The 54,605-nt window shown below is 73.7% G+C and carries 61 protein-coding genes and 1 pseudogene (2 of these 62 cut by a window edge); 41 read left to right on the forward strand and 21 right to left on the reverse strand.

The genetic code is table 11. The annotated features are described in order from the left end of the window. The 10 genes from OG989_RS06480 to OG989_RS06525 form a co-directional block, all read left to right on the forward strand. Positions 1-6 carry the final stretch of a solute symporter family protein gene (locus OG989_RS06480; RefSeq protein WP_327029985.1) on the forward strand. It extends 1,668 nt beyond the left edge of the window, so only the last 6 of its 1,674 coding nucleotides appear in the window; its start codon lies beyond the left edge, outside the window; its stop codon occupies positions 4-6. A gap of 103 nt (positions 7-109) precedes the next feature. Then, positions 110-1,087, forward strand: a complete 978-nt coding sequence (locus OG989_RS06485; RefSeq protein WP_327029986.1) for a UDP-glucuronic acid decarboxylase family protein — start codon at positions 110-112, stop codon at positions 1,085-1,087. Between the two features lie 75 nt (positions 1,088-1,162). Beyond that, the gene (locus OG989_RS06490) at positions 1,163-2,401 is read left to right on the forward strand and encodes an LCP family protein (protein ID WP_327029987.1); all 1,239 of its coding nucleotides are present in this window, start codon (positions 1,163-1,165) and stop codon (positions 2,399-2,401) included. A gap of 234 nt (positions 2,402-2,635) precedes the next feature. Continuing rightward, positions 2,636-3,850 carry an LCP family protein gene (locus OG989_RS06495; protein ID WP_327029988.1) on the forward strand — a complete coding sequence of 405 codons (1,215 nt, stop codon included), beginning with the start codon at positions 2,636-2,638 and terminating at the stop codon, positions 3,848-3,850. A gap of 220 nt (positions 3,851-4,070) precedes the next feature. Further along, on the forward strand, positions 4,071-5,009 hold the full coding sequence (locus OG989_RS06500; RefSeq protein WP_327029989.1) for an LCP family protein: 939 nt from the start codon (positions 4,071-4,073) through the stop codon (positions 5,007-5,009). A gap of 53 nt (positions 5,010-5,062) precedes the next feature. Continuing rightward, complete coding sequence (locus OG989_RS06505) at positions 5,063-5,398, forward strand: rhodanese-like domain-containing protein (protein ID WP_132240515.1); 336 nt, start codon at positions 5,063-5,065, stop codon at positions 5,396-5,398. Between the two features lie 10 nt (positions 5,399-5,408). After that, positions 5,409-6,200 carry a glycerophosphodiester phosphodiesterase gene (locus OG989_RS06510; RefSeq protein ID WP_151455386.1) on the forward strand — a complete coding sequence of 264 codons (792 nt, stop codon included), beginning with the start codon at positions 5,409-5,411 and terminating at the stop codon, positions 6,198-6,200. 73 nt (positions 6,201-6,273) lie between these two features. Continuing rightward, a complete protein-coding gene (locus OG989_RS06515; protein ID WP_327029990.1) occupies positions 6,274-7,731 on the forward strand; it encodes a PAS domain-containing sensor histidine kinase in 1,458 nt (485 codons plus the stop codon). Positions 7,732-7,800: 69 nt separating this feature from the next. Further along, a complete protein-coding gene (locus OG989_RS06520) occupies positions 7,801-8,217 on the forward strand; it encodes an ATP-binding protein (protein ID WP_370518961.1) in 417 nt (138 codons plus the stop codon). Positions 8,218-8,276: 59 nt separating this feature from the next. Beyond that, the gene (locus tag OG989_RS06525; RefSeq protein WP_327029991.1) at positions 8,277-9,161 is read left to right on the forward strand and encodes a DUF5926 family protein; all 885 of its coding nucleotides are present in this window, start codon (positions 8,277-8,279) and stop codon (positions 9,159-9,161) included. A 91-nt stretch (positions 9,162-9,252) separates the two neighbouring features. Here OG989_RS06525 and OG989_RS06530 read toward each other — a convergent pair whose 3' ends face one another. Further along, positions 9,253-10,488, reverse strand: a complete 1,236-nt coding sequence (locus OG989_RS06530; RefSeq protein ID WP_327029992.1) for an arginine deiminase — start codon at positions 10,486-10,488, stop codon at positions 9,253-9,255. Positions 10,489-10,651: 163 nt separating this feature from the next. On the opposite strand from OG989_RS06530, the gene OG989_RS06535 reads away from it, so the two are divergent. The 5 genes from OG989_RS06535 (at position 10,652) to pheA (ending at position 14,200) form a co-directional block, all read left to right on the forward strand. Then, positions 10,652-11,392 (forward strand): hypothetical protein, encoded by a 741-nt coding sequence (locus OG989_RS06535; RefSeq protein ID WP_327029993.1) that lies wholly within the window; start codon positions 10,652-10,654, stop codon positions 11,390-11,392. A 175-nt stretch (positions 11,393-11,567) separates the two neighbouring features. Further along, positions 11,568-12,026: a hypothetical protein gene (locus OG989_RS06540; RefSeq protein ID WP_327029994.1), complete on the forward strand. Its 459-nt coding sequence runs from the start codon at positions 11,568-11,570 to the stop codon at positions 12,024-12,026. Between the two features lie 75 nt (positions 12,027-12,101). Next, positions 12,102-12,491: an ACT domain-containing protein gene (locus tag OG989_RS06545; RefSeq protein WP_121397477.1), complete on the forward strand. Its 390-nt coding sequence runs from the start codon at positions 12,102-12,104 to the stop codon at positions 12,489-12,491. Positions 12,492-12,739: 248 nt separating this feature from the next. Beyond that, complete coding sequence (locus OG989_RS06550) at positions 12,740-13,237, forward strand: hypothetical protein (RefSeq protein WP_327029995.1); 498 nt, start codon at positions 12,740-12,742, stop codon at positions 13,235-13,237. A 9-nt stretch (positions 13,238-13,246) separates the two neighbouring features. Next, positions 13,247-14,200: a prephenate dehydratase gene (pheA, locus tag OG989_RS06555; protein WP_327029996.1), complete on the forward strand. Its 954-nt coding sequence runs from the start codon at positions 13,247-13,249 to the stop codon at positions 14,198-14,200. Between the two features lie 126 nt (positions 14,201-14,326). Here pheA and OG989_RS06560 read toward each other — a convergent pair whose 3' ends face one another. From OG989_RS06560 to OG989_RS06570, 3 genes are all read right to left on the reverse strand, one after another. Then, complete coding sequence (locus tag OG989_RS06560; RefSeq protein WP_151457315.1) at positions 14,327-15,049, reverse strand: AIM24 family protein; 723 nt, start codon at positions 15,047-15,049, stop codon at positions 14,327-14,329. 65 nt (positions 15,050-15,114) lie between these two features. Beyond that, positions 15,115-15,459, reverse strand: coding sequence for a metallopeptidase family protein (locus OG989_RS06565; protein ID WP_192581591.1), 345 nt, complete (start codon positions 15,457-15,459; stop codon positions 15,115-15,117). A gap of 124 nt (positions 15,460-15,583) precedes the next feature. Continuing rightward, positions 15,584-16,015 carry an OsmC family protein gene (locus OG989_RS06570; RefSeq protein WP_132240504.1) on the reverse strand — a complete coding sequence of 144 codons (432 nt, stop codon included), beginning with the start codon at positions 16,013-16,015 and terminating at the stop codon, positions 15,584-15,586. A 112-nt stretch (positions 16,016-16,127) separates the two neighbouring features. Between OG989_RS06570 and OG989_RS06575 the strand changes: the two genes are divergently transcribed. Further along, positions 16,128-16,931, forward strand: a complete 804-nt coding sequence (locus OG989_RS06575; protein ID WP_327029997.1) for a hypothetical protein — start codon at positions 16,128-16,130, stop codon at positions 16,929-16,931. A 112-nt stretch (positions 16,932-17,043) separates the two neighbouring features. Here OG989_RS06575 and OG989_RS06580 read toward each other — a convergent pair whose 3' ends face one another. After that, positions 17,044-17,565 carry a GNAT family N-acetyltransferase gene (locus tag OG989_RS06580; RefSeq protein WP_327029998.1) on the reverse strand — a complete coding sequence of 174 codons (522 nt, stop codon included), beginning with the start codon at positions 17,563-17,565 and terminating at the stop codon, positions 17,044-17,046. Between the two features lie 195 nt (positions 17,566-17,760). Here OG989_RS06580 and OG989_RS06585 point away from each other — a divergent pair, with 195 nt between their 5' ends. Both OG989_RS06585 and OG989_RS06590 read left to right on the forward strand, forming a co-directional pair. After that, positions 17,761-18,582: an HAD family hydrolase gene (locus OG989_RS06585; protein WP_327029999.1), complete on the forward strand. Its 822-nt coding sequence runs from the start codon at positions 17,761-17,763 to the stop codon at positions 18,580-18,582. Beyond that, complete coding sequence (locus OG989_RS06590) at positions 18,582-19,394, forward strand: HAD family hydrolase (RefSeq protein WP_327030000.1); 813 nt, start codon at positions 18,582-18,584, stop codon at positions 19,392-19,394. Before OG989_RS06585 ends, OG989_RS06590 begins: the two co-directional genes overlap by 1 nt. A gap of 33 nt (positions 19,395-19,427) precedes the next feature. Here the strand turns inward: OG989_RS06590 and OG989_RS06595 are convergent, their stop codons facing one another. Beyond that, positions 19,428-20,036: a bacterial proteasome activator family protein gene (locus tag OG989_RS06595; protein WP_132240499.1), complete on the reverse strand. Its 609-nt coding sequence runs from the start codon at positions 20,034-20,036 to the stop codon at positions 19,428-19,430. An 82-nt stretch (positions 20,037-20,118) separates the two neighbouring features. Here OG989_RS06595 and OG989_RS06600 point away from each other — a divergent pair, with 82 nt between their 5' ends. Beyond that, on the forward strand, positions 20,119-20,916 hold the full coding sequence (locus OG989_RS06600; protein ID WP_327030001.1) for an alpha/beta hydrolase family protein: 798 nt from the start codon (positions 20,119-20,121) through the stop codon (positions 20,914-20,916). Between the two features lie 79 nt (positions 20,917-20,995). Continuing rightward, a complete protein-coding gene (locus OG989_RS06605; RefSeq protein ID WP_327030002.1) occupies positions 20,996-22,192 on the forward strand; it encodes an ABC transporter substrate-binding protein in 1,197 nt (398 codons plus the stop codon). Between the two features lie 58 nt (positions 22,193-22,250). Here the strand turns inward: OG989_RS06605 and ddaH are convergent, their stop codons facing one another. Further along, positions 22,251-23,084 carry a dimethylargininase gene (ddaH, locus tag OG989_RS06610; protein ID WP_358118729.1) on the reverse strand — a complete coding sequence of 278 codons (834 nt, stop codon included), beginning with the start codon at positions 23,082-23,084 and terminating at the stop codon, positions 22,251-22,253. A gap of 59 nt (positions 23,085-23,143) precedes the next feature. Here ddaH and OG989_RS06615 point away from each other — a divergent pair, with 59 nt between their 5' ends. After that, positions 23,144-23,602, forward strand: coding sequence for an Lrp/AsnC family transcriptional regulator (locus tag OG989_RS06615; protein WP_132240496.1), 459 nt, complete (start codon positions 23,144-23,146; stop codon positions 23,600-23,602). An 84-nt stretch (positions 23,603-23,686) separates the two neighbouring features. Beyond that, positions 23,687-25,570, forward strand: coding sequence for a beta-propeller domain-containing protein (locus OG989_RS06620; RefSeq protein ID WP_327030003.1), 1,884 nt, complete (start codon positions 23,687-23,689; stop codon positions 25,568-25,570). A gap of 106 nt (positions 25,571-25,676) precedes the next feature. Here the strand turns inward: OG989_RS06620 and OG989_RS06625 are convergent, their stop codons facing one another. The 3 genes from OG989_RS06625 to mobA form a co-directional block, all read right to left on the reverse strand. Further along, positions 25,677-26,783: a T3SS (YopN, CesT) and YbjN peptide-binding chaperone 1 gene (locus OG989_RS06625; protein WP_151453988.1), complete on the reverse strand. Its 1,107-nt coding sequence runs from the start codon at positions 26,781-26,783 to the stop codon at positions 25,677-25,679. 80 nt (positions 26,784-26,863) lie between these two features. Then, positions 26,864-27,130 (reverse strand): DUF6457 domain-containing protein, encoded by a 267-nt coding sequence (locus tag OG989_RS06630; RefSeq protein ID WP_151453989.1) that lies wholly within the window; start codon positions 27,128-27,130, stop codon positions 26,864-26,866. Beyond that, a complete protein-coding gene (gene mobA, locus OG989_RS06635; RefSeq protein ID WP_327030004.1) occupies positions 27,127-27,747 on the reverse strand; it encodes a molybdenum cofactor guanylyltransferase in 621 nt (206 codons plus the stop codon). The genes OG989_RS06630 and mobA overlap by 4 nt, the downstream gene beginning before the upstream one ends. 317 nt (positions 27,748-28,064) lie before the next feature. Between mobA and OG989_RS06640 the strand changes: the two genes are divergently transcribed. Continuing rightward, entirely contained in the window at positions 28,065-28,322 is a 258-nt protein-coding gene (locus OG989_RS06640; RefSeq protein ID WP_327030005.1) for a hypothetical protein, read from the forward strand. A gap of 18 nt (positions 28,323-28,340) precedes the next feature. On the opposite strand, the gene OG989_RS06645 is transcribed toward OG989_RS06640, so the two are convergent. Further along, positions 28,341-28,955 (reverse strand): response regulator transcription factor, encoded by a 615-nt coding sequence (locus tag OG989_RS06645; protein WP_327030006.1) that lies wholly within the window; start codon positions 28,953-28,955, stop codon positions 28,341-28,343. A gap of 132 nt (positions 28,956-29,087) precedes the next feature. On the opposite strand from OG989_RS06645, the gene fdhD reads away from it, so the two are divergent. Next, the gene (gene fdhD / locus OG989_RS06650; protein ID WP_327030007.1) at positions 29,088-29,939 is read left to right on the forward strand and encodes a formate dehydrogenase accessory sulfurtransferase FdhD; all 852 of its coding nucleotides are present in this window, start codon (positions 29,088-29,090) and stop codon (positions 29,937-29,939) included. Positions 29,940-29,948: 9 nt separating this feature from the next. Here fdhD and OG989_RS06655 read toward each other — a convergent pair whose 3' ends face one another. The 3 genes from OG989_RS06655 to OG989_RS06665 all read right to left on the reverse strand — a co-directional run bounded on the left by OG989_RS06655 (position 29,949) and on the right by OG989_RS06665 (position 31,375). Beyond that, positions 29,949-30,644, reverse strand: a complete 696-nt coding sequence (locus tag OG989_RS06655; RefSeq protein ID WP_327030008.1) for a GAP family protein — start codon at positions 30,642-30,644, stop codon at positions 29,949-29,951. A 162-nt stretch (positions 30,645-30,806) separates the two neighbouring features. Then, positions 30,807-31,052: a flavin reductase gene (locus OG989_RS06660; protein WP_151453995.1), complete on the reverse strand. Its 246-nt coding sequence runs from the start codon at positions 31,050-31,052 to the stop codon at positions 30,807-30,809. Continuing rightward, positions 31,049-31,375: a hypothetical protein gene (locus OG989_RS06665; protein WP_370518930.1), complete on the reverse strand. Its 327-nt coding sequence runs from the start codon at positions 31,373-31,375 to the stop codon at positions 31,049-31,051. Before OG989_RS06665 ends, OG989_RS06660 begins: the two co-directional genes overlap by 4 nt. A gap of 207 nt (positions 31,376-31,582) precedes the next feature. On the opposite strand from OG989_RS06665, the gene OG989_RS06670 reads away from it, so the two are divergent. The 5 genes and pseudogenes from OG989_RS06670 to OG989_RS06690 all read left to right on the forward strand — a co-directional run bounded on the left by OG989_RS06670 (position 31,583) and on the right by OG989_RS06690 (position 34,870). Continuing rightward, a complete protein-coding gene (locus OG989_RS06670; RefSeq protein ID WP_151453996.1) occupies positions 31,583-32,329 on the forward strand; it encodes a helix-turn-helix domain-containing protein in 747 nt (248 codons plus the stop codon). Then, complete coding sequence (locus OG989_RS06675; RefSeq protein ID WP_151453997.1) at positions 32,317-32,511, forward strand: DUF397 domain-containing protein; 195 nt, start codon at positions 32,317-32,319, stop codon at positions 32,509-32,511. The genes OG989_RS06670 and OG989_RS06675 overlap by 13 nt, the downstream gene beginning before the upstream one ends. A 308-nt stretch (positions 32,512-32,819) precedes the next feature. Continuing rightward, positions 32,820-33,491: a hypothetical protein gene (locus OG989_RS06680; RefSeq protein ID WP_327030009.1), complete on the forward strand. Its 672-nt coding sequence runs from the start codon at positions 32,820-32,822 to the stop codon at positions 33,489-33,491. Continuing rightward, positions 33,488-33,598, forward strand: a pseudogene (locus OG989_RS06685) (DUF397 domain-containing protein); the annotation flags it as partial. The gene OG989_RS06680 and the pseudogene OG989_RS06685, both read left to right, overlap by 4 nt. A gap of 396 nt (positions 33,599-33,994) precedes the next feature. Beyond that, entirely contained in the window at positions 33,995-34,870 is an 876-nt protein-coding gene (locus OG989_RS06690) for an alpha/beta hydrolase (RefSeq protein ID WP_327030010.1), read from the forward strand. Positions 34,871-34,991: 121 nt separating this feature from the next. On the opposite strand, the gene OG989_RS06695 is transcribed toward OG989_RS06690, so the two are convergent. Then, a complete protein-coding gene (locus tag OG989_RS06695; RefSeq protein WP_327030011.1) occupies positions 34,992-35,780 on the reverse strand; it encodes a class I SAM-dependent methyltransferase in 789 nt (262 codons plus the stop codon). A gap of 163 nt (positions 35,781-35,943) precedes the next feature. Here OG989_RS06695 and coaD point away from each other — a divergent pair, with 163 nt between their 5' ends. Next, a complete protein-coding gene (gene coaD, locus OG989_RS06700) occupies positions 35,944-36,366 on the forward strand; it encodes a pantetheine-phosphate adenylyltransferase (protein WP_327030012.1) in 423 nt (140 codons plus the stop codon). Between the two features lie 64 nt (positions 36,367-36,430). Here coaD and OG989_RS06705 read toward each other — a convergent pair whose 3' ends face one another. Beyond that, on the reverse strand, positions 36,431-36,937 hold the full coding sequence (locus OG989_RS06705; RefSeq protein WP_132240483.1) for a VOC family protein: 507 nt from the start codon (positions 36,935-36,937) through the stop codon (positions 36,431-36,433). A gap of 25 nt (positions 36,938-36,962) precedes the next feature. Here OG989_RS06705 and OG989_RS06710 point away from each other — a divergent pair, with 25 nt between their 5' ends. The 5 genes from OG989_RS06710 to OG989_RS06730 all read left to right on the forward strand — a co-directional run bounded on the left by OG989_RS06710 (position 36,963) and on the right by OG989_RS06730 (position 40,656). Then, positions 36,963-37,805 carry an AraC family transcriptional regulator gene (locus tag OG989_RS06710; RefSeq protein WP_327030013.1) on the forward strand — a complete coding sequence of 281 codons (843 nt, stop codon included), beginning with the start codon at positions 36,963-36,965 and terminating at the stop codon, positions 37,803-37,805. A 122-nt stretch (positions 37,806-37,927) separates the two neighbouring features. Continuing rightward, complete coding sequence (locus tag OG989_RS06715) at positions 37,928-38,308, forward strand: hypothetical protein (RefSeq protein ID WP_327030014.1); 381 nt, start codon at positions 37,928-37,930, stop codon at positions 38,306-38,308. A 71-nt stretch (positions 38,309-38,379) separates the two neighbouring features. Then, positions 38,380-38,832, forward strand: coding sequence for a hypothetical protein (locus tag OG989_RS06720; RefSeq protein WP_151454004.1), 453 nt, complete (start codon positions 38,380-38,382; stop codon positions 38,830-38,832). 15 nt (positions 38,833-38,847) lie between these two features. Further along, a complete protein-coding gene (locus OG989_RS06725) occupies positions 38,848-39,282 on the forward strand; it encodes a hypothetical protein (RefSeq protein WP_327030015.1) in 435 nt (144 codons plus the stop codon). A gap of 210 nt (positions 39,283-39,492) precedes the next feature. Beyond that, positions 39,493-40,656, forward strand: a complete 1,164-nt coding sequence (locus OG989_RS06730; protein WP_327030016.1) for a serine hydrolase domain-containing protein — start codon at positions 39,493-39,495, stop codon at positions 40,654-40,656. A 5-nt stretch (positions 40,657-40,661) separates the two neighbouring features. Here the strand turns inward: OG989_RS06730 and OG989_RS06735 are convergent, their stop codons facing one another. From OG989_RS06735 to OG989_RS06745, 3 genes are all read right to left on the reverse strand, one after another. Beyond that, positions 40,662-41,702 (reverse strand): DUF4192 domain-containing protein, encoded by a 1,041-nt coding sequence (locus OG989_RS06735; RefSeq protein ID WP_151454007.1) that lies wholly within the window; start codon positions 41,700-41,702, stop codon positions 40,662-40,664. A 98-nt stretch (positions 41,703-41,800) separates the two neighbouring features. Beyond that, on the reverse strand, positions 41,801-44,491 hold the full coding sequence (locus OG989_RS06740; RefSeq protein WP_327030017.1) for an ATP-binding protein: 2,691 nt from the start codon (positions 44,489-44,491) through the stop codon (positions 41,801-41,803). Between the two features lie 77 nt (positions 44,492-44,568). Next, positions 44,569-45,150 carry an NADPH-dependent FMN reductase gene (locus tag OG989_RS06745; RefSeq protein ID WP_151454009.1) on the reverse strand — a complete coding sequence of 194 codons (582 nt, stop codon included), beginning with the start codon at positions 45,148-45,150 and terminating at the stop codon, positions 44,569-44,571. Between the two features lie 167 nt (positions 45,151-45,317). Between OG989_RS06745 and OG989_RS06750 the strand changes: the two genes are divergently transcribed. The 6 genes from OG989_RS06750 to OG989_RS06775 all read left to right on the forward strand — a co-directional run bounded on the left by OG989_RS06750 (position 45,318) and on the right by OG989_RS06775 (position 53,698). After that, the gene (locus tag OG989_RS06750; protein ID WP_327030018.1) at positions 45,318-46,787 is read left to right on the forward strand and encodes an MFS transporter; all 1,470 of its coding nucleotides are present in this window, start codon (positions 45,318-45,320) and stop codon (positions 46,785-46,787) included. 59 nt (positions 46,788-46,846) lie between these two features. Further along, complete coding sequence (locus OG989_RS06755) at positions 46,847-47,761, forward strand: fructosamine kinase family protein (RefSeq protein ID WP_151454011.1); 915 nt, start codon at positions 46,847-46,849, stop codon at positions 47,759-47,761. Continuing rightward, complete coding sequence (moaA, locus tag OG989_RS06760; protein ID WP_327030019.1) at positions 47,758-48,771, forward strand: GTP 3',8-cyclase MoaA; 1,014 nt, start codon at positions 47,758-47,760, stop codon at positions 48,769-48,771. Before OG989_RS06755 ends, moaA begins: the two co-directional genes overlap by 4 nt. Positions 48,772-48,905: 134 nt before the next feature. Beyond that, a complete protein-coding gene (locus OG989_RS06765; protein ID WP_151454019.1) occupies positions 48,906-49,145 on the forward strand; it encodes a MoaD/ThiS family protein in 240 nt (79 codons plus the stop codon). Positions 49,146-49,158: 13 nt separating this feature from the next. Beyond that, positions 49,159-50,403, forward strand: coding sequence for a metallophosphoesterase (locus OG989_RS06770; protein ID WP_132235534.1), 1,245 nt, complete (start codon positions 49,159-49,161; stop codon positions 50,401-50,403). Between the two features lie 100 nt (positions 50,404-50,503). Further along, complete coding sequence (locus tag OG989_RS06775) at positions 50,504-53,698, forward strand: UvrD-helicase domain-containing protein (protein WP_327030020.1); 3,195 nt, start codon at positions 50,504-50,506, stop codon at positions 53,696-53,698. Positions 53,699-53,833: 135 nt separating this feature from the next. Here the strand turns inward: OG989_RS06775 and OG989_RS06780 are convergent, their stop codons facing one another. Further along, positions 53,834-54,556, reverse strand: coding sequence for a prepilin peptidase (locus OG989_RS06780; RefSeq protein ID WP_327030021.1), 723 nt, complete (start codon positions 54,554-54,556; stop codon positions 53,834-53,836). Between the two features lie 9 nt (positions 54,557-54,565). Beyond that, on the reverse strand, positions 54,566-54,605 hold the 3' end of the coding sequence (locus OG989_RS06785; RefSeq protein WP_327030022.1) for an EamA family transporter. Its footprint extends 989 nt past the window's final position; only the last 40 of its 1,029 coding nucleotides appear in the window; its start codon lies beyond the right edge, outside the window; it ends in the stop codon at positions 54,566-54,568.

Consider the following 54,605-nt stretch of genomic DNA (forward strand, 5'->3'; position numbering starts at 1 on the left):
CACTGACGGGCCTCCCACAGGTACGGGGCAGGGTCCCTCGTCGTCGCCGGGCGACGAGGGACCCTTCCTTGCGTCAGGGCGACTCGGGACAGTGGGTAGGCTGACCGGCATGAACGCTGTTGCCCGCTTCGGACCCGGTCACCGCATCCTCGTCACGGGCGGCGCCGGCTTCGTACCGTCGCACCTGGTGGACTCCCTGATCGCTCGCGGCTGCACCGTGGTCGCGCTCGACAACTTCATCACCGGGTCGAAGGAGAACGTCGCCCACCTGCTGGACGAGCCGAACTTCACCCTGGTCGAGGCCGACATCTCCGACGGCCTGCCGACCCACCACCCGGCGATGGCCGAGCGGTTCGACGCCATCCTGCACATGGCCTCGCCGGCGAGCCCGACCGACTTCGAGAAGCTGCCGGTGGAGATCCTCCGCGTCGGCTCGGTGGCCACCCTGCACCTGCTGGAGCGCGCGGTCGCCGACGGCGCCCGCTTCCTGATGGCCTCCACCTCCGAGGCGTACGGGGACCCGAAGGAGCACCCGCAGCCCGAGTCGTACTGGGGCAACGTCAACCCGATCGGCATCCGCGCCGTCTACGACGAGGCGAAGCGCTTCTCCGAGGCGGCCACCATGGCCTACCACCGGAGCCGGGGGCTCGACACGGCCATCGTCCGGATCTTCAACACGTACGGCCCGCGGATGCGCCCGGACGACGGCCGGGCCATCCCGACCTTCATCTCGCAGGCGCTGCGCGGCGAGCCGATCACCGTGCACGGCACCGGCAACCAGACCCGTTCGATCTGCTACGTGTCCGACCTGGTGCACGGCATCCTGCTGCTCCTCGACTCCCGCGAGACGGGGCCGATCAACTGCGGCACCGAGCACGAGATGAGCATGCGGCAGCTGGCTGAGACGATCGTGGCGCTCACCGGGAGCAGCTCCGAGGTGACCTACATCACCCGCAGCGCCGACGACCCGGAGATGCGCCGCCCGGACCTGACCCTCGCCCGGGAGCTGCTCGGATACGAGCCGACCGTGGCGCCCGAGGACGGCCTCCGCCGCACGATCGAGTACTTCCGCGAGCGGATGGTCTAGCGAACGCCCGCCGCCGGCGCACACGTCGGCGGCGCCACAGGGCGACAGTGGCTACGCGTACGTACCCTGAGTTACATGTCAGCGACCATGCCCGCCGGAGTTCCACTCCCGCACCTGCACCGCAGCGCCGGGCGCGCCTCGGTGCCCGGCCCCGGCCGGGACGCCGGACGCGCCCGGCCGGCCGAGGCCCACTGGTCCCCGGCAGCGGACGAGCCACGGGCCGGCGGCCCGGGCGGTCCCGCGGGTCCGGGCGGACCGGCCGGGCCAGGCGGACCGACCGGACCGGACCGGCCGGGCCGGGGCGGCGTCCGCCCCCGCTGGGGCCGGATCGCCCTGGTGGCCGGCGTGGCCGTGCTGGTGCTCGCGCTGCTCGGCGGGGTGGGCGCCTGGTTCTACGCCCGCGGCCTCGACGACGACCTGGCCCGCACCGACCCGTTCTCGGAGATCACGGGGGGCCGCCCGGCCAAGGCGGTGGACGGCGCCCTGAACATCCTGCTGGTGGGCAGCGACTCCCGGGACCCGGACGCCCCGGTGGACAAGTCCAGCAAGTGGCGGGCCGACACGATCATCGTGATGCACATCCCGTCGGACCACCAGAAGGCCTACCTGGTCTCCATCCCCCGTGACCTCTACGTGCCGATCCCGGAGGGCGCCAACGCCGACTGCGGCAGCGGGCAGCGGGGGAAGATCAACGCCGCCTTCGCCTTCGGCGGGCTGCCGCTGGCCGTCCGGACGGTGGAGTGCTTCACCGACGTCCGGCTCGACCACGTGATGGCGATCGACTTCGCCGGCTTCAAGCAGGTCACCGACGCCCTCGGCGGCGTCGACCTGAAGGTCGAGCGGACCGTCACCTCGATCCACAAGCCGTACCGGACGTTCACCAAGGGCACCAACCACATGGACGGCGCCGAGGCGCTGGACTGGATCCGGCAGCGCAAGCAGTTCCCGGACGGCGACTTCGCCCGGATGCGGCACCAGCAGGAGTTCCTCCGCGCCCTGATGGACAAGGCGGCGAGCACGGGCACGCTGACCAATCCGAAGAAGCTGAACGACTTCCTCAAGTCGGTCACCGCCGCGGTCACCGTCGACCAGAGCTTCTCGCTTGTCGACATGGGGGTCCAGTTCCGCAACCTGCGCGGCGAGAACCTCACCTTCGTGACCAGCCCGCACGTCGGCAGCCAGACCATCGACGGTGAGTCGGTGGTGGTGTCGGACAAGGAGAAGGCGCTGACCATGTACAAGGCGATGTCGGCCGACACCATGACGGCCTGGGTCGAGGCCAACCAGAAGAAGAAGGACGGCACCGGAAACTGACCAGCTCCGCCGGCCGGCCCTCCCGTGATCGACCAGAGTCATCACGATTTCGGAGGGCCGGCCGAGCGCTTCCTGTGAGCCAACCGCCGACCAGCCGTATCGATCTGTCCGTTCGGTCAGTTTTCCTGCATGACGGCCGTACGAACGGCATTTGACGGTCGGACGACCTCGCCAGGACGGGAAAGCGTCCGTAAAGTGATCCCGCCCCCCTGACAAACGCGAGCTGGAGCACGCATGCCGGTTCAGACCAGCCGTCGCCCTCCGGCGCTGGAGTCCCCCCGTGGCCCGGTCCGGGCCTCCACGAGCATCCCGAAGCAGCCCGTCAAGGGCGGCAAGCCCGGTGGCGGGTCCGCGAAGAAGCGGTCGCGCCGCAAGGACCCGCTCTGGGCCCGACTCACGCTGATCTTCGGCGCCGTGCTGATGGTCGCCAGCGGTGCGGCCATCGTCGGCAGCAAGGCGCTGATCAGCAGCGCCACCGGCAACATCGCCCAGCGCAACCTCCTCGGCGACGCGGGCAAGACCGACGCCGAGGGTGGCGCCAGCCTGGACGGCCCGATCGACATGCTGCTGCTCGGTGTGGACGCCCGGGAGCGGTGGGCCGCCGACGACGTGCGGGCGGACAGCATCATCGTGCTGCACATCCCGGCGACGCACGACCAGGCGTACCTGATCTCGATCCCCCGGGACACCGAGGCCCATATCCCGGCCTTCAAGCAGAGCGGCTACAAGGGCGGCACCGACAAGATCAACGCGGCGTTCCAGGCCGGCGCCCGCAACGGCGGCGGCTGGGAGGGCGGCGCCCAGCTGATGGCGCAGACGATCAAGAAGATGACCGGGATCAGCTTCGACGGCGCGGCCATCATCAACTTCGGCGGATTCAAGAACGTCATCGAGGCCCTCGGCACGGTGCGCATCTGCGTCAAGCAGGAGGTCGAGTCGATCCACATGTCATACGTGGACGGCAAGCCGATGTGGAACGCGGACGCGAAGAAGACCGGCAAGCAGCGGACGCCCGTGGTGCACAAGAAGGGCTGCCGTGAGATGGAGGGCTGGGCGGCGCTGGACTACTCCCGGCAGCGCAAGAGCCTCAAGAACGGCGACTACGACCGGCAGCAGAACCAGCAGCAGCTGATCAAGGCGATGGCGAAGAAGGCCACCCAGGACGGGACGCTGACCAACCCGATCAAGCTGAACAAGCTGATCGACGCGGCCGGCAAGGCATTCATCCTCGACACCGCCGGCGTGCCGGTCCCCGATTTCGTCTTCACCATGCGCGGGGTGACCGGCAACGACCTCGTGATGCTGAAGACGAACGGCGGCACCTTCCACAGCGACGGCAGCCGCGAGACGCTCAGCGCCCAGACGATGGACATGTTCCGCGCGGTGAAACAGGACAAGCTGGCCGAATTCGTCTTCGCCAACCCCGAGGTCGTCTCCAGCCGCGAGTAGCGCCGGCCGGGGCGGCCCGCCGGGCGATGTCGGCGAAGCGGCCCGGACGCCGTGGTCGACTCGTAACCTGACGTGAGAGGGATTCACGTACGGGTCGCGGGGAGGCGTCACGTCCAGATCGACGGGCGACGGTCGGGGCCGGGCCGGGACCGACACCCGGCCCGCCCGGCCGCCCCGCGTCCGCTGGCCCCGGCTGCTACTCGGCCTGGGCCTGGCCCTGGTGCTGCTGGCCGGGCTCGCCGTGGTGGGCCTGGAGGTGCTGAGCGACCGGTACGAGGGCAGCGTCGTCCGGGAGCAACTGCTCGACCCCACCGCCCGCCAGAAGCGCACCGACCCCGACGGGCCGCTGAACTACCTGCTGGTGGGAACCGACCGCTGGCAGAGCGGCAGCGCGGCGGACCGACGCTCGGACACCATCCTCATCGTGCACGTCCCCGCCGGCGGGCGCGAGGCGTACCTGGTCTCCGTCCCCCGGGACCTGCTCGTGGCCATCCCCGCCGGCAACGGCTACGGCGGCGGCCAGGACAAGATCAATGCGGCGTACGAGCACGGCGGCGGCGGCCAGCCGGGCACCCGCCTGCTCTCGGCCACCCTGTCCCGGTTGACCGGCATCCGCTTCGACGGCGCGGCCCTGATCGACTTCTCCGGCTTCCGCAAGGTCATCGACCTGCTCGGCGGCGTACGCATGTGCGTGGACACCGAGGTCCGCTCGATCCACACCGACCGCGTCTTCGCGCCCGGCTGCCAGCAGATGGACGGCGGTGAGGCGCTGGACTACGTCCGCCAGCGCTACGACCTGCCGGGCGGCGACTACGACAGGCAGACCCACCAGCAGCAACTGCTCCGGGCGGTGCTGGAGCGCGCGAGCGAGACGTCGCTGCGGACCAACCCGGTCAAGCTGGACCAGGTGATCCGCGCCGTGGGCGGCTCGTTGACCGTGGACACCAACGGCGTACGGCTGGAGGACCTGGTCCTCGCGCTGCGCGACCTGCCGGCGGACGCGCTGCGCGGCGTGCAGGTCCCCTCCCACCCCCAGACCATCGACCAGGTGTCGTACGTGGTGCTCGACAACGGCGGGAACGGCCTCTTCGAGGCGGTACGCGGCACCCGCGTGCCGGACTGGGCGCGCGCCAACCCGCGGTGGGTCACCCGGCTGTGACGCCCGGGGGCGGCCCGCCGCCGGCCGCCCGGGCGAGGATCTAGGCTTGGCCCGTGTTCGGATCCCAGGTTCCCACCGTGACCGTGACCGAGATCGCCGACGACGCGTACCTGCTCGACGTCCGGGAGGACGACGAGTGGAACGCCGGCCACGCTCCCGGCGCACACCACCTGCCGATGATGGAGCTGCCGGCCCGGATCGCCGAGGTGCCGACCGACCGCGACGTCGCCGTCATCTGCCGCTCCGGCGGGCGCTCCGCGCAGGTCGTCGCCTACCTGATGCGCAACGGGTGGGACCAGGTGCGCAACGTCGAGGGCGGGATGGGCGAGTGGGCCGCCGCCGGGCGAGGAGTGGTCCGCGAGGACGGGCAGCCGGGCCGGGTCCTCTAGGACGATCGGGATGGACGCCCCTCTCGTCTTCGCGCACCGCGGTTCCTCCCACGACCTGCCCGAGCACACCCTCGCGGCCTACCTGCGGGCCCTCGACGAGGGCGCGGACGGGCTGGAGTGCGACGTCCGGCTGACCCGGGACGGCCACCTGGTCTGCGTGCACGACCGCCGGCTCGACCGCACCAGCAACGGCCAGGGACTGGTCAGCGCCCGTACCCTCGCGGAGCTGGAGGCGCTGGACTTCGGCTCCTGGCACCCCGGCTGCGCGCCCGCCGACGGCGACGAGGTGCTGGACGAGTCGCACACGCGGCTGCTGACCCTGGAGCGGCTGCTGGACGCGGTGCTGGCCGCGGGCAGGCCGGTGCGGCTACTGGTGGAGACCAAGCACCCCTCCCGCCACGGCGGGAACGTCGAGCGCCGGCTCGTCGCGATGCTGCGGAGATACGGCCTGGCCGAGCCGAAACCGGACGATCCGGTACGGGTCACCGTCATGTCGTTCTCGCCGCTGGCCGTACGCCGGGTCCGGGGGTTGGCCCCCGCGCTGCCCACGGTGCTGCTGCTGGATGTGCTGCCGCGCTGGGTGCGGCTGGGGCGGCTGCCGTTCGGCATCCGGATCGCCGGCCCCGGCGTCGCCCTGGTGCGTGCCCGCCCGCAGTTGGTGCCCGCCCTGCGGGCGGCGGGCAACCAGGTCTTCGTGTGGACCGTGAACGAGCCGGCGGACCTGGACCTCGTCCTGGCCGCCGGGGTGGACGGCATCATCACCGACCGGCCGGCGCACACGCTGGCCAGCCTGGGCCGCTGACCGGGGTGGCAGCGCGCGGAGGCCCGGTCGGGCAGGGGTGTCCCCGGACTGGCCGGCGGGGCACACTCGGAGGATGCCGGAGCGCACCGACCTCTCCGCTCTCATCGCCGGCCACACCACGGTGATCGAAATGATCAACTCGGGCGGCACCGGCCTTCCGGTGCTCACCCACCTGCTCCGCGTGGCCCGGTCGGCGCTCGGCGCGGCGGGCACGGCGTTCGTCGAGTTCGCGCCGACCGGCGGCCGGGTGATCGCCGCGACCGGCGCCGCCGAGTGGGCCGTCGGCCACCCCGTGCCGGCCGACGACCCCGCCACCGTCTGCCTGCTCTCCGGCGCGCGGGTGCGCCAGGTCCGCACGGACGAGCTGACCGGCAGGCTCTCCGCCGAGCTCGCCGAACGGGGCCTGCTCCGGATGGTGGTCTCCCGCGCGGAGATCGGCGGGCTGACGGTCGGCAGCCTGCACGTGCTCTACCCCGACGGCGACGACCCGCCCGACGCCGAGCAGCACGCCGTCGCGGGCTACCTGGCCTCCTGCATCGCCCACATGTACGGCGACCAGACCGGGCTGCCCGTGCACGGCGACGGGCCGGTGGTGGCGGCGCTGGCGGACGGCCTGGCCGTGGTCGACCGGGACAACCACGTCCGGCTCTGGAATCCGGCCGCCGCCCGGGTCACCGGCCGTTCCGTGGCCCAGGCGCTCAACCAGCCGTTGCCCTTCCCGCTGCCCCCGTCCGGGCAGGTGCGCGACCACCGGATGCCGGACGGCCGCTGGCTCACGATCACCTCCGGGGAGCTGCCCGGCCCCGGCGCCCTGCGGGTGGTCACCTTCCGGGACATCACCGACCAGCAGCGCCGTGACCACGACCGGGATCTCTTCGTGGCGGTGACCAGCCACGAGCTGCGTACGCCGGTGACCGTGATCAAGGGCTATGCGGACACGCTCACCGACCACTGGGAGTCGCTGACCGAGACCGACCGGCGGCAGGCCGCCCGCGTGATCGGGCAACGCGCCAACGAGCTGGCCCGGCTGGTGGACCGGCTGCTCTCCTCCGCCGCCGAGGCGGGGCCGGGCGACCAGCCTCCCGCCCCGTACGACCTCGGTGACGCGCTGCGCGCGGCGGCGGTCGACCTCCCGGCGGAGCTGCGGCAACGGCTCGTCCTCCGCCTCCCCGCGGACCTGCCCAAGGCGCTCGGCCACCGGCTGAGCCTCGCCACCGTGCTCACGGAGCTGTGCACGAACGCCGGCAAGTACTCCCCGCCCGGTTCGCTGATCGAGATCACCGCCGACGCGGACGGGTCGACGGTCTCCTTCCAGGTACGCGACCAGGGCATCGGCATCCGGCCGGAGCACGTGGAGCGGGCCTTCGACCGGTTCTGGCAGGGCGAGTCGGGCGACCGCCGCCGCTACGCCGGGGCCGGACTCGGCCTCTATCTCGTCCGTCGGATCGTTGAACAGCAGAATGGATGGGTATCCCTACGGCCGAGGGCCGGTGGCGGTACGGTCGCAGAGGTGCGGCTGCCCCGCGGGTGACCGGCGACGGGCAACGGGGGCGTGAAAGGGACGAAGGTGTCGACGGGAGCTGCCGATCGGGCATGGTGCGTGGTGGTCCCCCACCACGCCGCTGGGGCGCGGGTGGCGCGGCGACGCCTCGCCGAGGAGCTGGCCGACGTCGTACCCCCGCCACTCCTGGCCGACCTCGTCGCGGTCCTCGCCGAGCTGGTCGGCAACGCGGTCCGGCACGCCGACCCGCTGCCCGGCGGAGTGGTCCGGGTGGCCTGGCGGCTGCGCGACTCGTCCGGCGGCCAGCAGGTGCAGCTCCGGGTGACCGACGGCGGCGCCGCCGCGGGCCCCACGATGCGGATCGCCGACACCGACGCCGTCGACGGCCGGGGGCTGCACATCATCTCAGGGCTGGCCGACCGCTGGGGCGTCGAACGGGACGGCCTGGGCCAGAGCGTGTGGGCCGAGTTCGACCCTGCCGACGTCACCCGGTCGGACCTTGCCGTGGCCGGCTGACCGACCGCGAGGGCGGGTCCCGCCCCGCCGGGCCGCCGGGGCCTCTAGGCTGTGTCGCCGTGAGCAAGCGTCGAAAGAGCCAGCGGGCCGCCGAAGCCACCCCCAAGCGGGAGAAGGTACGGGACATCTTCGTGCCCCGACCGTTCGAGGGGCTGACCGACGAGCCGGAGTGGATCGCCCTGCGGGAACTGGTGCCGGCCGCCTCGGCGCCGCTGCGGCTGGCCCCCGCCCTGGTCGAGGAGTTCGGCGACCGGGAGGTCACCCTGGCCACCGTGCTGCCGATGGCCACCCCGGCCATGACCAAGCCGGACGGGCGGGTCCTCATCGGGCTCCAGCGTCACCTCCAGTCGGGCGACGTCTCCCGGGACCTGGCCGAGGCGCTGCTCTGCGCGCTGCGGGCCGAGCCGGGCCGCCCGGTGCCCGTGCCGCCGCTGCCCGGCCCCGGCCCCCGGTTGCAGGACGTCCTCGCCGACGGCCCGCTGGAGGTCGGCATGCACGACGGGTTCGAGTTCTGGCTCGACCCGGGGGCCGGCGACGACCCGAACGTGCAGGCGTCCCTGGAGCGGGCGAACGCCGCGATCTACCCCACCGTCCGGCTCGCCGCCGCCCGGGCCGCGTACTGGTGTCAGGTGCCGGAGAAGGCACACGTGCGCTGGGTGCTGCCCGACGACGAGGACGCCGCGCTGGACGCGCTGTCCCGGCTGAGCGTCGCAGGCACGCTGGTGCTCGGCGAGAACACCCGCTTCGCGGGCATGTTCCGGGCCCACGGCCGGCTGGTGCCCGTCTGGGACCTGCCGGAGGACGTCCCGGCCGCCGACTGGGAGCAGCCGGTCGCCGACTTCGCCAAGCGGTACGCGGAGGCGCTCGCCGAGCCCGCCCCGCTGGACGCCGCCGGTCGGCGGGCCCGCCACGGCCTGCTCGGCCGCCAACTCACCCTGCGCTGAGCCGGACACCCCGCTCACCCTCCGCCCTCACATCGCAGCCGCCTCGCGCGGCGGCTGCGATGTGAGAATGGGACCTCCTGGACCGGACACGTCAGGAAGGGACCCTTCCTTCCCCCGGTGCGCCCAGCGGCTCGCGGACCAGCGGGCAGGACATGCAGCGTGGTCCGCCCCGGCCCGAGCCCAGCTCCGAGCTGGCGATCGGAATCACCTCGATGCCGGCCCGCTCAAGCTGCGCGTTGGTCTCGGTGTTGCGCTCGTAGCCCACGCAGAGCCGGGGCGCGATGGCCAGGGTGTTGTTGCCGTCGTCCCACTGCTCGCGTTCCGCGGTCACCGGGTCCAGGCCGGTGTCGATGACCCGGAGCTGGGGCAGGTCCATCGCGTCGGCGGCGGCCCGCAGGAACGGCGCCGGGCCGTCCACCCGCGGGTCCTCACCGTCCGCCCCGGCGATCACCGTGTACGCCGACAGCGTGTGGGCGATGTTCGGGTACATCAGCACGGCGTCGACGTCCACCATCGTGCAGACGGTGTCGAGGTGCATGGTCGCCCGTTCCTGGGCGATCGGGACGACGAGGATGGTGTGCGCGAGCCCGGCGGCGAAGACCTGCCGGGCGAGGCGTTCCGCGCCGGCGGGCGTGGTCCGCTCGCCCACCCCGACGGCCAGCACCCCCGGCGCGAGCAGCAGCACGTCGCCGCCCTCCAGGTGCTCCAGGCCGGGCTGGTAGACGAGCTCGGTGCCGGCGAAGCGCGGGTGGTGCCGGTAGATGGCGTCGGTCAGCGTGGTCTCCCGTCGCCGCGCCGGCATCGCCAGGCTGGTCACCCCGACCCGGTCGCCGACCCAGAACGAGGAGTCCCGGGTGAACAGCAGGTTGGGCAGCGGGTCGATGACGAAGTCGTGCCGGTCCATCAGGGTGTAGACGAGGCCGCCCGGGCGCTCCCGGCTGACCCGGAGCTCCTCGTGGGCCAGCCCGGCGATGAGCACGTCGGCGAGCGCGACGGGATCGAGGTACGCGAGGTGGTCGGCGACCCGGGCGCGCAGCGAGTCGCCGAGCCGGGGCGAACGGAGCACCTCCCCGGTGAGCTCGGCCCGTGCGTCGGCGACGGCGAGCGTCTCGGCGAGGAGGGTGGCAAGGTAGAGCACCTCGACGCCGCGCTCGCGCAGGGCGGCGGCGAAGGCGTCGTGCTCCTCCTGGGCCCGTCCGACCCATGGGATGGCGTCGAAGAGGAGCGAGTCGTTGTTCCGGGGGGTGAGCCGGGCCAACTCAGGACCGGGGCGGTGCAGCAGCACCGTCCCGAGCCGACCGACTTCGCTGTCCACGTAGTGGGTCACCCTCGCAGCGTAGGGCAGGGTTTGGCGGCATCCGATAAAACAGGGGTGGATGAATATGGCATTCATCCACACTCACTCCGGCGTTCCAACTTGCCGACACAGGGGACTGGCAACGTAGGGTAGTGAGGACATAACTTCGAGGGACCTTTTGCCGGAGGTCGCGATGACTGTCTTTCCCGCTCGTCAAGCCGTACCGTCCGCCCGGGCACTGCCGCCCGCGGCGGTGCCACACCCCCGCGTGGAGTCGCCGGGGGTGCTCGCACCCGTCCGTCCGTCCCCGTTGGAGTGGGCCCGCCGCCGCAGGGCGGAGCGGGGCGCCCGGCGGCTGGAGGCGGCCGGGGCACGGGCGCTCGGCCGGCTCGACCATCTCGGGCCCGCGTGGCACGTCATCGAATGGCCCCGCACGGACGCCGCCGATCTCCTGCTCGACCACGAGCGCGACGAACGCGCCGGCTTCCTCGCCATCGGGCCGAGCGGGCTCTTCGCGGTCACCATCGCCGACCACGGCCGGGCCCGGGTGCTGGTGGCCGGCGACGTGGTCCAGATCAACGGCAAGCGCCCGCCCTACGTGGCCGAGGCCCGCCGCGACGCCAAGCGGGCCAGCAAGGCCCTCTCCGACGCCGTGGGACTGCCGATCCCGGTGACGCCGGTGCTGACCTTCGTCGGCTCCGGCGTCATCAGCGTCTACGGCCTGCCGAAGGACTGCCTCATGGCCACCCACCGCGAGCTGGACCGCCTGCTCGTGGCCGGGGGCAGCCGGATCAGTCCGGCCACGGCCGAGAAGCTCTCCCGGGTCGCGCAGCACCCGGAGACCTGGGTGAACGGCGCGTACCGGCCGGCCGCGGACTACCGGTGGTACGAGGGCGGCCGAACGGCCGCTGACAAGCCGGCCAACCGACGGTAACGTCACCGGCGACGCCACGCACCCGGGTGCCGGTCGGCACCCGTCGGTCGCGCCGTCGCCGGCCGTCTGGTCAGGGCATCCCTCACCCACCGGCGGCCCGGCGACCACGCGCGGTCGGCGTCACCCGCGACGACCGGCTAGCGTGGACGGACCGTCGGTGTACATAGGAGGCGCGGTGGCCCACGTCGAACTCTCGCTCTCTGACGTGTTCGTGCCCGCGGCGGGAACACCGACAGGGCAGGAGTTCGACAATCTCGGTCGGTGGTCGTCGACCGTCTCCCACGCCGACGAGCCGTGCCTGCTCATCGACGCCGGGACGAGGGTCGTCGCCGTCTCCGTCGCCGGCTGCGAGCTGCTCTTCCTGGGCGACCCGGAGGACGTGACCGGGCTGCCGCTGCTCGACGGCGGGCTACGGCTGCTCGACTTCACCGCCAACCGCTGCGAGCTGACCGAGCCCGAGATCGACAAGATCCCGCCGCTGCTGGCGCTCTCCTCCGGGCGCCTGGCCCGAGGGCTGCTCCGGGTCCAGGCCGCGTCGACCGACGCGCCGGACTCGACCGTCGACGCGATCTCCACCCCGGTGTTCACCAGCGGGACGGTCGCCGGTTCACTCACGTTCTTCTCCCCGGTCTGACCAGCGGCGGGATGTGGCGTTCGCCGCACGCGGCGAATCTGGGGCGGGCCCGCACCGAGGCCGTAAGGTGCCCTCATGCTCGATATCGCTCTGCTGCCGGGGAAGTACGCCGTGTGCCGCCTGGCCGCCGGCTCCGCCCTGCCGCCCGAGTTGTCGGGCGGGTTGAGCAACGGCGACGTCGTCACGGTGAGCTGGACGGCCGACGGGATCTCGCTGATCTGCCCCGCCGACCGGGCGCCCGAGCAGGCCGTCGGCGAGACCGCCTGGCGCTGCCTGCGGGTCGCCGAACCGCTCGACCTGGCGGTCAGCGGCACCCTCGCCGCGCTGGTGGACCCCCTCGCCGCAGCCCGGGTCAGCGTGGTCGCCTTCTCCACCTACGACACCGACTACCTGCTGGTTCCCGCCGTGCGGCTCCGCGAGGCGACCGCCGCGCTGGAGCGTGCCGGCCATCGCGTCCTCGGCTGATCTTCACCCGCCCGCCGGTTCCTCCTAGGATGGGCTCGGCCTCCCGGCCGCAGTGACGCTCCCCGATGTCCCGAGGATCGGCCGTGCCGCCCACCCCCTCGCGCCCCGCCACGCCCGCCCGACCGCCCGGCCCCGCGGCCCGGCCCGGAGCGGTTCGCCCGTGCGCCCCGTCTGCTCCGCCCCTGCCGCCCGTACGGGCCTCGTCCCGCCCGGCCCCGCCGGCGTACGCCCGCCGCCTCGCAGCCGTCGTGCTGCTGGCCGCGCTGCCCCTCGCCGGCTGCGGCACCCCACCGGAGCTACGCCGCCCCGCCCCGACCACCGCCCCGACCCGCACCGCGCTCCCCGCCACGCCCAGCGCCGCGCCGACGCCCCCGCCCACCACCGGCCTGCCCGGCGCCGGAGGGAACACCCCCACGGTCGACCCCGGCCTGGTCGCGGTCCCGTGCCCGGACGGCCCCTCGGGAGCGCGGATCGTCGACCTGGTGCGGGGCCGGGGTGGCGTGCTGCCGAACGGCGTCCGGGTCCGGGTGCGGACCGGGCCACTCTGCGCCGGCGAGTGGCACTACACGGTGCTCGACGTCACCGGGCACGAGACGCTCCAGGTGATCACCCAGGGTCGGCCGGGCGCCCCGCGACTGGTCACCGCCGGCACCGACGTCTGCACCGCCGAGGTCCGCGCCGCCGGGCCGCCCGGCATCCGGACGCGCGTCTGCGAGGGCGGGTCGCTCGGCGTACCGGGTGCGTAGGCTGTCGCCATGCCGGGAACACCGCCGACGCGCTTCGTCTATCTCGGGCCGGAGGGCACCTTCGCCGAGCAGGCGTTGAAGAGCATCCCCGCCGCCGAGCGGGGCAGCCGCACGCCGGCCCGCAGCGTCCCCGAGGCGCTGGAGGGCGTACGGACCGGGGAGGCCGACGCGGCCCTGGTGCCGCTGGAGAACTCGATCGGCGGCGCCGTCGGGGTGACCCTGGACGAGCTCGCCGAGGGCGAACCCCTGGTGATCACCCGCGAGGTGGTCCTGCCGGTCGAGTTCGTGCTCGCCGCGCGGCCCGGCACGACGCTCCCGCACGTGCGCAGCGTCGCCGCCCACCCGCAGGCGTCCACCCAGTGTCGGGGTTGGCTGCGCGCGCACCTGCCCGACGCCGTCGTCGTCGACGTGCTCTCCAACGGCGCCGCCGCCGCCGGAGCCGCCACCGGCGAGTACGACGCGGCGATCTGCGCCCCGATCGGGGCCGGGCGGCACCGGCTCGACGTGCTCGCCGACAAGATCGCCGACCACCCGGACGCGGTGACCCGCTTCGCGCTGGTGTCCCGCCCCGGGCCGCCCCCGCCGCCGACGGGCGACGACGTGACGTCCCTGGCGGTCTACATCGCGCACGACCGGGTGGGCGCGCTGCTGTCGGTGCTGATGGAGCTGGCCGTCCGCGGGGTCAACATGAGCCGGATCGAGTCCCGCCCGACGGGCGAGGCGCTCGGCCGCTACGTCTTCTTCCTCGACTGCGCCGGGCACGTGGCGGACGTACGCCTCGGCGAGGCGTTGCAGGGGCTGCGCCGGGTCTGCGCCGACGTGCGCTTCCTGGGCTCGTACCCCCGGCACCGGTTCCCCGGGACGGGCGACCGCCCGATCCCGGCCCCCGCCGGCCTCTCGGACGCCGACTACGCCGACGCGGCCGCCTGGCTGGCCCGCCTGCGCGCCGGCGACCTCGGCTGACGGCAGGCCCGGGACCGCCCCGGAGCCGACTGCGGGCCCCGCAACGGCACCGCCCCCGACCGGCGTCGGATCCGGCGGGGCCGGTCGACGCGGGCGGGGGCGGTGCGAGGTGGTGCGGGGCGTGAATCAGCTGAGCAGGCCGCCGAGGAGACCGCCCTGCTGCTCCTGGGAGCCGCTGCCCATGACGGGCGGCTCCTCGGAGGGCTGGACGACGACGAAGCCCTGGCCGGCGAAGCTCATCGTGAACGCCTCGCCGGTGCTCCGGCCCAGCAGCGTGCCGAGGCCGAGCTGCTCGGCGCGGTGGTAGCCGGTCTGGAGGTTGGCCGACCAGCAGACCGCCGCCTGCGGGTCGACGTAGGTGGGGGCGTCGACGCTGAGCACCACCGGAGTGCCCTTGGTGGTGATGGCGATCCGGCCGTAACCGCTGAAGACGCAGTTGAACAGGCCCGACGAGGACGCCATGCCGGCCCCGCCGACCATCCGGATGTCGTACTGGAGGGTGGAGTCGAAGGCCAGCACGCTGGAGCCGTTGATGGAGAGCGCGTCGCCGGGCTCCAGGTCGATGACGTGCACGTCCTTGGCGAAGTCGGCGAGGAAGACGTCACCCCGGCCCGAGACCTTCATCAGCGGGACGCCCTCGCCGGTCAGCTTCTGCTTGAGGAACTTGCCGAGCCCGCCGGAGCCGAGCGCCTGGAACTGCACCTGCCCCTGGTAGGCGACCATCGACCCGACCCGGGCCATCATCTCGCCGTTGAGTTCGACCTTCAACATCTTGGAGTTCTGCAGCCGCATGCCGGGCTGCGCGGACTCCTTCTCAAGGTTCTCCGCCGAGAACAGCTCGCTGCGCATTGGAAGTGCCTCCTGAGTTCGCGGTACCTGGACCGACGGTAGGCGACCGGGGCAACCGCCGCCCGTCAGCCCCAGCCCAGCTCGTGCAGGCGGGCGTCGTCGATGCCGAAGTGGTGGGCGATCTCGTGCACCACCGTCACCGCCACCTCGTCGACGACGTCCTCGTCGTCGTCGCAGATGCGCAGGATGGGATTGCGGTAGATCAGGATGCGGTCCGGCAGCACGCCGGCGTAGTCCCAGCCGCGGTCGGTGAGGGCGTGCCCCTCGTAGAGGCCGAGCAGGTCCTCGCCGGGGGGCGGGTCGTCCTCCACCAGGATCACGACGTTGCTCATCAGGGCGAGGAGTTCCTCGGGCACCTCGTCGAGCGCGTCGCCGACCAGCTCCTCGAAGCGCTCGCGACTCATCTCCACCGGCACCCCGCCCATTCTGCCCGACGACACGGCCCGCCCGCGCCGGTCGGGCCGCCGGTCCGGCTCGGCGGGCCGCCACGGGGAGCGTGATCCCCGTGGCGGTCGACGCCGACGACGGGGACGGTCAGGAGGCGAGGCGCGCGGTCAGGCTGATCTGGGCGCCCGGGGCGAGCAGGCGGGAGATCGGGCAGTTCTCCTTGGCGGTCTCCGCGAGCTTGGTGAACTGCGCCTCGTCGATGCCGGGCACCTGGCCGACGGTGTCCAGCTCGATCCGAGTCACCGCCATCCCGGCGTCGGTCTTGTCGAGGTGGACCTTGGCGGTGGTCTCCACGGAGGTGGGCGGCGAGCCGGCCTCGGCGAGTGCCTTGGAGAACGCCATCGAGAAGCAGCCGGCGTGGGCCGCGCCGATCAGCTCCTCGGGGTTGGTGCCCTCACCCTCCTCGAAACGGGACTTGAAGGAGTAGTTCCCCTCCAGCCCGCCCTTGCCGGTGCGGATCGTGCCGGACCCCTCGGTGAGGTTGCCCTGCCATTGTGCGGAAGCGGTACGGATAGGCATGCACCCGACGCTAGCCCAACGGGCACCCTCCGGCGACCGTTCACGCTCCGCGTCACCGGGTGCGTACTGTGTCATGATTCGGGGCAGGCCCGCGAACGCGGAAGGGTGGCCGATGTCCCAGAGTTCCCCCATTCCCCGGCAGGAACACCGGTCCGACGGTGCCGCCGTCCTGGAGTGGGGCACCGCGCAGCCGGACAGGCCGGGGCGGTTCGGGCGTACGTTCTCCGGGCTGCGCCGGGACCCCCGGCTCCCCGTGCTGCTCGCGGCGCTCGGCGCGGTGGCCGCCCTCGCCTCGATGCTCGGCGAGTGGCAGGTGATGACCATCCCCAACGGCGGCCCGCAGGGCAACACGCCGCTGCGGGTGCCGGGTGGGGTGTCCGACGTCGGCGGGTTCGGGGTGGGCTACCTGGTCGGGCTGTTCGCCCTGGTCTGCGCGGTGGTGCTCGCGCTGCGCGGCACTCCCGCGGTGCGTCCGAACGCCCGGCTCGCCGGGCTGGCCGTGGCCGGGGCGCTGCTGGGGCTGCTGGTCGCGGCCACCGCCTCGCTCGACGAGGCCGCCCAACGCGTCTTCTTCTACTCGACGGACGACGGGTTCCAGGTCGAGTACGGCCGGGGCCTGGTGACGGCGTTCCTGGCCTGTGCGCTCTTCGCGGCGGCGCTGAAGCTGGCCCCGGCCGGCACGGCCCGGCTCGCCGGGAAGGCCGACGGCGGGACCGAAGCGGGCGCCGGGACCGAGGCGGACGGCGGGAGCGGGGCCGACGGCGGGACCGGGGCGGACGGCGGAGCCGGGACGGAGCCGGTGGGCTGGCGCCGCCGCAGGTCGCGGGACCTCACGGACGACGGGCTGCCGCCCGCGCCGGCCGACCTCACCGTCGGGCCGGCCGCCCCCTTCGCCCGCCCCGAACTCCCGGACTGACCGGTATCGGGGCCAGTTCGCCGACGACCAGAGTGACGAACGTCAGCCCGCCGGCTCGACGGGGACGACCTCGGCACCTCCCGTGCCCGATCGCCGGGGCTCCCGGCGTCCCTCAGGGGGCCACCCAGCGGACCTCGCCGTCCGCTCGCTCGTCGGTGGCCCGCAGGCCGAGCCGCTCGGCCACCCGGGCGGAGGCCCGGTGGTCGGGGTGCACGTGCGCGACCAGCGCCCGGATGTCGCGCTCCGCCAGCCAGCCGACCAGGCCGGCGGCGGCCTCGCCGGCGTAGCCGCGGCCCTGGTGCGGCGTCAGGACGACCCAGGCCAGCTCGGCGACCGGCCGGTCACCGTCGAGCCGCACGGTGGCCTGCACGGTGCCGACCGCGTCGCCGCTGTCCCGGTGCCGGACGACCCAGTTGAGCCAGCCCTCCCGACCGTCCGGCGACCGCCCGGTTGTCTGCCGGCGGTACCGCTCCCGGAGCTGCTCCGGGGTGGCCGGGCTGCCCCCGATGTACTCGTGCAGGGCCGGGTCGTCCAGGAGGGGGGCGAGTTCCTCGGCGTGGTCGACGCGGAGCGGCTCCAGCAGCAGCCGCTCGGTGTCGACGGCCTCCGCCACCGGCCAGTCCCGCTCTCCCACCCGTCCCACCCTACGGCCCGCGGCAGGGCCCCGGAGGGGGACACCGGCGGGCCGTCGACCGTTGGCACGGCATTCGCCGCAACGCCATGGTGGGGGCCCGTTGCGCGAGGTACGTTTGCTGCCCGCCGTCACTCAGGGTCGAGGCACCGAGGACCGAGACGGCTGGCTGCGACGGCGGCGGGCGAAGGAGGAACGATGACCCGCCCGGGCCTGCCCAAGCTGATCGCCACGGATCTCGACGGGACGCTCGTCCGCAGCGACGACACCGTCTCGGCGTACACGCACGCGGTGCTCGACCGGGTGCGGGCCGCCGGTATCCCGGTGGTCGGCGCTACCGGTCGCGGGCCCCGGCTGGCCGGAATGACCCGCAACGACATCCGGGCCGCGGACTTCCTGGTGATGGCTGGCGGCGGCCGGGTCGTCGACCAGAGCGACCCGGCCGGGCCGGTGGTGCTGCGCGACGAGCGCCTCTCCGCCGAGGTGCTGACCGCGCTGCTGGCCGACCTGGAGGCGGCCGTCGGGCCGCTGACCGTGATGGTCGAGGCGTCGGACGAGCACGGCGCCCCGCTCTGGGGCGACTACCACCCGAGCTGGCCCTACCAGCACGAGTTCGAGGCGCGCAGTCGCGCCGAGTGCCTCTCGTGCGACGTGATCAAGGCGTTCGTCCGGACCGCCGACCACCACGTCGACGAACTGCTCGCGGTCGCCCGGCGGATCGTCGCGCCGGAGGTCGCCACGCTCACCCAGGCGGGGCTGGGCTTCGTCGAGATCTGCCCGCCGGGGGTCGACAAGTCCACCGGGCTGACCGTGGTGGCGCAGCGCCTCGGCGTCGACCCGGCCGACGTCCTGGTCTTCGGCGACATGCCCAACGACCTGCCGATGTTCGAGTGGGCCGGCTGGGCCCGGGTCGCGGTCTCCAACGCCCACCCGATGGTCCGCGCCGCCGCGGACGAGGTGACCCTGCGCAACGACGACGACGGGGTGGCGGTGTACCTCGATCGGCTACTGTCCCGCTGATGGGAGAGGCACCACGGCTGATCGCCACCGACATCGACGGCACCCTGCTCCGGGACGACCGCACGCTCAGCCCGCACACCGCCGACGTGCTGGTCCGGCTGTCCGCGCGGGGCACGCCCGTCGTGCTGGTCACCGGCCGCCCCATCCGCTGGCTGAAGATGGTGTACGAGCAGCTCGCCGAGCCGCTGCCGGCGATCTGCGCCAACGGCGCGGTGGTCTACGACCCGGTCGCCGACGAGGTGCAGCGGGCCGACCCGCTCGCCCCGGAACTGCTCGCCGAGGTGGCCCGGCGGCTGCGCGCCGAGGTGCCGGAGATCAGCTTCGCGGTGGAGATCGTCGACAGCCGGCAGATGCGGCACGAGGCGCACTACCCGCTGCGCTGGGACGCCGACCACGACGCGATCCGGGCGGTCGAGACCCCCGAGGAGCTGCTGGCGGCACCGGCGGTGAAGCTGTTGGCCCGGTCCGCCGAGCAGGACCCGGACGCGTTCGTCGCGCTGGTGGCCGCGGCCCTCGAAGGGCTGGCCGAGGCGACCCACTCGTCGTACTCGGGGCTGGTGGAGATCTCCGCCGCCGGCGTGACCAAGGCGGCCGGGCTGGCGTGGTACTGCGCGCGGCTCGGCATCGACGCCCGGGACGTGCTCGCCTTCGGCGACATGCCGAACGACGTGCCGATGCTGACCTGGGCCGGGCGGGGAGTGGCGGTGGCGAACGCGCACCGCGCCGTCCTGGAGATCGCCGACGAGGTCACGGCGGCGAACTCGGCGGACGGCGTGGCGGCGTACCTGGAGAAGGTCTTCGGGGTGGGGTGAGCGGCCGGCCGGCGTCCCCGGCCGGCCGCGCGGTCAGAGGTACTGGCCGGTGCTGTGCCCCTCGCCGCCCTGCGGCGGCTGGCCCATCCCCGGCATGCCCGGCAGCATTCCGGCACCGGGGCCGCTGGGCAGCGCCTGCCGGCCGGAGCGCATCTGCTCCAGCTGCACCCGGGCGGCCATCTGCTGGGCGACCAGGGCCGCCTGGATGCCGTGGAACAGGCCCTCCAGCCAGCCGACGAGCTGGGCGTGCGCGATGCGCAGCTCGCCCTCGCTGGGCGCCTTCTCCTCGGTGAAGGGCAGCGAGATGCGTTCCAGCTCCTCGCGCAGCTCGGGGGCGAGCCCCTCCTTCAGCTCGACGATCGACCGCTGGTGGATCTCCCGCATCCGGTGCCGGCTGGCGTCGTCGAGCGGGGCGGCCTTGACCTCCTCGAGCAGCTGCTTGATCATGCTGCCGATCCGCATCACCTTGGCCGGCTGCTCGACCAGTCGGGTCGGGTCCTCGCCGTGTGCCTCGTCGGTCTGCACGGTGCCGACGGGCCGCCCGTCCGGGCCGACCACCACCACCGTTCCGGAGTGACCGGTGCCATCCTGGCCCGGCTCGTCGTTCTGTCCAGCGGAGTGCGCTTCGGTCATGGGACCCATCTTTACCCAGCCGCGAGCGCCCATGCGCCCGGGGACCGATCCCGGCGGCGGATCCGCGCGTGATCCGCGCTACGGTCGCGCCATGCCCGCCGACCCCCGCGACGTGCTCAGCCGCCCCGCTCCGGCCCCCGACGTCACCGTCTCCTACGGCGACCACCCGGACCAGCTCGCCGACCTGCGCGTCCCCGCCGGGTCGGGCCCGGCCCGGCAGCTGGTCGTGGTGGTGCACGGCGGCTTCTGGCGGGCCGGGTACGACCGGCGGCACACCGACCCGCTGGCCGCCGCGCTGGCCGAGCTGGGCCACCCGGTGGCGCAGGTGGAGTACCGCCGGACGGGACAGCCGGGTGGCGGCTGGCCCGCGACGCTGACCGACGTGCTGGCCGGCGTGACGGAGCTGCCCCGGCTCGCGGCCGAGGCGCTGCCCGGCCGGGTCGCCGCCGGGCCGCCGCTGCTGGTGGGCCACTCGGCGGGGGGACACCTGGCGCTGTACCTGGCGGCGACCGCCCCGGACGCCGTCGGCGGCGTGCTGGCGCTGGCCCCGGTGTCGAACCTCGCGGAGGCGTACCGGCTGGATCTGGACGAGGGGGCGGTGGCCGCGCTGCTGGGCGGCGGCCCGGCGGACCACCCCGAGCGGTACGCCGCAGCGGATCCACGTTCATTGGTGCCCATCCCGACACGGACAGTAGTTGCGCATGGCTCACTCGATGAGCACGTCCCGGTCGGGATGAGTCGGGAGTTCGTCGCCGCCGGCCGGGCGGCGGGCGGCGACGTTCACCTCGTTGAGCTGCCGGAATGCGAGCATTTCGGGCTCATCGATCCGGAGTCCGCCGCGTGGCCAGAGATCACGGCTGCTTTCCGATCGCTGCGGAAAGATCGCTAAGCATTGACGCAGCGTCGCTGACCGGGTAGAACGCCGAGGGGGCGTGATCCGCCCTGCAACGCTCCCCGGAAGGAACTCGGTGTCCCAGATGAACCGCAGGCGGGCCCTCCAACTGCTGGCCGCTCTCGGTACGGCCGGACTGGTCGCCGGGTGCGGCACCGACGACGCCGACGGCGAAGCGGCGGGCACGGGAAGCCCGATCAAGATCGGCCTCGTGGCGCCGACCAGCGGCGGCTTCAAGGCGATCGGCGACGAGGTCACCAACGGCTTCCAGCTCTTCCTCGATCTCAACGACAAGCTGCTGGGCGGGCACCCCACCACCCTGCTCACCGCCGACGAGGGCGAGAGCGTCAAGACCGGCAAGGCCGCCGTCGAGGGGCTGCTGAAGCAGGGCGTGCTCGCCCTCACCGGCGTGGTCGACGCGAACGTCATGTCCGGCATCCGGGACACGGTCGAACAGGCCCGGGTGCCCCTGATCGGTTCCAACGCCTCGCCGTCCAGCCTCCAGAGCGTCGTCTACATCTGGCGGACGTCGTACGTGCTCGACGAGGCCGGCCGGGCGCTGGGCCGCTACCTGCGCGAACAGCTGGAGCCGTCGGCGCGGTTGGCGATCATCGCGCCGGACAGCGTCGGCAGCCAGGACGTGGTGCGGGGCTTCCGGCAGGAGTTCGGCGAGTCCGACCCCCGGATCAAGGACGCGGTGGTCTCGACGGAGGTCTTCACCAACCCGTCGAAGTCCGCGTACCGGGCCGACATCCGCAAGGCGCTGGGCCGGAACCCGACGGCGGTGTTCTGCTTCTTCGCCGGGCCGGCCGCCGTCGAGTTCATCAAGCAGTTGCGCATCGAGGGGTTCACCGGCAAGGTCTACGCCCCCGGCTTCCTGACCGAGGGCGCCGTGCTGAGCAGCGTCAAGGCCGAGGACGCGCTGGGCATCCAGACGGCGCTGAACTACTCGTCCGACCTGAACAACACGGCCAACCGCCGGTTCGCCTCGGCGTACCGCAAGAAGCACGGCACCTCGCCGACCACCTACGCGATGGCCTCGTACGACGCCGCGCAGGTGCTCGACCAGGCGATCCGGATCGCCGGCGGGTCACCCACCCCGCAGCAGGTCAACCTGGCCCTCGGCAAGATCGGCCAGATCGACAGTCCGCGCGGGCTGTGGCAGTTCAACCAGCCCCGTACGCCGCAGCAGCGGTGGTACCTGCGCGAGGTCCAGCTCGACGGCCAGGTGCTGTCCAACGTCCTGGTGACCGAGCTGGCCACGCTCGGCTGAACCACCACCCCGCCCCACCCCCACGCGTCCGGTGGCGGTGGGGCGGCGGAGCGGCAGGTCAGTGGCGGAGTTCGGCGATGCAGCACTTCACGCTGCCGCCGCCCTTCTTCAGCTCGGCCAGCTCGACCGGGACCGGGTGGTAGCCGGCCGCCTTCAGCTTCCCGGCCAGGCGGGTCGCCTCGCTGTTCAGCACGACGTTGAGCCCGTCGCTGACCAGGTTGAGGCCGAAGGCCAGGGCGTCCTCGGCGTCGGCGACCACCGCGTCGGGGAAGAGCTGCGTGAGCACCCGCTGGCTGGCGGCGGAGAAGGCGCCCGGGTAATAGACGACGTTCTCGTCGTCGATCGAGGCGAGCGCGACGTCCAGGTGGTAGAAGCGCGGGTCGACCAGGCGCAGCGACACCACGGGCCGGCCGAGCGCCTCCTGCGCCTCGGCGTGCGCCGGCAGCTCGGTGCGGAAGCCGTGCCCGGCGAGGATCAGCCCGCCGTGTGCCTCCGGCAGGTACGCGAAGTCGCCCTCGCCCTCGTTGGTCTCGATCGGCGCGATGAACCGCCAGCCCTGCGACTCGTAGAACGCCCGGTGCGCGGCGGCCTCGGCGGCCCGCTGCTCGTGCTTGAACTGCGCGCCGTAGACCGTGCCGTCGACCACGAACGCCCCGTTGGCCGCGTAGACCATGTCGGGCAGGCCCCGCTCGGGAGTCAGCAGGTGCACCTCGTGGCCGAGACCGACCAGGCTCTCCCGCAGCCGGTCCCACTGCTTGACCGCAAGCTGCGAGTCGACCGGGGTGGTCACGTCCATCCACGGATTGATCGCGTACTCGACCGCGAAGTGCTCGGGCGAGCACATGAGATATGTCCGCTTTCGCGCGACTCGCTGCTGGTTCACGATGACCAAGGGTAGGTACCCTCGAACTTTGGTAACAGCCACAACCGTTGCTTCCCAGAGGCGGAACGTTGCAGATAGATGACGTGGACCAGCGGATCATTGCGTTGCTCGTCGCGGACGCCCGCGCCTCGTACGCCGACATCGGTCAGCGGGTGTCGCTCTCCGCTCCGGCGGTCAAACGGCGGGTGGACCGGCTGCGGGCGGCCGGCGTGATCCGGGGCTTCACCGCCGTCGTCGACCCCGCCGCCGTCGGCTGGACCACCGAGGCGTTCGTCGAGCTGTTCTGCGCCGGCCGGACCACCCCGGCCCAGATCGGGGTCGCCACCCGCCGGCACCCCGAGGTGGTCGGCGCGTACACCGTCTCGGGCGAGGCCGACGCGCTCGTACACCTGCGGGCCGCCGACATCGGGCACCTGGAGGCGGCGCTGGAACGGCTGCGGGCCGAGTCCTTCGTGACCTCGACCCGGAGCACCATCGTGCTCTCCCGGCTCGTGGACTCCCCCGGCGTCGGCCCCTCGCCCCGCTGACCGGGGCGGGCCCGGCGGGAAACGCGGCGCGGAAGGTCGGCGGAGGGCCGGAACCACCCGCCGGCCGGGCGCGTCGAACCGGCCATGACACGGGGAGCCCACATCTTCGCGGTCGGCACGCTGGCCGCGCTCACCCTGCTCGGCGGCAGCGCGATCCCGGCGGCGCCGCCCGACCCACCGGGCCCGAGGCAGCCGACGACCGCGCCCGTGCTGGTCTCCTACGATTCCTGCGCCCAGGCGCTGGGCGGGCTCCGTGCCGCCGCCGACGCGTCCGTGGGCCCGTGGGGCTTCGGCAACGGCTGGCGCACCGGGGCCGCCTTCGGCGACGTGGCCAAGGACGCGTCCGGGTCCCGGGCGTCAGCCCAGTCCGCCCAGCCCGCCCAGGAGCACTCCACGACCAACGTGCACGAGGCCGGCGCGGACGAACCCGACCTGGTCAAGACCGACGGGCGGCGGATCGTGACCGTCACCCGGGGCGTGCTGCGGGTGGTGGACCCGGCCGCCCGCCGGGAGACGGGCCGCCTCGACCTCACGCGGACGCTGCCGGAGCTGACGTGGGGTGAGCAGGCGAGCCTGCTGTTGCACGGCGACCGGGCGCTGGTGCTGACCCAGATCGGCGCGGAACTCCAGTCGACGACCCGCGCCGCGCGGGCCCGCACCGCGCCGCGCCTGATCCTCGTCGACCTCGCGGGCACGCCGCGGGTGCTCGGCACCTACCGGATGGACGGCAGCCTCGTCGACGCCCGGCAGACCGGGAACACCGCCCGGGTCGTGGTCCGCAGCCGCCCCCAACTGGTCTTCCCGTACGCCGAACGGGGCACCGACGCGACGCGGACCGCCGCCAACCGCGCGGTGATCGCCGCCGCCGGAGTGGAGGCGTGGCTGCCGGCGTACGAGTGGACGGCCGGGGCGGAACGGCACACCGGCCGGGTCGGCTGCGACCGGTTGAGCCGGCCGCCCGCCTGGTCCGGCACGTCGATGCTGACCGTGCTGAGCTTCGACCTCGCCGGCGACCGCCTCGGCGACGGCGACCCGGTCAGCGTCGCCGCCGACGCCACCACCGTCTACGGCACCGGGAGCAGTCTCTACCTCGCCGGGGAACGGCCGGTGCCGCCCAGGCCCGGCTCGTTCCGGGGGGACGTCCGGCGGCCGGGCCCGCAGGTCACCGAGATCCACCGGTTCGACACCGGCGCGCCCGGTCGTCCCCGCTACGTGGCCTCCGGTTCGGTGCCCGGGTCGCTCGTCAACCAGTACGCCCTCTCCGAGTGGCAGGGGCACCTGCGGGTGGCCACCACCACGGGCGACGCCTGGGGCACCCGGCCGAACTCGGAGTCCGCCGTCCACGTGCTGCGTCCCGACGGGCACACGCTGGTCCGGACGGGCGCGGTCACCGGCCTCGGCCCGGGCGAGCGGATCTACTCCGTGCGCTTCCTCGGCGGCTCCGCGTACGTGGTCACGTTCCGGCTCACCGATCCGCTCTACGCGGTCGACCTGACCGATCCGACCGCGCCCCGGGTCACCGGGGAGCTGAAGATCACCGGCTACTCGGCGTACCTGCACCCGCTGCCGGAGGGCCGGCTGCTCGGGGTGGGCCAGGAGGCCGACCGGCGGGGACGGGCGCAGGGGCTCCAGGTCTCGCTGTTCGACGTACGCGACCCCGCCCGGCCGAGCCGGCTCGACCAGTGGCACGTGCCGAAGGCGTACTCCGCGCTGGAACACGACACGCACGCCTTCCTGCACCACCCGGAGACGGGCCTGGTCGCGCTGCCGGTCGGCGACGACGTACGCCTGCTGCGGGTGTCCGGGACCGACATCGGCGAGGTCGGCACGGTCTCCCACACCGGCCCGGCGGGCCCGGTCCTGCGGTCGCTGCTGGTCGGGGACGTGCTCTGGACCGTCTCCGCCGCCGGCCTGCGGGCCACCGATCCGACCACCGCCCGGAGCCTCGACTGGCTCCCCGTGACCTGATCCTCCCTCCCCGGCGGGTGGGGCCCGGTTTCTCGGGGTTTCCGGGCTCCACCCGCCACCACCGGTCCGTGCTCCACCCCGCCGCCTGCCGGTGGTGGGGCGTGGATCAGAGGTACATGCCGGTGCGGTGTTCCTCCTGGTCCCGCTTGACCGGCTTGTCGCCCTCGCCGAAGAACCGCTTCCCGCCGAACTCGCCGTGCAGGCGGTCGTCCAGCTCGTCCGCGAGCCCGGTCATCACCTGGACCGCGAGCATGAGGTGGGTGGCCTGGAAGTTGCGCCCGAAGACGGGGATGGACGCCCACACGGTGTCGTCGGCGCAGTAGAGCCGGCCGATGGGCATCCGGTTGGTCAGCTCGGAGAGCTTCACGTAGAGCCGCTCGGTCGGCTCGACCTCGGTCAGCACCGGGGAGAAGACGTCCACCAGCGGCGGGTTGTCGCGGACCCGGACGAAGACCATCGCCGAACCGGCGCGGATGTTGATGTCGCCGTCGGAGTCGACCTGCAACCGGTCCGGCTCCGACTTGAGCATGGTCGAGACGACGGTGCGGACCTGTTCGGCGAGCGCGGCCGTGTCGTGCTCGGGCGCCTGGGCGGCGGCGGCCGCCGCGAGCGCCTCGTCCAGGTCGGCCTCCACGTTGCGGTCGGGGCCGAACTCGCTGCGCGCGGTGCCCAGCGGTTCCACCGGCAGCGCTTCGCCCTCGGCGTCGTGGATGAGGTAGACGAGGAAGGCGGGGTGCGGGGCGCCGTAGACGTCGCGCAGCGTCCGGGTGAGCAGGGCGGCCAGCCGGGCGGCCTCGGCGGTGCCGCTGTCCAGCCCGAAGTGCTCGCCGGAGCCCGGCACCACGCCGGGCGGCGACCAGCCGAGCGCGATCATGTCCGCCACGGCGGCCCGGTCCAGCCGGTAGCCCTCCGGCAGGGTGGCGTTGCCGACCGCGCGGGCGGCCAGCCGGCCCTCCTCGCCGACGTCGATGCTGACCGAGTAGACCGCGTCGCCGGTGCCGGAGGCCGTCGGGTCGAGGGTCAGCTCCACGTGCGTGCCCGTGGGGAGCGCCGCCAACCGCTCGGCGAGTGCCCGGGCGAACTCGTGCCAGGCCTGGGTGACCTTGGCCCGTAGGTCGGCCGTGCTGGGCTCGTCGAGCAGGATCGGCTCGTGGTGCGCCGGCAGGGTGCCGGGCGAGTCGCCGCCCGGCGCCGAGGGGTGGTCCGCCGTCATGATCGCCTCCGTCCGTCACGGTCACCCTACCCACGGAACGGGGGAGGCGAATCAGCCCGACCGTGATCGGACAGCGGAGGTCAGGCGGGTGTCCCGCCCGGGCGTTCGGCGCCGAGCCCGACCGGCCAGTCGGCGGCCAGCGCGCTGAGCCGGGCCGCGGCGCCGGCCGGGTCCGCGCCCCGCCCGACCGCCAGCCCCAGCAGGTACGCGGTGACGGGCGCGCCCGGCCGCAGCACCTGGTGCGCCACGTCCTTGGCCAGGTCGAGCACGGCCGGCACCGGCACCTGGGCGGGATCCAGGTCCAGCTCGGCACAGGCCGCCGTCACCCAGTCGTCCATGACCGTCATCGCGCCCACTCCTCCGCCCGGCGTACGTCCTCGTCAGTGTCGCAGTCGAACCAGGGCGGCGGGCCGGCACCGGCCCACGGCACCTCGCGTACCCGCAGCGCGGCGAGCAGCGCCCTGATCGGCGCCCCCGCCAGCGACGCGGCGGACCCGTCGGGCTGCCCGCTGGCGCGCTCGGCGGCGAGGCGGACCAGGGCGGCGCGCAGCGGGGCCACCCGCCACACGCCGCAGAGGGTCTGCCGCCGCCCGTCGCCGTCGACGTAGCAGGCGCCGTCGTGACCGGCGTCGAGGTGGCCGAGCAACTCCCCGACCGCCGCGCGGGTGAGCAGGGGCAGGTCGGCGGCGAGCAGGGCGACCACCGGCGTACCGGGGTCGAGCAGGGCCAGCCCGGCCGCGGCGGCTGCGACGGGGCCGCCGCCCGGCGGCTCCTCCCGGGTCAGCCGCACCCCGTCGGGCACCGGTCCGTCCGGGCCGACCAGGATGCGCGGCGCGGCGTCGGCGACCGCGGCGAGCACCCGGTCCCGCATGGGCCGGCCGCCGACCGTCCGGGCGGGCTTGTCGACGCCCCCCATCCGGCGCGCGGCCCCACCCGCCAGCACCACCGCCGCATACGCGTCCACCGGGCCACGGTATCCGCCCGACGCCTCGCCGGGAGATGCGAGGCGACGGGCGTGAGGTTGCCCGGCTCTCCCGTGTGGAGCGGCGGCCTACACAGAAGTGGGACGTGATCGTGGACGGCCGCCGGTGCAGCCTGGTCCTGTAACGCGGCCCTCCCGGGCGACGGGCTCGGCGGGGGACGGGGCACGGCAGATCTCGGGTCCGGTTCTGCCGTGCCCATCAGAGACGGCCCACGGGGGTGGCGACCGCCGGTCCCACCCCGATTCTCCAACCGGTACACCCTCGGCCCCTGACGGCCGAGGCGAAGAAGGGAGCATCGATGGCGAAGACTCCGCGTCGCCCGCGCGTCCGCAGCCTCATCGCGGTCGCCGCCGTGGCCGGCGGTGCCGTGGTCGGCCTGGCCGCGCCCGCCCAGGCGGCCTACAACAGCCCGCTCTACTCCACGCTCAAGGCGTGCAACGCGGCCCGGCCGGCGTACGTCAGCTCGTGGACGTCGCCGGGGCCGTGCTACCCGATGTACAACTGGAACGGCACGAAGAAGATCGGCTACTCGTTCCTCGTGCAGACCCGGGGCTGACGTGCCGGTCCATCGGTCCTAGGCGGCGGGGTCCACCTCGAACGCCATCGCGATCCGCGTCAGTCCCGCCTTGTTCACCGCGCCCGTCTTCTGTCGCAGGCGATGCGTGTAGGTGTCGACCGTCGACTTGGACAGGCAGAGCCTGCGGGCGATCTGCTGGTGGGTGAGGCCCTCGGCAACGAGCCGCAACACGTCCCGTTCCCGGGCGGTCAGCATGGGCGGACCGCCGTCGCAGACATCGGCGACGGCGTCGGGCAGCAGGGCGACGCGCGCCGCGCCGTCGAGGTACAGGTCGCCCCGCCCGACGGCGTGGACCGCCCGCAGCAGGGTGGCCTCGTCGACGTCCCGCCCCAGATAGGCGAGCGCGCCCGCGTCCAGGGCAGCCCGCACCCGTACCGCGTCCTGGCACGTGGCGAGGACGACGAACGCCGGCCCGTCGGGCCACCACGGGCCGGCGTTCGACTCCCCGCAGCGGTCGGCGACGACGACCTGCGGCGCGTCCCGCAGGGCGGCGACCGGCTCGACCGAGGGGAACACGCCGACCACGGTCACCCCTGGAGCCCGCCCGAGGGCGTCGGCGACCCCCCGAAAGGTCAGCGACCCGTCGTCCACGACAGCGACCCTGACGGCCATGGCCCACCCTCTCCGGACTTCCTCCTGCGGACGGTCACACCGTACGGCGGGCGGCGTACAGGTCGCGTACATCGCGGATACGGACGGGCCGTCGCCGCGCGGCGCCCCGACCCCGGGGTGCAGGATGGCGGGATGGGACGGGCGACTGACCGGCGCGGCGTGCTCCGCATCGACCTCGACGCGGCGACCGGCCGCACCTCGGTACGCCGGCAGGACAGCCTCGCCGTGGAGGAACCGCTGGAGATCCGGGTCGGCGCGGCCGGCCCCGGCCGGCGACGGCCGCTCGCGGTGACCATGCGTACGCCCGGCGACGACCTCGATTTGGCGATCGGCTTCCTGCTGACCGAGGGGCTGATCCGCTCCGCCGACGACGTACGCACCGCGCAGCTCTGCGCCGGCGCGGAGACACCCAACACGTACAACGTGGTGGACGTGGTGCTGGCGCCCGGTGTGCCCGAACCCGCCGTCGATCCGGCCCGGAACTTCTACACCACCAGCTCCTGCGGGGTGTGCGGCAAGGCGAGCATCGACGCCGTGCGTACCCGATCGGTCTTCGCGGTGGGCGACGACCCGCTGACCGTGCCGGCGGCGGTCCTGACCGCGCTGCCGGACCGGCTGCGCGCGGCTCAGCGCGGCTTCGACCGCACGGGCGGCCTGCACGCGGCGGGCCTGTTCACCGCCGACGGCGACCTGGTGGTGCTGCGCGAGGACGTGGGCCGGCACAACGCCGTCGACAAGGTCATCGGCTGGGCGGTCCGCGAGCGGCGGCTGCCGCTGGCCGGGCACGTCCTGCTGGTCTCCGGGCGGGCGAGCTTCGAGCTGACCCAGAAGGCGTGGATGGCGGGGGTGCCGCTGCTCGCGGCGGTCTCCGCGCCGAGCACCCTGGCGGTGGAGCTGGCCGAGGAGGCCGGGCTGACGCTGGTCGGCTTCCTGCGCGGCTCCACGATGAACGTCTACGCCCGTCCTGACCGGATCACCACCTGATCCGTCGGCCTAGCCGAACAGCCCCAACCGGACCGCGGCGTCGCGGGCCACCAGGAAGCCGGCGATGCCGAGAATCCAGCCGAGCATGCTGCCCGAGGTTCGCATGATCCAGGCGTTGAGCCGGGCCAGCACCGGCTCGACCAGCCTCGGCAGCGCCATCCGGGCCGCCAGCAGCAGCACCGCCGGCAGGACCATGACCAGGCAGTAACCGGCGAGCAGCCCCACCATCTCGGCCGCGCCGAGACCCGAGGTGGTCAGCAGGCCGACCGCGCCGAGGTACGGCAGCATCGTCGCCACCTCCGCGAGCGCGGCGAGCAGCGCCAGCCCCACCAGCCACCGCGCGGAGGAGTCGCCGGCGGTGGCCCGGTCCCGCCAGCGCAGCACTCCGCCGCTGCGCGGACGCCGCTTGCTGTCGTAGCGGAAGCTGAGCAGGAACAGCCCGACCCCGAGGACGAGCTGTGCCCAGAGCACCGGTCGGTTGTCCATCGCCCCGCCGAGGACGTCGGCCAGCCGGCTGCCGCCGAGGGCGAGCAGCAGCCCGATGCCGAAGTAGAAGACGGCGATCGTGCCGAGGTAGACGAGGATCCGTCGGGCGTTGACCGGCCCGGGAGCGAGCAGCAGCCAGACGGGGATGAAGAGCGTGCCGATGCTCGTGCTGTCGACCAGGGCCAGGCCGGCGAGCGTCAGCAGCAGTCCGACGCTCATGCGGTGCTTGCGGTGGGTTGGGGCACGGACCCATTCTGTGCCGGCGTCGATCCTGTCGACTCGCCCTACGGAACGAACGTCCACTACATCTTTCGACGGAGACCAGCATTGCCGCTGTCTGCCGTGCCGCTGTCTGCCGTGCCGGCGCTTCCGATGGCGCGGTCAGCGCGGGCGGGCCCAGGCGGTGAAGCGGGCGGTCAGGCCGGCCGGCGTCGTGGCGTGGTCCAGCGCGGCGAGCTGTTCGCCCGCCTCGGCCTGAAGGGTCGCCAGGTGGATCAGCAGGGCCGGCCGGTCCGTCCGGTACTCGGCGAGCAGCCGCAGCTTCGCCGCCGAGCACGGCCAGGCGATGCCGCAGGCCGCGCAGCGCCAGGTGGGCCGGGTGGGCAGGTGGTCGCGGCGCCGGGTCACGCTGTGACCCGTCGGCGGGTCACGGGACGGCGGTGGGCCTGCGCCGACGAGGCCGGAGCTGCGGTACGCCAGCGGACCCCCTCGCACCACACGTAGAGCGAGCGCCGGTCCACGGCGTCGCCGCGCGCGCCCAGCTGGTAGACGTCGATCCAGCACCAACCGTGGTACGTGTGCCAGTCGGTCAGGACGCGAATCACGCGCACGGAGATCGGGCGGACGAACTGCGGGCTCGCGGACCGGGTCAGGTGCAGGACGTCACCCGACCTGATCTGCCGCAGCGCGGGCTTCGGGTCGGGCTTCGGGTCCGGCTGGCGCTCCGGCAAGGTCTTTCCCCTCGTCCGTCGGTGTGGAGGAGGGGGCCGCCACGGATGCTCGCCCGGCGGCGACCCCTCGCGGCACGACCGGCGGGCCTCGGGATGCCTCCACCGGCTCGCGCCGTCCACTTGGCACCCTGCCGAGGGTTGCCAGCCGATCACACCGCGTAGCAGTCTGTACCGGGGATATTCAGGACGTTCAGGCGAGGAGCAGGGATGAACCGGGCGGTTCAGGTAGCGATGGCGAAGGCCGGCGAGACTGCGGAGAGCCTCGCAGCTCAGATCGGCGTCGATCCGAAGACGGCGGCACGCTGGGTGAGCCAGGGACGAATCCCGCAGACCCGTCACCGTGCCCGGGTCGCCGAGATCCTGAACAAGGACATAGAAGAGCTCTGGCCGGACGCACTGAAGCGAAGAGAGCCAGCGTGGTTCCAGCCATGGACGGACATCGAGCGCGAGGCAGCCGGCCTGCGCTGCTACGAATCCACTGTCATTCCCGGGCTTCTTCAGACCGAGGAGTACGCCCGCGCGGTACTCGCCAGCGGCCCCCTCGTAGCCGACGCAGCCGGCTACGTCGAAACGCGGCTGCGACGGCAGGCTGCGGTATTCGAGCGGCCCCGCCCGCCCCTCTCAGTCTTCGTGATCGATGAGGCGGCGTTGCGGCGAGGCACGCCGGCAGTCATGGTGCCCCAGCTCGACCACTTGGCTGAGGTGGCCGCGCGACCAAACGTCATGGTGCATGTCCTGCCGTTGAAGGCGGGCTTCCACCCGGGGCAGGCCGGACCGTTCGTCATCGCCACGACGAGCGACGGGGAGGACGTCGGCTACCTCGACGATCAGGCCACTGGCCGCATCACAAATGACGTTGCTCCGCTCTGGGCCGTGTGGGATACCGTGAGATCGCTCGCGCTTCCGCGAGACCAATCCATCGACTTCCTTGAGGCAAGATCATGGCTGACCTGATCGGCGCGCAGTGGCGCAAGAGCACCCGCAGCAGCTCGAACGGCGGCAACTGCGTCGAGGTCGCCGACAATCTTCCCGGCGTCGTCGGCGTCCGTGACTCGAAGGACCCGGCCGGCCCGGCACTCACCTTCACACCGGCGGCCTGGCGCGCGTTCGTCGCCGAGCTGGCCGAGCGGGCCTGAACACCCGGGACGCAGTCACGCCCTTCCCCCAGACCGGCTGACGCGGAGGACGCGAGCCCTCCTCCCGTCCCTCGCCAGGCCCCCGAACTCTTCCGCTGGAGACGGGAAAGCGACTGGGCCGCGGTCGGCTTCTCGGCCTGCCACAACGTCAGTCACGCCTACGGACCGCCAATCTCATGGGGACCGCGAAACAGGCGAGGCCGCACCGACGATGACCGCCCGGCAGTCCTCCCGTCGGATGGCGTATCCGCTACACATGGTGTGTGGACCACCTTCAAGGGCACCTCGGCACCTGCGCAAGCGGAGCCATGGCCGAGGGGATGCACACCCGACAGGCTGACCTGACGACGGATGCCATACGTGAGGGCCTTGGCAACGTGTTCTGGATCGGCGGTGGACCTGCGAGCGGTAAGTCGACGATCGCGCGTCGGCTCGCCAACCGGTACGGCTTGCATCTGTACGCCACCGACGATGTCATGGGTGACCACGCCGACCGTGTTACCGCCGAGGAAGCGCCTTGCCTGGACCGGTTCAAGGCGATGGACATGGACGAGCGCTGGCTCACCCGTTCCCCGGAGATCATGCTGGACACGTTCCACTGGTTCCACGGCGAGGCGTTCCACCTGATCGTGGACGACCTGCTGAGCCTGCCGACAGGCACTCGCGTAGTGGCCGAGGGCTTCCGGCTCCTCCCGCACCTGGTCAAGCCACTGCTCGCCGAGGTCGATCGCGCGGTGTGGCTGCTGCCGACGGCGGACTTCCGCGACGCCGCCCTCGCCCAGCGAGGGTCGACCTGGCAGATCCCGGCGAAGACCAGTGATCCGGAACGGGCGAGGCAGAATCTGAGCGAACGCGACCGGTTGTTCACCAAGCGCCTGATCGTCGAGACCGACCGGCTCGGTGTGCGGGCGATACGGTTGGTCCCCGGGATGTGCGAAGACGAGGTCGCCGACCAGGTGGCCCGGCAGTTCGCCCTCTGAACGGCGTCGTCGCCGTCCCTGACCCGAAGGACCCGGCCGGTCCGGCGCTCGCCTTCACACCGGCGGCCTGGCGCGCGTTCGTCGCCGAACTGGCCGAGCGGGCCTGACGTCCGAAGCGCACGTCGGGCCCGGCGCGGGCGAGCAGGATCGCGGACACCCAGCCAGACCCGAGCGCCGCGCGGGAGACGGCTCGTGACCGCCAGCAGTCGAGCTGGCGCCTCGTCACGCAGCCTTGACCGGATGATTCGCGCCTCCTGCGGCGGTGACGGAGCCCGCCCGCGGGCAAACAGGTCGCGCGACGCTGTCGAGCTGAGTCGTCTGTGACATCAGGCGATGCCTGGTTCGCTGCGACACCAGATGGCGGTGAATCGTCTGCGACATCAGCTCGACAGTCCCACGCGAGCCGCAAGGGCCGCCCGATCCTGGCGGTGGGCCGCATCGGCGCGCCGCCAGCTCCTCACCGGGCGAGACGGAGACGCCCGGTCGGTGTTTGACTGCCCTGCATGGAGCTGAGCGTCGGCGAGCAGCAACTCCCCGCCACCCTGAACCTGCCGGCCGGGCCGGCCCGGGGCGCCCTCGCCGTGCTGCACGGCTCCCACGCCGACAACCGGTCGTGCTTCCTCTATGAGCACCTGGCCCGGCTGCTGCCGCCTGCCGGCATCGCGGTGCTGCGCTACGACCGGCGCCCCCGGATCGACGGACGCGACGTGCCGATGAACGCCCAGGCCGACGACGCGGCGGCGGCCCTGGACGTGCTGCGCCGGCAGGTCGGTGATGTCCCGGTCGGACTGTGGGGGTTCAGCCAGGGGGCCTGGGCGGCGGCGCTGACCGCCAGCCGCCACCCGGTCGACCTCCTCGTGCTCGTCGGGTGCAGCGGGGTCAGCCCGGCCCGGCAGATGCGGTACGGCACCGCCGAGCAACTTCGCCGCCACGGGTACGGCGACGCCGACCTCGCCGAGCTGGACCGGCTGCGTGGGGTCACAGAGGCGTACCTTCGCGGCGGGCTGTCCCGGGCGGTCGCCCAGGCGGAGTTGGACGCCGCCGTCGAGCGGCCCTGGTTCCCGCTGGCGTTCCTGCCGCGCGAGGTGCCGGAGCCCGGCGCCTGGGCCGACATGGACTTCGATCCGGAACCGGTATTCGCGGCGCTGACCTGCCCGGTGCTGCTCTGCTACGGCGACACCGACGCCTGGATCCCGATCGAGGAGAGCCTGACGGTGTGGCGCCGGGCGGCCGTTGCGGCAGACCTGACCATCGCCCGGCTGGCCGGCTGCGACCACGCGCCCACCCTGCACGAGGCCGAGAACCTGGCCGGCATCAGCCCGCAGTACGCACAGATCCTGCTCGCCTGGCTGGACCGGCGGCTCCCCACAGTTCGATGACGTGGCGGCGTGGCACGCGTTCGTGGTCGAGTTGGCCGAGCGGGCCTGACCATCCGGGGCGCGCTCCGATGCCGGCGGGCCATGGAGGTGGAAGGCCTAGCTGGGCGAGGTGCGGCCTCTCTCAGTCGGGCGTACCGAACTGGAGCCAGACGCGGACCCCCTCGGTGACCTCGTCGCGTCCGCCGAGGGCGTCGCGCACCTCTGCGGCAAACGTGGCTCGTCCCTGCGTGGAAGGCAGCTGGTCGGCCGACAGGGCGGAGAAGACGCCGCCGACCATGTCATCGACGGTGAGCGGTGCGTCGTACCGCACCGACGACTCCGCGTACCGGTAGCCGGCGCGAACGAGGGCGTCCTGGTTGCGTAGGCGGCCGGCGTCGTCGGTTTGGCAGGCAGCTGTGACGGGGTGCCCGAGCAGCCGTTCCAGGCAATCGCGCAGTGCCCTGGACCAGTCGGCGTCCTGGAGCCACAGCGGCGCTCCGTTGGTGACGACGGCGACGCCACCGCCGGGACGCAGCAGCGGCCGGGCGGCCCTGAACAGCGCGTCGCGGTCCATGAAGTGGATGGCGACGGCGGCGGTCAGCGCGCCGATCGTCCGTCCGCCGAGTAGCCGACCCAGTGCGGGCAGGTCGTTGTCAGTGCCGAGCATCCACATGGCGTTGACCGTTGCGGCGTCGAGGGCGGCCTGGCGGGCCAGAACCAGCATGTCCGGCTCCGGGTCCACCCCGATGACGGTCCCGACCCGGGCGGCGAGCGGGAGGCTCAACTGGCCGGTGCCGCAGCCGAGGTCGACCACCGCGTCCTCGGCGCTGAGGCCGAACGCTCCCACGAGGGCATCGAGCACCTCGGGCGGGTAACCACGCCGGTGCCTCGCGTAGTACGTCGCCACCTCACCGCTGAAGCTCGCTCTCATCTCGACAGCCTGCCGGGGAAGCAGACCGGGAAGCGAGCGATTCTGCTCAGGGCATGGCCAGGGTGTCGCTGCTTGCGTCGGGCAGGGCAAGTCCCTGTGGCTGTGACGTACCGCCCACGGCGAGGGGCGAGCGGATCCGACAGCCGATACCTACAGTCGGGCCATGAGCACCGGCAGAGGCGTGCGGGCGGTCTACCCCGGCAGCTTCGATCCCTTCACTCCCGGGCATTTGGATGTGGTGGACCGGGCACGCCGCCTCTTTGACGAAGTGGTCGTGCTCGTTGCGGTCAACAGCCTCAAGAATCCGGGCACCGACGAAGAGGCGCGAGCGGCCGCTGTCCGGGCCATTCTGCCGGTCGAATGGACCTCCGTGAGCGTTGCGGCCTGGAGCGGTTTGACCTCCGACTACTGCCGTCGCCACGAAGCAGGGGTGATCGTCCGCGGCTTGCGGAACACCACCGACCTGCAGAGCGAGTACCGGCTCGCCGCGATGAACGAGTCGCTCGGTGTCCCCACGGTGTTCCTGCCTGCGCAGCCCGAACTGGCTGCGGTGTCCTCGACCGCGGTGCGCACGCTGGGAAAGTGACCTTCGTTCACGCAGCCGCGGACGGCTGGGCATCACGCGAGCGGCCGGCGCTGTCGCCCCCGTGTCAGCTCGCCTGGTTCTGCTGCTCGGCCCATTCGGCGACCCGTCGCGCGCTCTCCTTCTCGGAGAGGTCCTCCACCCGGGTCATGACCGACCACCGTACGCCGAAGGGGTCCCTGATGCTGGCGAACCGGTCGCCGGACACGAACGTGGACGGCGCCTCACGGACGACGGCGCCGGCCGCCTCGGCCCGGGCGACGACGGCGTCCACGTCGGGGCAGTAGAGGCCCATCGAGTAGCAGTCCTGGTCCCCTTCGGGGGCCGCGACGAGCCCGTAGTCGGGCATCGGCTCGCCGAGTTGCAGCAGCCCGTGGCCGAAGTCGAGAACGGCGTGGGCCACGACCCCGCCCATCTCGGTCACGTCGACCACCCGGGCACCGAAGATCTCCCGGTAGAAGTCGATGGCGCCGCGGGCGTCGGGGATCGCCAGGAAGGGGGTCAGGCTGGTGGCGCCGTGCGGCGTACCGTTCGTGGTGTGCTCACCGTCGGCGGCTCGGGTCGTTGCAGTCATGTGACCGATCGTAGGAACGGCGGGCGTGGGCCGGCTTGAAGATTCGCGCCAGGTTCCCGACCCGGGTGGGGCGAGCCCACGGGGTGTCCTCTATCCGGCGCGGCTGCCCACGTTCGACCGGCTCCCGCCGCCGGACGCGGTGCGGCAGTTGGTGCGGTGGTTCTGGATCCCGGAGTGGCAGATCCAGCCGGGGCGGTCCTCCCGGCAGCACCTGATCGCCTTCCCCGCCTGCAACCTCGTCGTCGAACCGGACGCGGTCGGCATCTCCGGACCGACGACCGGCAGTTCGCACCGTGACCTCACCGGAACGGGCTGGGCCGTCGGCGCCCTGCTGCGGCCGGCGGCCGTACCCCACCTCGTCGCGGATCCGGCGGCCCTGCGGGACCGCTACGAGGCCGTGGACCTGCCCGACCTGCACGCGCGGGTGCACCGCGAGATGACCCGGCCGGGCGACCGGCGGACCCGGCACCGCCGGGCCGTCGACGCCTTCGCGGGGTGGCTCAGCGAGGCGATCCCACCGCCGAACGACGAGGCGCTACTGGCCAACGCGATGGCCGAGGCCATCGACACGGATCCGGCGATCCGGACGGTCGAGGACGCCGCCGTACGCGTGCGCCTGTCCACCCGCTCGTTGCAGCGGCTCGCGGGACGGTACGTCGGGCTGCCGCCGTCGACGATGATCCGCAGGCGTCGGCTACAGGAGGCGGCCGAACGCCTGCGTACCGACCCGGGCACGACCCTGGCCGCCGTCGCCGCCGACCTCGGCTACAGCGACCATGCCCACCTCGCCAACGAGTTCCGGTCGGTGCTCGGCCTCTCCCTGAACAGTTACCGGCAGCGGGTCACGGGCGAGGAGGACGGGTCGTAGGTTCGCCGTAAACTCTCGCGGTATTCGCCCCTAAACTTCCGCGGTACACGTCCGTGGACCTTCGCGGTATTTCTGCCAACTGTGCTTGTTGGACGATCGAAGGCCATGGTCCACTACGCGCCATGCGCAGATTGTTGGCTTCGATCTTCGTCCTCGTTTCGGGAGCCGCTGGCGTTGTCGCCGGGACGCCCACGGCTTCCGCCGCCTGCAGTTATCCGTGGTCCAATCCGAGCAATTGGACAGCCGTAACCGTCGGCGACGACGTCAACTATCGCAGCGGCCCGTGGCGTAGTTGCAGTTCGAACGGCACCTGGAACAGCGGATCTGACGTCTATCTGCACTGTTACCGAGTCGGTGAGAAGACCACCGCCCACGGGGTCACGAGCCCGCTCTGGTGGCACGTACGTAAGGCCGGCACCCAGCAGCAGGGCTACATCTCCGAATCCTTCCTGCGCAGCAACGGTTGGATCCTGCCGCACCCGCCCGCTTCCCACCAATGCTGACCTGATCCGCACGAGAGCACTCTGCGGTCGCCCAAGGGAGATCGCTCGATTCCCATGGAAAGGGAGCCCTGATGAAACCAGTACGACTACTGCTGGCAGTTGCCGTGGGGCTGGCCGTGTCGACGGCGGTCGTCGCCAGCCCGGCTGCCGCAGCCGACTGCGACATCCTGTTCGGCAAGTGCTGGACGCTGTACCACAGCGACGGGGATGTCGTCGGTGCGCACGCCGACGGATACACCACCACCCAGTGCGACGGCCTTGGTCGGGTGTGCGTGTTCGGCACCTTGGAGGACACCAAGAGCGATGGGAAGTCCGCCTGCCTGGAGTTCTTCGCGACCTACTCGGACGGCGGCACCCGCAGGGAGTACGACCGGGTGGGCGGCTACGGCAACAGCAAGAGCCTGGGCAGCGCCGGATATTACAGCTTTGCCAGCAACGTAAGCACGATCAAGGCCCGCGAGGGCATCACGAACAGCAGCGGGACGTGCGTCTACGCGTCCGGCTACAAGTCACTGGCCTTCTAGCCGGAAAGGCGATCAATGCGCATCACGGGCCGTAGGTTCACCATCTGTGCGGCGACGACCGCAGCCGTCCTCGCTTTCACGGCATCGCCGGCGTTGGCCGTCGCCAACTGGTCGCTCTACCACACCAACGGAGATGTGGCGGGGGCGCACGCGGCGGGGTCTGTCGGCGTCGAGGACGGACGCGTCATTCTGCGCGGCACGCTGGAGGACACCGCCGCCGACGGCTACTCGGCCTGCCTGCAGACCGAGGCCTACTACAGCTACTCCTCGAATCCGGGCCGCACCGAGATCGACTACATGAGCAAAGGAAGCGGCAAGAGCGCTCCGATCGGTGCGGGCCACTACAGTTTCGCCATCAACGTGACCAAGATCCGCGCCCGCGAGGGCCTGGGCAAGAACGGTTCCTGCTTCGCCTGGGCCACCGGGTGGACCACGATCTACGCGGGCTGAGCCGGGTCGCAACAGGACGTCGCCGGGCCTGACCTGCCGCAGGCTCGCCCGGCCAGCCACGTTGCGCCGACGCGTGTGGAGGTGGGGAAGGGGGCCGGCCGGCCCCCTTCCTGGCGGGGTTCTCCCCGGTCTTCCGGTCCGGGTGCGCCAGGGGAATCTCCCCGATGCCCCGGCCGGCACCGGGAGACAAGGCTCGATGTCATGAGAATCATGAACAGCCGGACCGCCCTCGTGGCGACGGCGCTCGCCACCGTGCTGACCGTCGTGGCCCCCGGCGCGGTCACCGCCGCACCCCCGGCCCGTTCCGCCGCCGACTGCCGCCCCGGCACCCTCGACCCCGGCCCACTCCGGCAGGCGATCGCCGGACTACCCAACTCCGACGCCACCAGCGCCCAGGTCCGGATCACCACCCCGGACGGCTGCTGGACCGGCGCCACCGGCGTCCGGGACCTGCGCGGTCAGGCCCCCGTGCCGCCGCACGCACGCTTCCGGATCGGCAGCGTCACCAAGGTCTTCACCGCCGCACTGGTGCTGCAACTGGTCGCCGAGGGCCGCATCGACCTGGCCGACCCGGTGCAGCGGCACCTGCCCGGGCTGCTGCCCGCCGACTACCCGACCGTCACCGTCCGCCAGCTGCTCGACCACACCAACGGCATCCCCAGCCCGACCATGCCGGACGGCATCGAGTGGCAGCTCGCCCACCGGTACGACCGGTGGACCCCGGAGCAGATCGTGCGACTCGGCCTGCGCAACCCCCGGAAGTTCGAGCCCGGGACGAAGCAGCACTACACCAACATGGGCTACATCGTCGCCGGCCTGCTGGTGGAGAAGGTCACCGGCCACCCGTACGCGCGGGAGATGGACCGGCGGATCGCCCGCCCGCTCCACCTGCGGGACACGTACGCCCCCGGCGACGACCCGCGCATCCTCGGTCCGCACGCACACGGGTACCAGGCCGTCGTACGCGACGGGGCCACCGAACTGGTGGACGCCACGACGTGGAGCCAGACCTTCACGCCGGCTTCCGGCAACGTCATCTCCAGCCTCGCCGACCTGGACACGTTCGTCGCCGCGCTCTTCGCCGGCCGGGTCGTGCCGCCGGCCCAGTTGGCCGAGATGTTCACCCTGCCCGCGGTCTCCGACGTCGCCGGTGGTCCGGCCCGGTACAGCGCCGGGCTCACCGCGTTCCCGCTGCCCGGAGGCGAAGTCCTGTGGATCAAGACGGGCTCCCGGTTCGGCTACCTGACCGGCGTGGCGGCCACCCGCGACGGCCGGTTCAGGATGCAGTACTCGATCACCGCGACCGACGCCAAGGGTGAGGAGCTCAGCCGTACCGCTCAGGCCGTCATCGGCGCCGCGCTCGGGATGCTCTGACGGGGTCAGCGGGGGCCGCGCCGGCTGCGCCGGCGGCGTAGCACTCCGGGCGATCCCACCGCCGGCCAGCCGTCCAGCTCCGACGGCGGAACGCCCCGGCGCAGCAGGTCGTCGAGGAGCAGCGCCATCGAGTGGCCGGGATGCTCGGCCAGGGCCCGTTCCAGGGCCACGGCCGCCAGCGCGCCCTGCCCCGCCCGCCAGGCCGCGAACGCCAGCAGCGCGGCCGGCACGGCGATCAGCTCCGGCTCGGCCCGGCGCAGCACGTCGGTCCAGAGCGCGATGTCCTCGTCCCGCCCGTCGGTGCGCTCCCAGGCGTGGTCGCGGACGGGCACGTGGGTCAGCAGCACGCTCAGCCAGGCGACCTCGTCGTCGGTGAGCCGCTGACCCCGCCGGTGCCGACGCAGCGTGGTGCGTACCGCCGCCGCTCCCGCGGAGCGCAGCGTCCGCTCGCCGCGCGGGTCGGTCGCGGGCGCCCGGTCGAGCAGGTCCGCGAGGCGTCGCTCGGCGCGGGCGGTGGCCCGGCGTACGGCCGAACGGGCCTGACCGGTCACCGGGGCGACCTGCGCGACCAGGGCGGCCCGGTCGGGCAGGGCGACCTGGCCGGCGAAGACGGCCGCCGCGCTGACCTCGCTGGCGCCGACGTCGTAGGGGGTGCCGTCGGGCGGGCAGCACGCCGGCTCGGTGCAGAGGTACGACCAGTAGCGGCCCTCGGTGACGCGCAGGGCGTCGAGCACGGGGAGCCCGGCGGCGGTGAGCGCGGCGCGCACGGCGTCGACCGCCGGGGTGACCAGCGGCGCCGGGCCGTAGCCGAGGACCGTGGCGGTCTCGGCGTGCTGCCGGGCCACGACGCCGGCGAGGTGCCCGGCGGGGTCGCGCGGATCGGCGAGGTCGGGCAGGTCCGCGCGGGCGGCGAAGGTGATCCGGCGGCCCCGCATCGCCACCACGACGACGCTGTCGGTCGGGTGGAAGCCGAGCAGGAAGGGCACGGCGGCGATCAGGTCGGCGGGGGAACGGACGGCGAGCCGGGGGCGGTCGGTCGGGGTCATGACGGGCAGCCTGCAACGCAGTCGACACCGTCAGTGACCCCTGTGGACGACATGCGGGTTATCCACAGTCACGGAACGTGTTTCCCCAGCTCGGAGGCTTACGCCTCGACGCGGGCGGGGTGATCGGGCCGGGCCGCCACCAGGGATGCCAGCTCGCTGCGGGAGCCGACGCCCAGCTTGGGATACGCCTTGTAGAGGTGGTAGCCGACCGTCCGGGGGCTCAGGAAGAGCTGCGCGCCGATCTCCCGGTTGCTCAGCCCGCGGGCCGCCAACTGCACCACCTGGTGTTCCTGCGGGGTCAACCGCTGCACGACGCCCGGGTCGGCGGCCCGCACGCTCTCCCCGGCGGCGCGCAGCTCGGCACGCGCCCGCGCGCTCCAGGGGTGGGCCTGGAGCCGGTCGAAGATCTCCAGCGCCGAGTGCAGCACGATCCGGGCCTCGCTGATCCGGCGTGCCCGGCGCAGCCACTCGCCGTACAGCAGCTCCGTGCGGGCCTGCTCGAACGGGGTGCCGCCCTCCCGGTGCAGGGCCACCGCCCGGGCGTACTGGCCGTCGGCGTTGCCGGCCAGCAGCGCCTGGCAGCGCAGCGCGACCGCCCCCGTCCACGGCTGCCGGACGCGCCCGGCCCATTCGGCGTACTGCCGGGCGGCGGCCAGCCCGTCCTCCCGCCGGTCCACCCGGATCGCGGCCTCCACCAGGTCGGGAAGGCTGGCCATCGCGCCGCCCCGGTGCCGCGCGCCCAGCAGGCCGGAGAGTCGGCCGAAGGCCGCCTCGTACCGGCCGAGGCCCAGGTCGAGCAGGCTCAGCGCGCCGGCCGCGTGGACGTTGCCCGGCGTCACGCCCCGCGCGATCGGTGCCGCCGCAAGCTCGACGCACCGCTGTTCCTCACCCCGGATGGCGGCCAGGCCGGCGAGCACGGTGGTCAGGTAGACCGCGTGCCGGCGCTGCCCGGTGTCGGCGGCGATCCGCAGCCCCTCCGTCGCGTTGGCCTCCGCGTCGTCGTGCCGGCCCCGCATGAGCTGGGCGCGGGCGAGCAGCGGCAGCACCGAGGCCAGCAGGCCGGCGGCACCCTGCTGACGGGCCACGGCGGCCAGCCGCGCCGCGACGTCGTCCGCGCTGTCCAGGTCGGCCAGCATGATGTGCCACCACCCGATGTCGAGCAGTTCGAGGTGCCGGTCGCAGCCGGTCGTCTCCTCGACCAGGACCCGCAGCGGTGCGACGGCGGCGTCGGTGAGGGCGTTCTGCGCGGCGAACGCACGCGACAGCGCGGTGACCAGGTGGGCGCTGGGCACGCCGAGTTCCTCGGCCCGGGCGGCGGTGCGGTCCAGCGCGTCGAAGTCGCCCGCGTGGGCGGCCGCCCGGCCCGCGCGGAAGAGCAGGTGACCGGCCAGGCTCGGGTCGAGGGCGGCCACCGCCACGGCGGCCTCGGAGAGCAGGCGGTGGGCCTCCCTGGGACGGTCCACCGAGTCCAGCACCATGGCGCGGACCAGGGCGATGTCGGCCATTCGCACGGGATCGGTGACGTGGTCGGCGGCCTGGTCGGCCAGCGTCGCGGCCCGGTCCAGCTGGCCGGTGTCGGCCGCCGCCTCCGCCGCGACGGTCAGCCGCCGCCCGCGCCGGGCCCGGTCCGCGGTGAGCCCGGCGGCCCGTTCGTACATCGCCGAAACCACGGCGCTTCCCCGGGCCGACCCGCTCCGCGCGGCGGTCTCCAGGGCGGCCGCCGCCTCCTCGTCCGGCCCGGTCGCCATCGCCGACCGGTGCCAGGCGTACGAGCAGACGTCGCCCCGGGCCGCGTAGACCGCCGCGAGCGCCTCGTGCGCCGCCAGCCGGCTGCCGGCCTCCACGGTGTCCCGCAGTGCCGAGAACACCAGCGGGTGACGGAACACCAGCCGGCCGTCCACCAGCCGCACGAGCTGTGCCTGCTCGGCCGGGGCCAAATCGGCCCGGGTGCAGCCGAGGCGCTCGGCGGCCGGGAACACCACGGAGGCGTCGGCGGAGGACGCGTCGGCGGCGACGCCGAGCAGCCGCCGGGTCGCCTCGGGCAGCCGCCGCACCCGCTCGGCGAAGACCTCGTGGAGTCGCTGGTAGCGCGAGGACGGCAGCCGGCGCGGCATGCCGTCGACCGGCAACTCCAGCAGGGCGAGCGGATTGCCCTGCGCCTCGGTGAGCAGATCGGGCCGGAGGTGGCCGGGTACCGGCTCCGACCGCTGCGCCAGCACCTCGGCGGCGGCCGACTCGCCCAACGGCCCGACCGGCAGCTCCGGCAGACCGGCCGGGTCGAACGGGGACACCTCGTCGGTGCGGACCGCGACGATCACCGCGACCGGCTCGGCGTCGAGCCGTCGGACGGCGAAGAGCAGCGCCTGCGCCGAGGCCGGGTCGAGCCAGTGCGCGTCGTCGACCAGGCAGAGCAGCGGGCGTTCCTCGGCCAGCTCGGCCAGCAGGGTCAGCACGGCCAGCCCGACCAGGTAGCGGTCGACGTCGCCGCCGGCCTCCTGACCGAGCGCCACCCGCAACGCCCGGGCCTGCGGGGCGGGCAGGGCGTCGATCCGGTCGATCTCGCGGCCCAGGAGCAGGTGCAGCCCGGCGAACGGGAAGCCCGCCTCCGACTCGATGCCGTCGGTGCGCAGCACCCGCATGTCGTCGGCGCGGTCCGCGGCGTCGCCGAGCAGCGCAGACTTGCCGATGCCGGCCTCGCCCCGCAGGACGAGCACACCGCTGCGCCCGGCCCGCGCCTGCCGGAGCAGGGCGTCGATCCGGGCGGTCTCCTCGCTTCGGCCGTGTAGCACGGGGGTCAACGCTACGCGGCCACCGGGCCCGTCGACACGTACCGCGCGCTGTCCGGCAACGCTCTCCCGCGCGGACCTCAGGCCGCGTACGGGACGCGCTGGCGGGCCTCCCGCAGTGCCCGCCCCCACCAGCCGAGCTGGTCCAGGACGGTCTTGGCGGCGTTGTCGCAGCCCTGCGGTTCCACCGGCGCCCCCGCCTCGTCGAACCTGTCCCAGCAGCCGTGGAAGCTGACGGTGTCCCGCACCGTCGTCGCGTGCACCTCGGCGAAGACCGGGCGCAGATGCTCCACCGCGCGCAGCCCGCCGGAGACCCCGCCGTAGGAGACGAAGCCGACGGGCTTGGCGCGCCACTCGTCGCGGTACCAGTCGATCGCGGTCTTGATCGAGGCCGGGTAGCTGTGGTTGTACTCGGGTGTCACCACCACGAAGGCGTCGGCGGCGGCCAGCCGTGGCGCGAGCGCGTCCACCGCCGCCGGCTGCGGGGCGCCGAACGCGGTGAGCGTCGGCGGCAGGTCGACCTCGGCCAGGTCGACCACGTCGATCTCGAAGCCGTCGTGCCGGCGCGCCCGGTCGACGAACCAGTCGGCCACGACCGGGCCGAACCGGCCCGCCCGGGTGCTGCCGACGATGACGGCGAGCCGCAGCTTCTGCGTGGTCATGGTGCTCTCCCAGTGCGTTCGGGGTGGGTGTGCCGACCACGCTAGGCAGCCGGCGGGGCCCCGCCATCTGTCAACTGACCGGTCGACCGGCCCGGCCCGGCCCCGGTGGCCGGTACGGTCGTTCGACAGATGCCCGACGAGGGTTCGCGTCCCTACCGTCGGTGCCCATGACCACCGCACCCGCACCGCAGTCGTCGGCTCCGGCCGTCCGCACCCGCTGGGCCCCGGTCGTGGCGGTCGCCCTCGCCATGCTCGTGGCGACCTCCGAGATGAGCATGGCCGGCGTCGTACTGCCCTCGATCGGCGCCGACCTGGGCGCCGACCCGGCCGCCACGACCTGGGTGCTGCTCGCGTACGCGCTGCCGATGGCCGCTATCGCCATCCCGGCCGGCCGCTGGGCCGACCGGGCGGATCCCCGGCTGATCCTCGCCGTGTCCATGGCCGGTGTCGGGGTCACCAGCGTGCTCGCCGCCCTCGCCCCGGCGCTGTGGGTGCTGCTGGCCGTACGGCTGCTCCAGGGCGTCGCAGGCGGGCTCACCCTGGCCGTCTACCTGCCGGTCATCGCCGCGACCGTGCGGGCGGACCAGCGGGCCCGCGTGATCGGCGCGGTGGTGACGATCATGACCGTCGGCGGGATGGCCGGCACCTCGTCAGGCGGGCTGGTCGCCGGCGCCGTCGGTTGGCGCGCGGTGTTCCTGCTGAAGCTGCCTCTCGTCGCGGTCGCGCTCTGGCTGGGCCTGCGGGCGTTGCCCCGCGACGGCCGGGGGCTGCCCGCCCCGGGGCTGCCGCTGCTGCGCGAGGCGGTGCTGCTGGGCGGCACGGTCGCCGCGGTGCTCGTCGCCGTCGACGAGATCACGGCCCGGCCGGTGCTGGCCGCCGGGCTCGGCGCGCTGTCCGTGGGACTCGGCCTGACCTGGGCGCGGTTGCCCGCCTCACGGCCGGTCGTCGCGCTGGTCCGCGCCCGCCGTTTCGGGTTCACCACCCTCGGGCTGTTCCTGGTGTGCTTCAACGTCGCGGTGACGGTCTTCCTGCTGCCGTACTTCGTCGCCGACGTGCTGCACGAGGGCCCCGAGGTGGCCGGGATGCTGCTGCTGGTCCAGATCGGCGCCATGACGGTCACCTCGCCCGTCGCCGGCTGGCTCGCCGACCGGGTCGGCGCGCTGCCGACGGCGGCGACGGGCGCCGGGCTGACCGCCGGGGCCACGCTGCTGCCGGTCACCCTCTCCGCCGACGCCGGGCTGGTGCACCTCGGCTGGCAGGTCGCGCTGATCGGCGTCGGATTCGGCCTGTTCAACACCCCGGTCATCGCGGCGGTCATGGCGACGGCGCCCACCGGCTCGACCGGTGCCGCCGGCGGCGTCGGCGGCACCGTCCGGATGATCGCGACGACGCTCGCGCCGGCGGTCGCCGCGCTGTGCTGGACCGTCGCCGGGGGCGGGCTGGCCGGCTTCCGTACCGCCCTGGTGGTGCTCACGGCGATCCAGGCCGCCGGGGTGCTGGCGCTGTTGGCCGCCCGGGGGGCGGCGCACCGCCCCCCGGGTCCGCCCGCGCCGACGACTGAGGTCGCGCGATCCGGGGATGGGCGCCGACATGCGGTGACGGCGGTGCCACGCGACCGGGCGCAGCCGGCGGGCTGAGCCGCCGACACTGTGCGGCCGGCACCCGTACGGCCGGCGGGAGGGGTTACCTTGCGCAGATGGATCTGGCGTACCTGCGGGCGCACCCGGAGCACCTGCCGACCTTCCTGACCCACCAGCGGATCCGGGAGACGCCGGTCGCCGGCGGCGACATCTGTGCCGCGTCCCGGCTGACGCTGGACGACGGGCACTCGGTGTTCGCCAAGACCTGGCCGGAGGCCGCCGGAAGGCCCGCGCCGGAGGGCTTCTTCGCCGCCGAGGCGGCCGGCCTGCGCTGGCTGCGCGAGGCCGGGACGGTCGCCGTACCGGAGGTGGTGGTGGCGCTGCCCGGGCTGCTGGCGCTGGAGTGGATCGAGCCCGGCGAGCCGACGCCCGAGGTGGCCGAGCGGTTCGGCCGTGAGCTGGCCGGGCTGCACCGGGCCGGGGCGTCGGCCTTCGGGGCCGGGTGGAACGGCTTCATCGGGGCGCTGCCGGCGGACAACACGCCCGATGACGGCCCCTGGTCGGGTTGGTTCGCGCGGGCCCGGCTCGTCCCGTACCTCCGGATGTCGGTCGACGGCGGCGCGCTCACCGGCGCCGAGGCCGGTCTGGTCGAGCAGGTCGTCGAGCGGATCGGCGAGTTCGGCGGTGACGAGCCGCCGGCCCGGATCCACGGGGACCTCTGGCCGGGCAACGTGCTCTGGGGCGCGGACGACCGGGTCTGGCTGGTCGACCCGGCGGCGCACGGCGGTCACCGCGAGACCGACCTGGCGCAGTTGGCCCTCTTCGGCGGCGCGCCGCACCTCGACCGGATCCTCGCCGCGTACGCGGAGCAGTGGCCGTTGGCCGACGGGTGGCGGGAGCGGGTGCCGCTGCACCAGCTCCATCTGATGCTGGTGCACACCGCACTGTTCGGCGCGGCGTACCGGGATGCGGTCGCCCGTACCGCCCGGTCGGCCCTGGCCGGGCTCGGGCGCGCTACCGTCGACGGGTGACCGCCGCCCCGCCGACCGACGGCGCCCTCGCCGACCGGTACGGCCGCGTCGCCCGGGACCTGCGGGTCTCCCTCACCGACAAGTGCAACCTGCGCTGCACCTACTGCATGCCGGCCGAAGGGCTGGCCTGGCTGCCCGGCCCGCAACTGCTCGGCGACGACGAGATCGTCCGGCTGGTCGGGGTCGCGGTGCGCCTGCTCGGCGTGACCGAGGTCCGGTTCACCGGCGGGGAGCCGCTGATCCGGCCCGGCCTGGCCGACATCGTGGCCGCCGTGGCGGCGCTGGAGCCGCGCCCCCGCATCTCGCTCACCACCAACGGCATCGGGCTGGACCGTCTCGCCCCCGGGCTGCGCACCGCCGGGCTGGACCGGGTGAACGTGTCGTTGGACACGCTGGATCCGGAGCGGTTCGTCCGGCTGACCCGCCGCCCGCGCCTGGCGGACGTGCTGGCCGGGCTGGCCGGGGCCGCCGAGGCCGGACTCACCCCCGTGAAGATCAATTCGGTGCTGATGCGGGGCATCAACGACGACGAGGCGCCCCGACTGCTCCGCTTCGCCCTCGACCACGGCTACGAGCTGCGGTTCATCGAGCAGATGCCGCTGGACGCCCAGCACGGCTGGGACCGGGCCACCATGGTCACCGCCGACGGGATCCTGGCCGCCCTGCGCGGGGAGTTCGACCTGGTCCCCGACCCGGCGGAGCGTGGCGCGGCACCGGCCGAGACCTGGCTGGTCGACGGCGGCCCCGCCCGGGTCGGCGTGATCGCCAGCGTCACCCGGCCGTTCTGCGGCGACTGCGACCGCACCCGGCTCACCGCCGACGGGCAGGTGCGCGCCTGCCTCTTCGCCACCGAGGAGTCCGACCTGCGCGGGGCCCTGCGGGCCGGGGCGGACGACGACGAGCTGGCCCGGCGCTGGCGGGCCGCGATGTGGGGCAAGCGGGCCGGGCACGGCATCGACGACCCGGCCTTCCTCCAGCCCGCCCGGCCGATGTCCGCGATCGGAGGCTGACCGTGGCAGAACCGACGCGCCCGGCTGACCCCGGGCCACCGGCCCAGGCACGCCCGGCTGACCCCGGGCCGCCCGCCCAGGCACGCGCGACGGTCAACGGGCCGCCCGCCCAGGCCGCCGACGCCGGGGCGCCGGTGACCGTCCGCTACTTCGCCGGGGCGCGGGCCGCCGCCGGCCGGACCGAGGAGACCGCATCCGCCGGGCGGTCCCTGGACGAACTCGTCGTGGAGCTGACCGCCCGGCACGGTGAGCGGCTCGCCGTCGTCCTGAAGGCGGCGAGTTTCCTGGTCGACGGCGTGACCTGTCATGATCGGCGGGCACCGCTACCTGCCGGGGCCACGATCGACGTCCTGCCGCCCTTCGCGGGCGGCTGAGGGAGGCGCACACATGCTGGCGGCACTGGCGTTCGTCGCCACCATCGCGCTGGTCACCGGCCTGATCCACCTCTACCTGTGGAAGCGCCTGGTGCGGGACACCACTGCCCCGGGCCGGTGGCGGCGGATCGGCGGGATCACCGCCCTGGTGCTCGCGCTGCTCGTACCGGCGACCATGGCCGGCACCCAGGCGGGCCTCTACTGGCTCGCGTGGCCGGGCTACCTCTGGCTCGCCGTCATGTTCTACCTGCTGGTCCTGCTCGTGGCGCTGGAAGTGCCGATGGCGGTGGCGAAGCTCGTGCTGCGTCGCCGGGTCGCCGCCGCGGAGCCCACCGCCGCCGCGCCCGAGCCCGCCATGGTCGGCGCGGCGGGTCCGGCGGACCCGCCGGCCGCCGACGCCGTCGCGCAGCCCGACCACGACCCTTCCCGCCGGTTGCTGCTCGCCCGCGGGACGGCGATCTTCGCCGGGCTCACCGCCACCGGCCTCACCGGGTACGGCATCCGCACCGCCCTCGGCCCGCCGCAGCTCGACCGGGTGCAGATCCCGCTGGCCAAGCTCCCCCGCAGCATGGACGGCCTGCGGATCGCCACGGTCTCCGACATCCACCTCGGTCCGCTGCGTGGACGGGCGCACACCGAGCGGATCGTCGCCGCGATCAACCGCCTGGACGCCGACATCGTCGCCGTCGTCGGCGACCTGGTCGACGGCTCGGTGGCCGAGCTGGGCGAGGCGGCCGAGCCGCTGCGCGGCCTGCGCTCCCGGCACGGCAGCTACTTCGTCACCGGCAACCACGAGTACTACTCCGGTGTCGAGGAGTGGGTGCAGGAACTGGACCGGCTCGGCCTGCGGGTCATGCAGAACGAGCGGACGGAGATCCAGGCCCGGGGCGGCGTGCTCGACCTGGCCGGGGTGAACGACGTCACCGCCGCCGGCACCGGTCTGGCAGCCCCGGCGGACTACGCGGCGGCGCTCGGCGACCGCGACCCGAACCGCCCGGTGGTGCTGCTCGCCCACCAGCCGGTCGCGGCGACGGAGGCGGCGAAGTTCGGCGTCGACCTCCAGCTCTCCGGGCACACCCACGGCGGCCAGATGGTCCCGTTCAACCTGCTGGTGAAGCTCCAGCAGCCGGTGGTCTCCGGCCTCGGCGAGGTGGACGGCACCAAGGTCTACGTCACCAACGGTGCCGGCTTCTGGGGTCCGCCGGTCCGCGTCGGCGCCGAGCCGCAGATCACCCTGGTGGAGCTGCGCTCCCGCTGACCCATAGCGCGGGCGGCCGGCGTTGTCCAGCACCGGATGCTCAGGTCACGGGTGTGCGTGGCGACGGGTGGGTAATGGCGCGGGCGTGACAGGATGCGGCGTGCCTCCGTTCAGTCCCGCACCCCCCGGCGGCGTCCCGCCGTTCGTCGCGGATCTGCACATCCACTCGAAGTACTCGCGCGCGTGCAGCCGCGACCTCACCCTGCCCAACCTCGGCTGGTGGGCGCGGCGCAAGGGCATCGGGGTGCTCGGCACCGGCGACTTCACCCACCCCGCCTGGTACGACCACCTCCGCGAGACGCTGCACCCGGCCGAGCCCGGCCTGCACCGGCTCAGCCCGGAGGCGGAGCGGGACATCGCCCGCCGGCTGCCGCCCCGGCTGGCGAGCGAGGCGGAGGCGGACCCGGTCCGGTTCATGCTCAGCGTGGAGATCTCCACGATCTACAAGCGGGACGACCGCACCCGCAAGGTGCACCATCTGATCTACCTGCCCGACCTGGACGCGGTGGCCCGGTTCAACACGGCGCTCGGGCGGATCGGCAACCTCGGCTCGGACGGCCGGCCGATCCTCGGCCTGGACTCCCGGGACCTGCTGGAGATCACCCTGGAGGCCAGCGCCGACGGCTACCTGGTGCCGGCGCACATCTGGACGCCGTGGTTCTCCGCGCTGGGCTCCAAGTCGGGCTTCGACGCGATCGCCGACTGCTACGCCGACCTGGCCGAGCACATCTTCGCCGTGGAGACCGGCCTCTCCTCCGACCCGGAGATGAACTGGCGCGTCGGCAGCCTGGACGGCTACCGGCTGGTGTCGAACTCCGACGCGCACTCGCCGCCGGCGCTGGCCCGGGAGGCGACCGTCTTCGCCACCGCCCGCGACTACTACGCGATCCGGGACGCCCTGCGTACCGGTGACGGGCTCGCCGGGACCATCGAGTTCTTCCCCGAGGAGGGCAAGTACCACGGGGACGGGCACCGGCTCTGCGGGATCAACTGGTCGCCCGAGCGGACCCGGGCCGCCGACGGCCGCTGCCCGGAGTGCGGCAAGCCGCTGACCGTGGGCGTACTCAGCCGGATCGAGGAGCTGGCCGACCGGCCGTCGGGGCACCGGCCCGCGTACGCCCCCGACGTCACCCACCTGGTGCCGCTGGCCGAGATCCTCGGCGAGATCAACAAGGTGGGCGCCCGGTCCAAGCGGGTCGAGGGGAAGCTCCACGAGCTGATCGCCGCCCTCGGCCCGGAGCTGGAGATCCTCACCAGCACGCCGCTCGACGAGATCGGCCGGGTCGGCGGGGAACTGCTCGCCGAGGGCATCGGCCGGCTACGCCGGGGCGACGTCCGCCGGGTCCCCGGCTACGACGGCGAGTACGGCGTCATCACCCTCTTCGACCCGGCCGAGCTGGGCGGCAACGCCGGCGGGGCCCAGGAGACGCTCTTCGACGTACCCGTGCCGGCGCAGCGCACCCCGGCGGAGCCGGCGCCGAAGCCCCGGGCCAAGCGCCCGGCGGCGGCCAAGCCCGAACCGAAACGCAAGGCCGCGCCGGCCGCGCCCCCGCCCCCGATCGCGCCGACGCCCTCGCCGCACGAGCCGTTCGAGCCGATGCTCGCCGGTATGGAGGAGGTCGGCACCGGCCTGCTGGACCGCCTGGACGCCATGCAGCGGGTGGCCGCCTCCGCGCCGGGCGGGCCGCTGCTCATCGTCGCCGGACCGGGCACCGGCAAGACCCGGACCCTGACCCACCGGATCGCCTACCTCTGCGCGGAACTGAACGTCTTCCCGGAGCAGTGCCTGGCGATCACGTTCACCCGGCGGGCCGCCGAGGAGCTGCGGCACCGCCTCGACGGGCTGCTCGGGCCGGTCGCCGAGGACGTCACCGTCGGCACCTTCCACTCGCTGGGCCTGACCATCCTGCGGGAGAACGCCGACGCCGCCGGCCTGCCGACGGACTTCCGGATCGCCGACGACGCCCAGCGGGCGGAGGCCCGCGCCGAGGCCGGCGACGACGAGGCCGGCTACGCGGCGCTGCTGCGCAAGCAGGACCTGGTGGACCTGGACGAGCTGCTGACCCTGCCGGTCGCGCTGCTGAGGGCCGACAAGAAGTTGGTACGGCACTACCGGGAGCGCTGGCGCTGGATCTTCGTCGACGAGTACCAGGACGTCGACGAGGTGCAGTACGAGTTGCTGCGCCTGCTCAGCCCCGCCGACGGCAACCTCTGCGCGATCGGCGACCCGGACCAGGCGATCTACTCCTTCCGGGGTGCCGACGTCGGCTACTTCCTGCGCTTCTCGCAGGACTTCACCGACGCCCGGCTGGTGCGGCTGAACCGCAACTACCGCTCCTCCGCGCCCATCCTGGCCGCCGCCGTGCAGGCCATCGCGCCGTCGTCGCTGGTCCGTGGCCGCCGGCTCGACCCGGCCCGGCTCGACCCGGAGGCCCCGCTGGTGGGTCGCTACCCGGCGGCCTCCGTCTCCGACGAGGCCGACTTCGTCGTACGCACCATCGACGAGCTGGTCGGCGGCCTCTCCCACCGGTCGCTGGACTCGGGGCGGATCGACGGCCGGTCCACCTCGCTCTCGTTCTCGGACATCGCGGTGCTCTACCGCACCGACGCGCAGGCCGCACCGATCGTGGACGCGCTCGCGCGGGCGAACATCCCGGTGCAGAAGCGCTCGCACGACCGGCTGCGGGACCGTCCCGGGGTGTCCGCCATCGCCCGCGAGCTGCGCCACGCCGACGGGCTCGACGGCTCGCTGGCCGCCCGGGTCCGGCTGGCCGGGCAGGTGCTGGCGGAGCGCTTCGCGGTGCCCACGCTGGACGGTGCCGGCGCGGTACGCCCGGAGGACGTCCGCTCGGCCGTCGACCTGCTCACCCCGCTGGCCCGCCGCTGCGGCGACGACCTGCCGCTGTTCCTGTCCCAGCTCGCCACCGGGGCGGAGGTGGACGCGCTCGACCCGCGCGCCGAGGCGGTCACCCTGCTCACCCTGCACGCCGCCAAGGGGCTGGAGTTCCCGGTGGTCTTCCTGGTCGGCGCCGAGGACGGGCTGCTCCCGCTGCGCTGGCCCGGCAGCACCCCCGACGACGACGCAATCGCCGAGGAACGGCGGCTCTTCTTCGTCGGGCTGACCCGAGCCCAGGACCGGCTGTACGTGACCCACGCGGCCCGCCGCAGCCGGCACGGCACGGAACGCGAGTGCGCCCCGTCGCCGTTCCTCGACGTCATCGACCCGGGCCTCTTCGAGCGCTTCGGCGAGGCCGAACCCCGCCGCCCCCGCGACCGCCAGCTCCGCCTGATCTGAGCCACCCCGTCGGGCTGGCTGTGGGTCCTTCCGGCCGCGGGTGACCGGCTCAGGCGGTCAGGGCGGCCCGGTGTGCCCGTCCGTGCGGGGCGCGTCAGGCCGTCAGGCACCGGTGCGCCGGTCGGTGCGGCGGCCTCAGGCGGCCAGGGCGGCCAGCCAGGCGCCGGTGAGCAGGGCCGGGCCCAGCGGGAGCGGGGTGTCGCGACGCACCCTGCCGGACACCAGCAGGACGAGCACCAGCACACCGTGCAGCAGGTGCGGCAGGATCAGCCCGAGCGCCAGGGACGACCCGCCGAGCCAGCCGAGCGGCAGGCCCAGGACGGCGGCGAGCTTCACGTCGCCGAAGCCCAGCCGGGAGCCGGGCAGCACCGCCAGCACCACGTGGCAGGCGAAGCAGAGCGCCGCCCCCGCCACCGCGCCGAGCAGGCGCCCGGGGCTACCGGCCGTCGCCGCCGCGCCGGTCAGCCCGACGGCGGCGACCAGCGCGGCGGCACCGACCAGCGGGTCGGGCAGCCGCAGGCAGGCCAGGTCGACCAGGGCGAGCACCAGCCCGACGGCGGCCAGCACGAGGAGGACCGGCAGGACCGGATCCGCCCCCAGGGCCGCCGCGAGCCCGGCGAAGGCGACCGCACCCGCCGTCGCGCCCCACCCGGCGGACGGCACCGCCCCGGCGACGCGCACCGCGCCCGGAGCGGCCTCGACGACGCGCGGCGTGGACCCGGCGTTCCGCACCGCGTTCGAAGCGGCGCCGGCGACTCGCGGTGCGAGCGGGGCGGTGAAGTGGCGGGCGACCCGGGGTGCGGCGAGGCCGGCCAGGGCGCCGAGCAGCGCCACGCATGCCAGCAGCCCGGTCGACACGGGCGGACGCTACCGGCGCGACGGCTCCGGCGCGGCCCCCCGGACGGGA

Origin of the sequence: Micromonospora sp. NBC_01740, from assembly GCF_035920365.1 — a bacterium.
GTDB classification, from domain to species: domain Bacteria; phylum Actinomycetota; class Actinomycetes; order Mycobacteriales; family Micromonosporaceae; genus Micromonospora; species Micromonospora reichwaldensis.

Bases quoted from the DNA above. Each gene is read 5' to 3' on its own strand.
- OG989_RS06485 (WP_327029986.1), top strand. From the start codon at position 110: ATGAACGCTGTTGCCCGCTTCGGACCCGGTCACCGCATCCTCGTCACG.
- OG989_RS06490 (WP_327029987.1), top strand. From the start codon at position 1,163: ATGTCAGCGACCATGCCCGCCGGAGTTCCACTCCCGCACCTGCACCGC.
- OG989_RS06495 (WP_327029988.1), top strand. From the start codon at position 2,636: ATGCCGGTTCAGACCAGCCGTCGCCCTCCGGCGCTGGAGTCCCCCCGT.
- OG989_RS06510 (WP_151455386.1), top strand. From the start codon at position 5,409: ATGGACGCCCCTCTCGTCTTCGCGCACCGCGGTTCCTCCCACGACCTG.
- OG989_RS06515 (WP_327029990.1), top strand. From the start codon at position 6,274: ATGCCGGAGCGCACCGACCTCTCCGCTCTCATCGCCGGCCACACCACG.
- OG989_RS06535 (WP_327029993.1), top strand. From the start codon at position 10,652: ATGACTGTCTTTCCCGCTCGTCAAGCCGTACCGTCCGCCCGGGCACTG.
- OG989_RS06545 (WP_121397477.1), top strand. From the start codon at position 12,102: ATGCTCGATATCGCTCTGCTGCCGGGGAAGTACGCCGTGTGCCGCCTG.
- pheA (WP_327029996.1), top strand. From the start codon at position 13,247: ATGCCGGGAACACCGCCGACGCGCTTCGTCTATCTCGGGCCGGAGGGC.
- OG989_RS06560 (WP_151457315.1), bottom strand. From the start codon at position 15,049: ATGCGCAGCGAGCTGTTCTCGGCGGAGAACCTTGAGAAGGAGTCCGCG.
- OG989_RS06570 (WP_132240504.1), bottom strand. From the start codon at position 16,015: ATGCCTATCCGTACCGCTTCCGCACAATGGCAGGGCAACCTCACCGAG.
- OG989_RS06575 (WP_327029997.1), top strand. From the start codon at position 16,128: ATGTCCCAGAGTTCCCCCATTCCCCGGCAGGAACACCGGTCCGACGGT.
- OG989_RS06585 (WP_327029999.1), top strand. From the start codon at position 17,761: ATGACCCGCCCGGGCCTGCCCAAGCTGATCGCCACGGATCTCGACGGG.
- OG989_RS06590 (WP_327030000.1), top strand. From the start codon at position 18,582: ATGGGAGAGGCACCACGGCTGATCGCCACCGACATCGACGGCACCCTG.
- OG989_RS06595 (WP_132240499.1), bottom strand. From the start codon at position 20,036: ATGGGTCCCATGACCGAAGCGCACTCCGCTGGACAGAACGACGAGCCG.
- OG989_RS06600 (WP_327030001.1), top strand. From the start codon at position 20,119: ATGCCCGCCGACCCCCGCGACGTGCTCAGCCGCCCCGCTCCGGCCCCC.
- OG989_RS06620 (WP_327030003.1), top strand. From the start codon at position 23,687: ATGACACGGGGAGCCCACATCTTCGCGGTCGGCACGCTGGCCGCGCTC.
- OG989_RS06625 (WP_151453988.1), bottom strand. From the start codon at position 26,783: ATGACGGCGGACCACCCCTCGGCGCCGGGCGGCGACTCGCCCGGCACC.
- OG989_RS06630 (WP_151453989.1), bottom strand. From the start codon at position 27,130: ATGACGGTCATGGACGACTGGGTGACGGCGGCCTGTGCCGAGCTGGAC.
- OG989_RS06640 (WP_327030005.1), top strand. From the start codon at position 28,065: ATGGCGAAGACTCCGCGTCGCCCGCGCGTCCGCAGCCTCATCGCGGTC.
- OG989_RS06645 (WP_327030006.1), bottom strand. From the start codon at position 28,955: ATGGCCGTCAGGGTCGCTGTCGTGGACGACGGGTCGCTGACCTTTCGG.
- fdhD (WP_327030007.1), top strand. From the start codon at position 29,088: ATGGGACGGGCGACTGACCGGCGCGGCGTGCTCCGCATCGACCTCGAC.
- OG989_RS06655 (WP_327030008.1), bottom strand. From the start codon at position 30,644: ATGAGCGTCGGACTGCTGCTGACGCTCGCCGGCCTGGCCCTGGTCGAC.
- OG989_RS06670 (WP_151453996.1), top strand. From the start codon at position 31,583: ATGAACCGGGCGGTTCAGGTAGCGATGGCGAAGGCCGGCGAGACTGCG.
- OG989_RS06675 (WP_151453997.1), top strand. From the start codon at position 32,317: ATGGCTGACCTGATCGGCGCGCAGTGGCGCAAGAGCACCCGCAGCAGC.
- OG989_RS06680 (WP_327030009.1), top strand. From the start codon at position 32,820: ATGGCCGAGGGGATGCACACCCGACAGGCTGACCTGACGACGGATGCC.
- OG989_RS06690 (WP_327030010.1), top strand. From the start codon at position 33,995: ATGGAGCTGAGCGTCGGCGAGCAGCAACTCCCCGCCACCCTGAACCTG.
- OG989_RS06695 (WP_327030011.1), bottom strand. From the start codon at position 35,780: ATGAGAGCGAGCTTCAGCGGTGAGGTGGCGACGTACTACGCGAGGCAC.
- coaD (WP_327030012.1), top strand. From the start codon at position 35,944: ATGAGCACCGGCAGAGGCGTGCGGGCGGTCTACCCCGGCAGCTTCGAT.
- OG989_RS06705 (WP_132240483.1), bottom strand. From the start codon at position 36,937: ATGACTGCAACGACCCGAGCCGCCGACGGTGAGCACACCACGAACGGT.
- OG989_RS06715 (WP_327030014.1), top strand. From the start codon at position 37,928: ATGCGCAGATTGTTGGCTTCGATCTTCGTCCTCGTTTCGGGAGCCGCT.
- OG989_RS06720 (WP_151454004.1), top strand. From the start codon at position 38,380: ATGAAACCAGTACGACTACTGCTGGCAGTTGCCGTGGGGCTGGCCGTG.
- OG989_RS06725 (WP_327030015.1), top strand. From the start codon at position 38,848: ATGCGCATCACGGGCCGTAGGTTCACCATCTGTGCGGCGACGACCGCA.
- OG989_RS06730 (WP_327030016.1), top strand. From the start codon at position 39,493: ATGAACAGCCGGACCGCCCTCGTGGCGACGGCGCTCGCCACCGTGCTG.
- OG989_RS06735 (WP_151454007.1), bottom strand. From the start codon at position 41,702: ATGACCCCGACCGACCGCCCCCGGCTCGCCGTCCGTTCCCCCGCCGAC.
- OG989_RS06745 (WP_151454009.1), bottom strand. From the start codon at position 45,150: ATGACCACGCAGAAGCTGCGGCTCGCCGTCATCGTCGGCAGCACCCGG.
- OG989_RS06750 (WP_327030018.1), top strand. From the start codon at position 45,318: ATGACCACCGCACCCGCACCGCAGTCGTCGGCTCCGGCCGTCCGCACC.
- OG989_RS06755 (WP_151454011.1), top strand. From the start codon at position 46,847: ATGGATCTGGCGTACCTGCGGGCGCACCCGGAGCACCTGCCGACCTTC.
- OG989_RS06770 (WP_132235534.1), top strand. From the start codon at position 49,159: ATGCTGGCGGCACTGGCGTTCGTCGCCACCATCGCGCTGGTCACCGGC.